Raw genomic sequence first — 55482 nt, 5'->3', positions numbered from 1 at the left:
GGGCACGCGCATTGCTGCAGCGCTTGCTGCCGGTGCGCCGCACACGCTGCTGCTCCGACCAATGCGTGACGCCCATGTACTCGCGCAACCAGGCCACCACGTCGGCCAATGGCGCCGGTGCATCGTCCACCCCGATGTAGCAGTCCTCCAGCGCACGCCCCGCCGCATCGGCCTTGAGCAGGAAGGCCAGCAGCCCTGCCGCGTCCTCGGCATGGATGCGGTTGCCGTACAGCGGCGGCTCTTCGGTCACCCGATACCCCTGGCGCACCTGGCTGAGCAGCCATTCGCGGCCCGGCCCGTAGATACCGGTCAGGCGCACGATGCTGGCCGGAATGCCGCTGGCCAGTGCCAGCTGTTCGGCCTGGAGCATGACCTGCCCCGAATAACCTGACGGCAAGGTGGCGGCGGTTTCATCGATCCACTCGCCGTCCTGCTGGGCGAACACACTGCTGCTGGACACGAACAGCAGGCGCTGCGGTCGCTGGCCACGCTCGGCCAGCCAGCCCAGTACATGCTTGAGGCCCTGTACATAAGCCGCCTGATAGCCCGCCTCGTCATGCTGGCTGGCGGCCACGCAGTACACCAGGTAGTCGGGTGCGACCAAAGGCCAATCGGTCGGGCACTGCGGGTTTTCCAGGTCTGCCGCGATGCCGGCAACCCCCACGGGCAAGGCCGCCACATTTCTGCGCAAACCGCTTACCGACCAGCCAAGACCCAGCAATTGCTGGGCCAGACGGCCACCCACATCGCCGCAACCGACGATCAGAACTGAAGGCGAAGACATCCGCACACTCCGTCAGACAAAGCCACAGCCTATCTGTGGAAATCGATAGGCGGCTAGTTAATATGCAAAAAAAGATACTGTGTATCTTCTGTTAACAAGAATTACTTGCAATAATGGCCGCCCAAATTTTGTTCTCGGCCCGACTCGAGGCCTGGAAGGACAACCACCCATTTCTTCTTCATCAGGTCCGGCCAGCATGACACGTATTCAACCTTCCGCTTCGCCAACCCTGTCGCGCGCCTGGCGCGCCATTGCCGCGCTGATGTTCAGCCTGGTACTGGCCCCCGCCGCCATGGCCGATGAGCCCGCCGCACAGAACGCCACACCGGCCGCCGCCGTTGCCCCTGCCGATGCTACCCCGGCCGCACCTGCTGCCCCGGGCGCCGAGCCTGCGGATGCCGCCGCCGCGCCGGGCGCTGCCCCTGTCGAAGGCCAGGCCGACGACGCCACCCAAGCGCTGGTCGAAGACACCAGCCTGGGCATGGCCCACGACCTGTCGCCATGGGGCATGTACCAGAACGCCGACATCGTGGTGAAGATCGTGATGATCGGCCTTGCCATCGCCTCGCTGATCACCTGGACCATCTGGATTGCCAAGGGCTTCGAACTGATGGGCGCCAAGCGCCGCCTGCGTTCTGAAATCGCCCTGCTGAAGAAGGCCACCAGCATCAAGGACGCCAGCGAAACCGCCGACAAGCCCGGCACCCTGGCACACCTGCTGGTGCACGATGCCCTCGAGGAAATGCACCTGTCGGCCAATGCCCGTGAAAAAGAAGGTATCAAGGAGCGCGTGAGCTTCCGCCTCGAGCGCCTGGTCGCGGCCAGCGGTCGCAACATGAGCAGCGGTACCGGCGTGCTTGCCACCATCGGCTCCACCGCTCCGTTCGTCGGTCTGTTCGGTACCGTGTGGGGCATCATGAACAGCTTCATCGGCATCGCCAAGACCCAGACCACCAACCTCGCGGTGGTTGCACCCGGTATCGCCGAGGCCCTGCTGGCCACCGCCCTGGGCCTGGTTGCCGCGATCCCCGCAGTGGTCATCTACAACGTCTTCGCCCGTTCCATCGCCGGTTACAAGGCACAGGTTTCCGACGCTTCGGCGCACGTGCTGCTGCTGGTCAGCCGCGACCTGGACCACCAGCCAGGCGAGCGTTCCGCTGCGCCACACATGGTGAAAGTGGGGTAAACCATGGGCCTGCATCTTAACGAGGGCGGCGACGATCTCGCCGAGAACCACGAAATCAACGTCACGCCGTTCATCGACGTGATGCTGGTACTGCTGATCATCTTCATGGTGGCGGCGCCCCTGGCCACGGTCGACATCAAGGTCGACCTGCCGGCCTCGACCGCCAAGCCCGTGCCCAGGCCGGAGAAGCCGGTGTTCCTCAGCGTCAAGGCCGACCAGAACCTGTACGTCGGCGACGATCAGGTGCAACGCGACCAGCTGGGCGCGGTACTGGACGCCAAGACCAAGGGCGACAAGGACACCACCATCTTCTTCCAGGCTGACAAGGGCGTCGATTACGGCGACCTGATGGAAGTCATGAACACCCTGCGCGCAGCCGGCTACTTGAAGGTCGGCCTGGTGGGACTTGAGACGGCAGCCAAGAAATGACCAATACGCGGCATAAACTGGCGCGCTACGGCGTCAGCCTGGCGATTGTGCTGGCCGTGCATGCCGTTGCCGTGGTGCTGATGCTCAACTGGTCGGTGCCCCAGGCAATCGAACTGCCGCCTGCGGCGATGATGATCGAGATGGCGCCGATGCCCGAGCCGGCCCCACCACCGCCGCCGAAGGTCGTGGCCCCGCCACAGCCGCCGACGCCGGTCGAGGAGCCACCACTGCCCAAGGTGGCAGAAGCGCCCAAACCGAAAATCGCGATACCCAAGCCACCGCCCAAGCCCAAGGCCAAGCCCCAGCCTCCGAAACCGGAGAAAAAACCGGAGCCGCCGCAGGACAAACCGGTCGACCAGGAAACCGTGGATTCCCCGCCAAGCAACGCTCCGGCGCAGAAATCCGCAGCACCGGCGCCAAGCATCGCCGCCAACAGCAATGCCCTGCCTACCTGGCAGAGCGACCTGTTGCGTCACCTTGGCAAGTACAAGCGCTACCCGGAAGACGCGCGTCGGCGGGGCCTGCAGGGTATCAACCGGCTGCGCTTCGTGGTCGACGCCGAAGGCAAGATCCTGTCGTACTCGCTGGCCGGTGGTTCAGGCAGCGCGGCACTGGACCGGGCAACCCTGGAAATGATCCGCAAGGCTCAACCCGTGCCCAAGCCGCCTCAGGAACTGCTCAACAACGGCAGTATCGAAGTGGTCGCGCCGTTCGTGTACTCGCTGGACAAGAAACGCTGAGTTGTTTGTTTCTGTCACACGCACGCAAGTCTGATAACGTGCGTCTATCGATTGCAGCCGCTATGCTGGGCTCGCAACTTCATGGACGCACGTTATGACCCTCACAGAATTGCGCTACATCGTCACCCTCGCTCAGGAACAGCACTTCGGCCACGCGGCCGAGCGTTGCCACGTCAGCCAGCCGACCCTGTCGGTGGGCGTGAAGAAGCTGGAGGACGAGCTGGGCGTGCTGATCTTCGAGCGCAGCAAGAGCGCGGTGCGCCTGACCCCGGTCGGCGAAGGCATCGTGGCCCAGGCGCAGAAGGTACTGGAGCAGGCCCAGGGCATCCGTGAACTGGCCCAGGCCGGCAAGAACCAGCTGACCGCGCCGCTCAAGGTCGGGGCCATCTATACCGTCGGCCCGTACCTGTTCCCGCACCTGATTCCGCAACTGCACCGGGTTGCTCCGCAGATGCCGTTGTACATCGAAGAAAACTTCACCCATATCCTGCGTGACAAGCTGCGCAACGGCGAGCTGGACGCGGTGATCATCGCCCTGCCGTTCAATGAAGCCGACGTGCTGACGCTGCCGCTGTACGACGAGCCGTTCTACGTGCTGATGCCCAGCGAGCATCCCTGGACGAAGAAAGAGACCATCGACGCCAGCCTGCTCAACGACAAGAGCCTGCTGTTGCTCGGCGAAGGCCACTGCTTCCGCGACCAGGTGCTGGAGGCCTGCCCGACCCTGACCAAGGGCAACGATGGCGCCAAGCACACCACGGTGGAGTCCAGCTCGCTGGAAACCATCCGCCACATGGTCGCCTCGGGGCTGGGCGTGTCGATCCTGCCGCTGTCGGCCGTGCACAGCCATCACTACGCGCCGGGCATCATCGAAGTCCGCCCATTGAGCCCGCCGGCACCGTTTCGCACCGTGGCGATCGCCTGGCGCGCGAGCTTCCCGCGGCCCAAGGCCATCGAGATTCTGGCCGACTCGATCCGCCTGTGTTCGGTGGCCAAGCCACCCGCCGCACCTTAGGGCCCGAGCATGACCGAGTTGTCGAAGGTGTCGGTCACGGCACTGAAGGGCGTTGGCGAAGCCTTGGCCGAGAAGCTGGCCAAGGTTGGCCTGGAGAACATCCAGGACGTGTTGTTCCACCTGCCCCTGCGCTATCAGGACCGCACCCGCGTGGTGCCGATCGGCGCCCTGCGCCCGGGCCAGGATGCAGTGATCGAAGGCGTGGTCAGTGGCACCGACGTGACCATGGGCAGGCGCCGCAGCCTGCTGGTGCGCCTGGGCGATGGCACAGGTTCGCTGAGCCTGCGCTTCTACCACTTCAGCAATGCCCAGAAAGAAGCGCTCAAGCGCGGCACCCACCTTCGCTGCTACGGTGAAGCGCGCCCCGGCGCCTCGGGCCTGGAGATCTACCACCCCGAGTACCGCGCCCTGACCGGCGACGAGCCGCCCCCGGTCGATACCACCCTGACCCCGATCTACCCGACCACCGAAGGCCTCACCCAGCAGCGCCTGCGCCAGCTGTGCCAGCAGAGCCTGGGCCTGCTCGGCCCGCGCAGCCTGCCCGACTGGCTGCCGCTGGAACTGGCACGCGACTACCAGCTGGCACCGTTGGCCGATGCTATCCGCTACCTGCACCACCCGCCGGCCGATGCCGATGTCGAAGAGCTTGCCGTGGGCCACCACTGGGCCCAGCACCGCCTGGCCTTCGAAGAGCTGCTGACCCACCAGCTGTCGCAGCAGCGCCTGCGCGAGAGCCTGCGCGCCCAGCGGGCCCCGGTGTTGCCCAGGGCGAGCAGGCTGGCGGCCCAATACCTGGCCAACCTGGGCTTCGCTCCAACCGGCGCACAGCAGCGCGTGGGCAACGAGATCGCCTACGATCTCAGCCAGCCCGAGCCGATGCTGCGCCTGGTGCAGGGCGATGTGGGTGCCGGCAAGACCGTGGTCGCCGCGCTCGCAGCCCTGCAGGCGCTGGAAGCCGGCTACCAGGTGGCGCTGATGGCCCCCACCGAGATTCTTGCCGAGCAGCACTTCGTCACCTTCAAGCGCTGGCTCGAACCGCTGGGCATCGAAGTCGCCTGGCTGGCCGGCAAGCTCAAGGGCAAGGCGCGCACCGCCGCGCTGGAGCAGATCGCCGCCGGCGCGCCAATGGTGGTGGGTACCCATGCGCTGTTCCAGGAAGAGGTGAAGTTTCACAACCTGGCCCTGGCGATCATCGACGAACAGCACCGCTTTGGCGTACAGCAGCGCCTGGCCCTGCGCCAGAAAGGCGTGGGCGGCCAGTTGTGCCCTCACCAGCTGATCATGACTGCCACGCCGATCCCGCGCACCCTGGCCATGAGCGCCTATGCCGACCTCGACACCTCGGTGCTCGACGAACTGCCGCCGGGGCGTACCCCGGTCAACACCGTACTGGTGGCCGACAGCCGCCGCATCGAAGTGGTCGAGCGCGTGCGCGCCGCCTGTGCCGAAGGGCGCCAGGCCTATTGGGTATGCACCCTGATCGAAGAGTCCGAAGAGCTGACCTGCCAAGCCGCCGAAACCACCTTCGAAGAGCTCACCAGTGCCCTGGGCGAGTTGCGCGTGGGGCTTATCCACGGGCGCATGAAGCCGGCCGAGAAGGCTGCGGTGATGGCCGAGTTCAAGCAGGGCAACCTGCAACTGCTGGTGGCCACCACCGTGATCGAGGTGGGCGTGGACGTACCCAACGCCAGCCTGATGATCATCGAGAACCCCGAACGCCTTGGTCTTGCCCAGCTGCACCAGTTGCGCGGGCGAGTCGGACGCGGCAGTGCCGCCAGCCACTGCGTACTGTTGTATCATCCGCCACTGTCGCAGATCGGGCGTGAACGCCTGGGGATCATGCGCGAAACCAATGACGGCTTTGTCATTGCGGAGAAAGACCTGCAACTGCGTGGCCCGGGCGAAATGCTCGGGACCCGCCAGACCGGCCTGTTGCAGTTCAAGGTCGCCGACCTGATGCGCGACGCCGACCTGCTGCCGGCGGTGCGCGATGCTGCACAGGCCCTGCTGGCACGCTGGCCGGACCACGTCAGCCCGTTGCTCGACCGCTGGTTACGCCACGGGCAGCAATATGGCCAGGTGTGACGTACCTCCCATGTCGACGCGGGCCGCCCCCATCGAGCCGGCTATACTGGCCGCTGAAAAAATACTGGATACAGACCATGACTGAAGTTGCCCTGGATACCGCAACCCCCCACACACCGTCTGTTATCCGGTTGCTGCTCGACAAGCTCGGCATCGCCTACCGCGAGGTCATCGACCACCCGCAGCTGGCGCCCGAGGCCAAGGTCCAGGCCGTGCTGCTCGACGACGCGGTCGGTGCGCTGATGGTGCTGTTCCCGCAGAACCAGCTGCTGGACCTCAGCCACCTGACCGAGCTGACCGGCCGCAAGCTCACCGCCGTACCGCTCGAGCGGCTCGAACTGATGCTCAAGAAGCACGGCCTGACGATCCTGCCCGCCATTCCGGCGCTGACCAGCTCACCGTGCCTGTACGAGGAGCGCCTGCTCAAGCAGCCGGCCCTGCTGATTCATTCCGGAACCCCCGGCCTGCTGCTGGAAATCCACAGCGAGCACTTCAGGAAGATGCTGGCCAAGGCCAGTGCCGGGCATTTCGGTGTAATGCTCAGCGAGATCCGCCCCAACCTCGACCGGCCGGCCGATGACAGCAAGGAGATCACCGAGGCGGTGCAGGCATTTACCGCACGACGCATCCAGCAGCGCCTGGAATCGACCATCGAGATCCCGCCGCTGGCCGAGACCGCACAGAAGATCATCAAGCTGCGGGTCGACCCCAACGCCACCATCGACGACATCACCGGTGTGGTCGAGACCGATCCGGCGCTGGCCGCGCAGGTGGTCAGCTGGGCCGCCTCGCCCTACTACGCCTCCCCCGGCAAGATCCGCTCGGTGGAAGACGCCATCGTGCGGGTGCTGGGCTTCGACCTGGTGATCAACCTGGCGCTGGGCCTGGCCCTGGGCAAGACCCTGAGCCTGCCCAAGGATCACCCGCAGCAGACCACCCCCTACTGGCAGCAATCGATCTACACCGCCGCCGTGATCGAGGGCCTGACCCGCGCCATGCCCCGCGCCGAGCGTCCTGAGTCGGGCCTGACCTACCTGGCCGGGCTGCTGCACAACTTCGGCTACCTGCTGCTGGCGCATGTGTTCCCGCCGCATTTCTCGCTGATCTGCCGCCACCTGGAGGTCAACCCGCACCTGTGCCACAGCTATGTCGAGCAGCACCTGCTGGGCATCAGCCGCGAGCAGATCGGTGCCTGGCTGATGCGCTTCTGGGACATGCCCGAAGAGCTGGCCACCGCCCTGCGCTTTCAGCACGACCCGCATTACGCGGGCGACCATGCCGCCTTCCCCAACCTGGTGTGTGTGGCGGTACGCCTGCTGCGCGCGCGCGGCATCGGCTCGGGGCCGGACGACCGCATCCCCGACGCGTTGCTGGAGCGCCTGAACATCAGCCGCGAGAAGGCCGAGGACGTGGTGCACAAGGTGCTTGAAGCCGAATCGCTGCTGCGTGAACTGGCGTCACAGTTCACCCCGCACTGACAACCTGAAGCCTGGGCGCTGCGCTCAGGCTTTCTTCTTGCGCGGCATCAGGTACTTCATCAGGCCCTGGAACCAGATCACCAGGGCCGGGTTGCCCTTGATCTGGATCGACTTGTCCTGAATCCCCTGCATGAACGCCAGCTGCTTGTTCTTGGCCTGCAGCGTGGCGAAGCCGTAGGCGGCATCCTTGAAGGCAATGGCGAACGCAGGCTCGGCATGGGTGCCACCCTTGCTGCGGATGCGCTGGTTGCTGACGATGAAGTGCCGGGCGACCTTGCCGTCGAGGGTCTGCAACTGGAACACCAGGTCCTTGTCCTTCAGTTGCTGCTGGAACGCCGGGTTGTTGCGGCTGGCCCGGGCCATCAGCAAACCCATGGCCCAGAGCAGAAAACGAAACTTCATGTGCGCCCCTAGGCGAAAAGTGACTGAGGGGCGCAGTTTAGCTTTTTTGCGACCAAAGGCTACAGCCATCTTCGCTTTGTTGAAGGCGACTGTATGTCAGGGTGTGCGGCCTACCGGTTGGGGTCGGCAGCCGGTACCGCATCCAGGCGCAGTTGCACCCGTGACGGAATCTTCTGCGCCGCGCCGGCCTCCAGCATCTGCTGGCGATAGCGCGCGTAGTAAGGGCCGGCTTCGCGCGAGTTGCCGTAGCCCCAGAGAATATCGGCAATGTTCAGCTGCAGCGCCCGACGCCCCTGGGCAAAGGGCTCGATGGCGCGATAGATGCGCAGCATCAGGTTGGGGTTCCAGTCGTCGCCGATCAGGTAGCCCATGTCGTTGTAGCCGGGCACGTTGTCCTGGGGCGCATGGCAGGCCATGTAGGAATCCAGGCCCATGTACACCTCTTCGGCCAGTACGGCGTGACGCGCGGGTATCTCGCGGTTCTCGCTGCTGTGCAGCAGGCCTGCGACCTTGGCCGGCTTGATGGTTTCCAGCTTGGTAGCCCAGGGCAGCTTGTTCTCCGGCTGCCAGGCGCCGTTCTGCCAACGGCCCACGCAGTACTGGGCCAGCCGCGTGGCCATCACACAACCGGTGTCCATCGCCACCATGTCGCAGCGCAGCGTGGGGGGCGTGAACTGCCGCCCCGACTGGCGCAGGCGGTAGAGCATCACGAAGCGCCCGTCAGGCGACACTGCCGAAGCGTCGCCATCGATCGCATCCCGCGCAAACTCGTGCGGGTACAAGGTGAAGCCCTTGCCATTGGCGCCTTGCCACTGCACCGCATGCCAGCCGTTCTCCTCGGCGCTCCATTTGGAGAACGAAAGCTTCGCCCCGCCTGCGCCCTCGATGGTTTTTTCGGCAGGTACTGCGGCATGGGCAGTGCCTGCCAGTGACAGTGACAACGCCAAGGCAACGGCGTGAGGGGTGCGCTTCATTTCGAACCCTTGAAGATGAGGTTGAGAAAGTGACGGTGCAGCTGCGCATTCGCGCCGATGGCCACCAGGGTCACACTGGCAGACAGTGTGCTGTAGAACAGCGCCCGCAGCGGATGCTCGGGCCACAGGTAGAAGCCGATGATCGCCGCCATGAACACCGTGGCCTGTACCTTGCCCCACACCCGTGGCAGCAGGGCGATCAGCAGGTTCATGCCGACGAAGAACCAGAACACCATGTACATCGCTATGCCAACGGCTACCCCGCGCGACGTCAGCCCGCCGGCGTACTGCTTGTACCAGCTCACCAGCGTGCCGTTGAGCGCCACGTAGGCCACCACCGCAAACAGGTGCACCACTATCGGCAGCACCCAGCGCAGCAACTGGCGGTGGGTGACCGGGCTGTCGCCACGCCAGTGTTCGGGCAGTGGCGCCAGCCCGGGCGACGGAGGCTGGTTGTCGATGTGCGCCAGATACTCTGCCCAGCCACGCGGTGCGTTGTGGCGCAGCAGGTAGGCCTGCTGGCGGGCCTTGCCCAGGCGCAACCAGAACGGCCACCAGCAGTAATGCCAGTAGTGTTCGAAATCGCCCTGCAGGCTGCCCAGCCCCTGCGGGTCGAGCTCGGGAAAGCTGACCCAGGGCGCGGGCGGGCTCAGCGTCGGGTCTTGCAGGCATTCGCGCCAGTTGTGGGCTACAGGCATGGCTGGTCCTTGTCGGCGCGAGCGCCGCGTTTGATCATCTCCTGGGCATTGAAGTCCGCCCAGTCTGCACCGTGCGCCACCGCCTCGGTGTAGCAGGCCAGCGAGCGTGCCGGTTGGGCAGGCACGATTTCACCGCGCGCATACACGCTGCCCAGCTCGTTGAAGGCATTGCCCGAGCCCATTGCGGCGGACTGACGCAAGGCGTCGAGGGCCTTCTGCGGGTGTTTGCAGGTGTTGTCGTCGGGGCGGTACTGGCCCTCGTCGCAATAGAAGCTCGCCAGCATCAGTGCCCCTTCAGGGACAGTGGCCGACGACAGGCGCAGCAACTGCTCCAGGCGCTGGTTGCTCAGGCGCGGCGCCATGCCCGACAGGCTGATTGCCGCAGCGCTGTAGGCAGCGTAGGCAGAGCCTTGGTCCACGGCATCGAGGTAGCTGTTGAGCGCAGCGATGAACAGCTGCTTGTCGATGGGCTTGATTTCACCCTGGCCCAGTTGCTCGTAGGCATCGCCGCGCAGCAGCGCACGCACGCCGGGGGCGGCATCATCGGGGGTTTTCACGCTCTTGAGCGCGTCGCTCGGCGACCAGTCCTCGACCCGTGCCAGCGCCCAGCAGTCGGCCTGCTCGAAGATGAATGCCTGCAACACCTCGCCGCGCTGGTCGCGCAGGTAAACCCGGTCGGGCAGCGCGATTTCACGGATCAGCCCGTTGGCCGCCACCCGCTCCGACGACAGCTGCGAAAGATCAGGACGCAGGGCCGGCTCGAGCTTGCGTACCACCGGTTGCGGCCCCTCGGGCCCGGCCTGGAGGCGCTGCTCGACCAGGGTATGGGCGGTAAAATCGGCCTGCAGCTGCGCATCCTCGGCAAACGCCTTGAAAAACATCGCGAAGTCGCGGCTGGGGCAAACCGGCGCGGCCTGCGCCAGCGCACTTGCCAGCAGGCCGGCCAGCAGCATCGAGATACTCGACTTCATGGCTGATACACCGGGGGCGGGTTGATGTAGTACTCGGTTTGCGTGCAGGGGTAGTCGCTGACCCACACCAGCCACAGCCAAAGGTCCCAGAAGTAGCGCACCAGGTGCTCGGGTTTGCGGCAGCGGGCCTGTTCTTCGGCCACGGTGTAGTCGGTATTGGCGATGAAGCTGTTGAGCCAGTGCGGCTCCCATTGCGGCATGGCGATGTCGAAATGGCGGTCGCGCTTGTTGAAATTGATCCAGTAGATGCCCACTTCGGCTTCATCCTCGAAGTCGCGCATGTCCAGCGACTGCAGGTCGTACAGCGGCGTGCGCCAGACCTCGCCCGGGCGCTCGCGATCGGTCACGCGCATGTAGCCCATGCCGCCGAAGGGTATCAGCCAACTGCGTGCCGGCACGTTCTGGAAACGGTAGCGCCCCGACTCGCTGACGAACGAGGTCTGGCCGGGTGCCTCGATCAGCGCGTGAATCTGATAGCCCACCCACGCCAGCACGCCCAGCACCACCAGCCAGCGCCACAGTTGCTGCTTTACGGTCGGGCTGCTCATTTACGCCTCAGCCAATGCGAGATCAGCACCGCCGACAGGCTGAGGCCGCCCGCCAGGCAACTGAAGAAGTACGCCCGCACCGGGTGCTCGGGCAACAGCCACCAGAGGATCAACACGATTTGCGCGGCCACCAGCCAGTACTTGAGCTTCCAGTTGGTCAACAGGGGCAGCACCACATTGAGCGGCACGAACACCCACATCACCAGGAACACAATGCTGCCGGAGGACACGCCACGGGCGGTAAAGCCGCCGTAGTGGCCCTTGTACCAGTCCACGGCAATATCGTTGAGCACCCCGTAGAGCACGATGGCCAGTGCATGCAGGGCGACATTGATCAGCAGTTGTCGCTTCATTTGGGCGGCGTTCCTTGCAGCGCATTGCACCAGCTGCGCACATCGTCACGGTCGAACGCCGGGCAGTGATTGTCCTTGGCGATATAGCGATAGGGGTGAGCGGGCTCATGGGTGAAGTGGTAGTAGTAACGGTCGTCCTCGCCGTACAGCCAATAGTTCGATGAGCCCTGGGACACCTGATACGGCTCGAAACTCAGCAGCGACGATTCGGCGGGGATGAAGTTGTCGCGGTCCATCAGCAGCATCAGCAGGTTGCCGAACAGCGGCGTGCCCACCCCCAGCGCCAGCACGGCCACCAATACCACCCCGATTACTGCCTTCATCACGGTACCTGGGTATTCATGCAGTAGGTGCCCACACCGTGCAGCAGCACCACCGACAACAGGCAGCCAAACGTCAGCAGCCTAACCCAGCGCGTGTTGCGCTGGCGCTCGCCGAGGTTAAGCAGCAAGGCGAACAGGCACAGGATGGCCAGGCTGCCGAACAGGTTGCTGTCGGCGAGACCTGCCAGGTAATTCTTCAGCTCAAGGTCCATTGCACAGGCGCCTTTGCGCCGCCAGCAGCAGCGCGGTCAGGGTGACGAAAAAATAGCCGGCGCCCAGCAGGTAGGGCACAAAGGCCACCCACATCAGCATCAGGCCCAACCCGGCGATACGGCCGGTGAGCAGGTAGACCAGGCCATACAGCACCCAGGGCAGTGCGTAGAAAGGGACGCACCACAACGGCGCCCACCACAGGTGCCGAGGCGCCAGGTGCAGGCGGCGGCTGGCCCACAGCGCGAACAGGGGGTAGCCAAGCAGGCCGAAGCCCAGCAGGTAGATTTGCAGGAACGGCTCGAAACCGGTCACGCGCAGGCCGTACTGGTAGACATCCAGACACAGCAGCGAAACCAGGCATACCCAGGGTAACCAGACGTAGAAGCGATAGGGGGGCGCACAGCTCACAGGCATGAGCCGAACGATTCGATGAATGATGAGTTGCCCATGCCGCTCCCTCCCTGGAACACCGCCGCGCGGGTGTGGGCGGCGGCGTATGCTAGTCACAAGCACGGGGCACGGCAATAGCGCACTGCACGGTGGGTTCCTCGCCGGCAACGCCGGCTCCTGCAGACGGCGGTTATCTGCTGCAGGCGCCGGCATTGCCGGCGAAGAGCCGCAACACAAACAAGAACGGGCACCTTGTAGGGGTGCCCGCTCTTCAATGCAATCAGTAGCCCACGGCCTTACGGATTGACGCTGTCCTTGAGGAACTTGCCTGGCTTGAACGCCACGGTGTTGCTGGCCTTGATCTTCACCGGCTCGCCCGTCTGAGGGTTCTTGCCGGTGCGCGCGCCACGGTGGCGCTGCAGGAACGTGCCGAAGCCTACCAGGGTGACGCTGTCTTTCTTGTGCAGCGCGTTGGTGATTTCTTCCAGTACGGCATTGAGCACGCGGTTGGCCTGCTCCTTGGTAAGGTCGGCTTTCTCGGCAATGGCTGCGGCGAGTTCTGGTTTACGCATGGTGAAGCCCCTCTGACGGATTTTTTGTTGTTATGCCGTGCTGCCTTGCAGGCAGCGCCTAAGGCACCGCAGGCTCTAAACTGCGGCAGACGGGTGTGAGAATGGCACGCCGCCAGGGGCCGCGCCAGTCTCTGGGCGGCCATTGTTCAGGCAATGGCAGGGTATATCCGACAGAACGACAGCTATTTATGCCAGCAACGGCGGAAGTTGACGGTTCAGCGCCAGCTTTTCCATCACTGCCGTACCGGTCAATACATAGCCCAGCAGTTGGCCATCGGCATCCCGGCAGAGCACCTTGATGTCGCTGCCCTGCCCTTCGACCTGCCACTGGCCTTCGCGGGCGCGTGGCGGCGGTGAAACGACCAGCGGGCATACCGGGGTCTTCACCGTGATGGGCATAGGCCCGTAGCTGACCACCGTCGGATTGCCCGCCAGGGTCTGCGCCAGCGCGCGCGCGCAGGCCATCAGCGGCATCACGTACAGCAGGTTGATGCCGTCGACCTCGGCACAGTCGCCCAGGGCATGGATATTGGCGTGCGAGGTGCGCAGGTGGCGGTCGACCACCACCCCGCGATTGACCTGCAGGCCAGCGGCGGCAGCCAGGTCGATGCGGGGGCGCAGGCCGATGGCCGATACCACCAGGTCGCAGACGATCACACTGCCATCGGACAGATGCGCTTGCAGGGCATCGGCCGAACGTTCCAGGCGGGTCAGCACCGGGCCCAGGTGAAAGCGCACACCAAGCCCTTGCAGCCCAGCCTGCACCGCAGCCGCGGCGGCCGGGTGCAGCAGGGTCGGCATGACCTGCTCGCAGGGGGCGACGATGTCGATCTCGAAGCCACCCAGGTGCATGTCGTTGGCGAACTCGCAGCCGATCAGCCCGGCCCCCAGAATCAGTACCCGGCGCTTGCCGGCCGCCGCGGCGCGAAAGCGCGCGTAGTCTTCGAGGTCGTTGATCGGGAAGATCGCATCGGCTGCGTCGCCCTGCACCGGCACCTGGATGGTCTGCGCGCCCAGCGCCAGCACCAGGTCGCGGTACGGTACCTGCTCCTCGCCGATCCACAGGCGCTTGTGGCCCGGGTCGATGCCGCTGATGCGCGTATGGGTACGCACCTGGGCCTTGAGCTGCTCGGCCATGGCCCCCGGCTCGGCCATGCTCAGGCCGTCGGCGTCCTTGTCCTTGGCAAAGCCGGTGGACAGCATCGGCTTGGAATACGAGCGACCATCATCGGCGCTGATCAGCAGCAACGGCGTCTCGCCGTCGAGCTTGCGAAATTCGCGGGCGAGGTTGTAGCCCGCCAGCCCCGTACCGACAATCACCACCGGATCGCTCATGCCTTCATCCCTTCCCTGTATAAAAAATGATCAGTTGATTTCGATCATCTCGAAATCCATCTTGCCCACGCCGCAGTCCGGGCACAGCCAGTCTTCCGGCACGTCCTGCCACAAGGTGCCCGGCGCAATGCCGTCATCCGGCCAGCCATCGGCCTCGTTGTAGATAAGCCCGCATACCACGCATTGCCACTTCTTCATGATCGCTCTCCCTCCAGTAATCCAGACGCACATCGGTTGTGATCATTACAGTCTTGGCGCTGCATGGATCGTCAGGGGGCTTTGTACTGAGGCTGGTGGCGCGATGCAAGCGCAACCGGCAAACATGCTAAGCTCGGCGCCTCACTGGCTTGTAACCGCATACCTACCGTGCCGTACGAAACCTCGCAAGTGCCCGCGCCACACTGGCTGCAGCAGCAAACGCCGCTGGCCGCAAGCGCCGACCCCCTTACCGCCGACTGGCTGTTCGACCAGGGCTCGTTGACCCGCCGCCTGACCCGATTATCCGCCGATCACTTCAGCGTGACCCCCCTGTACGAGGGCTGGCAGCCGCTGCGCGCCGACGAGTGCACCAGCCTCGGCCTGGCCACGGGCAGCGAAGGCTGGGTGCGCGAGGTGTACCTGCGCGGGCATGGCCAGCCGTGGGTGTACGCACGCAGTGTGGCCGCGCGCAGCGCCCTGCAGCAGGGCGGCCTGGACATGGAAGCGCTGGGCAGCCGTTCGCTGGGCGAGTTGCTGTTCTGCAGCCCCGGGTTTGCCCGCCAGGCCATCGAGGTGTGCCACTACCCTGCCGCCTGGTTGCCCCGCGAGCAGCGCCATGACGGCCTGTGGGCACGCCGTTCGCGGTTCGACCAGGGTGAACTGAGCATCCTGGTGGCCGAGATCTTCCTGCCCGCCCTGTGGCAGGCCACCGACACCCGCCTGGAGGACCGCTGATGTACCTGAGCCTGCTCAAGTCGCTCAATCGCCTGCACCCCCGGGCGTGGGACTTCATCCAGCTCAGCCGCATGGACAAGCCGATCGGCATCTACCTGCTGCTGTGGCCCACCCTCACGGCGGTATGGATCGCGGCCAAGGGCACGCCCACCGTGGCCAACGTGCTGATCTTCCTGTTCGGCGTGGTGCTGATGCGCGCCGCGGGCTGCGCGATCAACGATTTTGCCGACCGCAAGGTCGACGGTCACGTCAAGCGCACCGCCGAACGCCCGCTGGCGGCCGGGCGCATCAGCGGGCGCGAGGCGCTGGTCCTGTTCGCGACCCTCGTGGGGCTGAGTTTCGTGCTGGTGCTGTGCACCAATGCGCAGACGGTATGGCTGTCGTTCGGCGCCGTGGCGCTGGCAGCCTGCTACCCGTTCATGAAGCGCTACACCTATTACCCGCAGGTGGTGCTGGGCGCAGCCTATTCCTGGGGCATCCCCATGGCCTTCACCGCCGCCACCGGCGAGCTGCCGGCCATCGCCTGGCTGCTGTACATCGCCAACCTGCTGTGGACCGTGGGCTACGACACCTACTACGCGATGGTCGACCGCGACGACGACCTGAAGATCGGGGTCAAGTCCACCGCGATCCTGTTCGGCGAAGCCGATCGTGCCATCATCCTGACCTTGCAGCTGCTGTCGCTGGGCTGCCTGCTGATGGCCGGCAACCGCTTCGAGCTGGGTGGCTGGTTCCACCTGGGGCTGGTAGGCGCGGCGCTGTGCTTCGCCTGGGAATACTGGTCGACCCGCAGCCTGGATCGCGACGCCTGCTTCAAGGCCTTCCTGCACAACCACTGGGCCGGGCTGCTGGTGTTCATCGGCGTGGTACTGGACTACGCCCTGCGCTAGCCGCCCCCGGGGGCGGCCGCGCAAGGCCGGCCTCATGGCTTGGCGGCGTGCCAGACGTCCTTCATGCCGTCGCCGGTCATGTCACCGCCCTTCTTGTCCTTGACGAAGGTGTACAGCGGCTTGCCATCGTAGGCCCACTGCATCGAGCCGTCTTCGCGCTTGATCTGCGTCCACTTGCCGTCGGCGGCGTCGCCCGCCATGGCCTTGAGGGGCGGCCAGTTCTTGGCGCAGTCGTCATTGCACATGGATTTGCCGCCGGCATCCTTGTCGAAGGTGTACAGCGTCATGCCGGCAGAATCGACCAGCACGCCGTTCTTCTCCATCCCCGGCGCGGCCGCTGCCACCCCCGGCAGGGCCAGTGCTGCAACAGCAAAGAGAGCCATCCAGTTCAGCGTATGTCGTGTCATTGGATTCACCGTTTTTGGTGATGGGTGGGAGCTAAAGCCTAGCTCAGCCAAGGAATGTTGCCGCCAGGCCACACGACCTGTCACACGACTGCAATAATTCCGTTATCTAATGCGGGCCAAGACACCTTAATGGGAAGAGGTTTGAGCATGGTTGGCAGGAACATTCTGATCGTTGACGACGAGGCGCCGATTCGCGAGATGATCGCCGTTGCATTGGAAATGGCCGGCTACGACTGCCTGGAGGCGGAAAACTCGCAGCAGGCCCATGCCATCATCGTCGACCGCAAGCCCGACCTGATCCTGCTCGACTGGATGCTGCCGGGCACTTCGGGCATCGAACTGGCGCGGCGCCTCAAGCGCGACGAGCTGACCGGCGACATCCCGATCATCATGCTCACCGCCAAGGGTGAGGAAGACAACAAGATCCAGGGCCTGGAAGTCGGCGCCGACGACTACATCACCAAGCCGTTCTCCCCGCGCGAACTGGTGGCCCGCCTCAAGGCCGTGCTGCGCCGTGCCGGCCCCAGTGATGGCGAGGCCCCGATCGAGGTCGGCGGCCTGCTGCTCGACCCGATCAGCCACCGCGTGACCATCGACGGCAAGCCTGCCGAGATGGGCCCTACCGAATACCGCCTGCTGCAGTTCTTCATGACCCATCAGGAGCGCGCCTACACCCGTGGCCAGCTGCTCGACCAGGTATGGGGCGGCAATGTGTACGTGGAGGAGCGCACCGTCGACGTGCATATCCGCCGTCTGCGCAAGGCGCTGGGTGAAGCCTACGAAAATCTGGTACAAACCGTGCGCGGCACGGGATACCGGTTCTCAACCAAGAGTTGAGAACACGGCAAGCTACAAGCCTCAAGTAAGAGCAAAAGCAAACGCAGATCCGCTTCAATCTTGCAGCTTGCCGCTTGCAGCTTGCAGCGGGTCCTAAGGACCCACCGTGAACCAAAACTGGCATGGCACCCTGATTCGCCACATGCTGCTGCTGACCACCGTCTGCCTGCTGGCAGGGCTGATCAGCGGCCATTACGGCTGGAGCCTGGCCCTGGGCCTTGGCGTGTATCTGGGCTGGACCCTCAAGCAGCTGCTGCGCCTGCACGACTGGCTGCGCCAGCACAAACCCGACGAGGCCCCGCCCGACGGCTATGGCCTGTGGGGCGAGGTGTTCGACAGCATCTACCACCTGCAACGCCGCGACCAACGCGTGCGCGGGCGCCTGCAGGCAGTGATCGACCGCGTGCAGGAGTCCACCGCCGCCCTCAAGGATGCGGTGATCATGCTCGACAGCGACGGCAACCTGGAGTGGTGGAACCGCGCCGCCGAGACCCTGCTGGGGCTCAAGACCCCACAGGACAGCGGCCAGCCGGTCACCAACCTGGTCCGCCACCCGCGCTTCAAGGAGTACTTCGAACAGGAGAACTACCTCGAACCGCTGGAAATCCCCTCGCCCATCAGCGACCGCCTGCGCATCCAGCTGCACATCACCCGCTACGGCAACAACGAACACCTGATGTTGGTGCGCGACGTGACCCGCATCCACCAGCTCGAACAGATGCGCAAGGACTTCGTCGCCAACGTCTCCCACGAGCTGCGCACGCCACTGACGGTGATTGCCGGGTACCTGGAGACCCTGCTCGACAACGTCGAGGAGGTGAACCCTCGCTGGGTGCGGGCCCTGACCCAGATGCAGCAGCAGGGCGTGCGCATGCAGACACTGCTCAACGACCTGTTGCTGCTGGCCAAGCTGGAGGCCACCGACTACCCCTCCGACAACCAGCCGGTGGCCATCGACAGCCTGCTGCAGTCGATCAAGGGCGATGCCCAGGCCCTGTCCGGCCAGCGCAACCAGCGCATCACCCTGGACGCCGAGCCGGGCGTGCGCCTCAAGGGCAGCGAGGCGGAACTGCGCAGCGCGTTCTCCAACCTGGTGTTCAACGCCGTCAAGTACACCCAGGATGAAGGCCAGATCCGCATCCGCTGGTGGGCCGACGCCCAGGGCGCGCACCTGAGCGTGCAGGACTCGGGCATCGGCATCGACCCCAAGCACCTGCCACGCCTGACCGAGCGCTTCTACCGCGTAGACTCCAGCCGCAACTCCACCACCGGCGGCACCGGCCTTGGCCTGGCGATCGTCAAGCACGTACTGCTGCGCCACCGCGGCCGGCTGGAGATCAGCAGCGTACCGGGCCACGGCAGTACCTTTACCTGCCATTTCGCCCCCGTTCAGGTGGCAACCCGCACCGTTTCCTGAGCGACCGCCCTTTAAATTTGCGCAGTCAGCCGCTACATTGGCTGACTCGCGCCAGTACCTGCTGGCATTGCCACACTCCCTTATTTCAGAAGACGGACCCCGTAAAACTCCATCATGGACCCTTCCCCTGGTATCACCCTCGCTTCACTGTTCGCCGATTTCGGCATGATTCTTTTTGCTCTGCTGCTGGTTCTGCTCAACGGATTCTTCGTTGCGGCCGAGTTCGCCATGGTCAAGCTGCGCTCGACCCGGGTCGAGGCGATTGCCGGCAAGAACGGCTGGCGCGGGCATATCCTGCGTACCGTACACAGCCAGCTGGACGCCTACCTGTCGGCCTGCCAGCTGGGCATCACACTGGCCTCGCTGGGCCTGGGCTGGGTCGGCGAGCCGGCCTTCGCGCACCTGCTCGAGCCGCTGCTGGCGGCGGTGGGCGTGCAATCGCCCGAAGTCATCAAGGGCGTATCGTTCTTCAGCGCCTTCTTCGTGATCTCCTACCTGCACATCGTGGTCGGCGAGCTGGCGCCCAAGTCCTGGGCCATTCGCAAGCCCGAACTGCTGTCGCTGTGGACGGCGGTACCGCTGTACCTGTTCTACTGGATGATGTACCCGGCCATCTACCTGCTCAACGCCAGTGCCAACGCCATCCTGCGCATCGCCGGCCAGGGCGAGCCCGGCCCGCACCACGAGCACCATTACAGCCGCGAGGAACTCAAGCTGATCCTGCACTCCAGCCGGGGTCAGGACCCCAGCGACCAGGGCATGCGCGTACTGGCCTCGGCGGTGGAGATGGGCGAACTGGAAGTGGTCGACTGGGCCAATTCCCGTGAAGACATGGTCAGCCTCGACGCCCATGCGCCGCTCAAGGAGATCCTCGCGATGTTCCGCCGGCACAAGTTCAGCCGCTACCCGGTGCTCGACGCCGAAAGCGGCGAATTCGTCGGCCTGCTGCACATCAAGGACCTGCTGCTGGAACTGGCCGCGCTGGACCACCTGCCCGAGTCGTTCAACCTGGCCGAGCTGACCCGCCCGCTGGAACGCGTATCGCGGCACATGCCGCTGTCGCAGCTGCTGGAGCAGTTCCGCAAGGGCGGCGCGCACTTTGCCCTGGTCGAAGAGGCCGATGGCAAGGTGATCGGCTACCTGACCATGGAAGACGTGCTCGAAGTGCTGGTGGGCGACATCCAGGACGAACACCGCAAGACCGAGCGCGGCATCCTCGCCTACCAGCCCGGCAAGCTGCTGGTGCGCGGCGACACCCCGCTGTTCAAGGTCGAGCGCCTGCTGGGCGTGGACCTGGACCATATCGAGGCCGAAACCCTTGCTGGCCTGGTCTACGAGACGCTCAAGCGCGTACCGGAAGAAGAAGAGGTGCTGGAGGTCGACGGCCTACGCATCATCATCAAGAAGATGAAAGGGCCCAAGATAGTGCTGGCCAAGGTGCTCAAGCTCGATTGACGCGCCTTACGGGTTGCCGGCGGTAAAGCTCGGCAGCCCGCCGATGGGCTGGTTGAACTGGTACGGGATCGACTCCAGCGCCAGCCCCACGTTGCGCTGCACCACGAAATGCAGGTGCGGCCCGCTGCTGTTGCCGGTGTTGCCGGACCTTGCCAGCGGCGTGCCATAGGCCACCCGCTGGCCTTCGCTGACCACCACCGACCCGCGCATCAGGTGCAGGTACACGCCCATGGTGCCGTCGGCATGCAGAATCCGCACGAAATTGCCTGCCGGGTTGGTACCGCGCCCGCTCTGGGTGTTTTCCGTCTTTATCACCACCCCTGCCCGCGCCGCGATGATCGGCGTGCCTTCGGGCATGGCGATGTCCATGGCATAGCGGCCCTTGGGGCCGAAGTGGCTGTAGGTGCCATTGGGGCCCTGGGAGAGGCGGAACGGGCCGCCGCGCCAGGGGAACGGGTAGCGATAGGCCTGGGTGCGCTGGGCGGGGTTGCCCAACGTGTAGTTGAACTGCTCGCGGTAGCTGACCGGGGTACCGGGCTTGCGCGCACCGAGGGCAGTGAGCAGCAGCGTGGAACGGGCCGGTACCACCCGCCGGACGATGCGCGGCGCCAGGTTCTGCACGTTGCCCAGGCGCTCCAGGCGCAGTTCCACTTCGACCGGGGCGTGCAGCTCGTTGCGGGCACTGAAACGCACGCCGTCGGCGTACTTGCTGACCTGCAACTGCACCTGCTGGCCCAGCTGCTCGACCATGCGATCACGGAACACCAGTGCGCGAGCGCCGGGGCTGGGGCGATCGGAATAGGACACCACGCCGTCGGCGTCGGTGTTCTTGTAGATGGTCATGGCCCAGCTCGGGCCGGCAGCCAGCAACAGGGCGCAGAACAGCAGCAGGTGTGGCGGCATCGGTAGTGGCCATCTGACAGGTTAGCTGTGAGCAAGCCTAGCAGGGGAATATGGAGGGCGTGTTGCGGGGAGTGATGCGGGGTATGGCAGGCGATCAGTGGTGTGTCCTTCGCCGGCAAGGCCGGCTCCTACGGCTGTAGGAGCCGGCCTTGCCGGCGAAGAGGCTGCGAGCAGCAAAGGGCCTGTCAGGCCCCCGGCACGAAGTGCTTGAGCGCCGTACCGCGGGCAATCAGCCGCGACAGGTAGTCGAGCTTCTGCGCATCCTGATCGACAAAGCGGAAGGTCAGCTGCAGCCAGTCGCTGTCCGGCTTGGATTCCACCGCCACCACCGCATGCAGGTACCCGTTGAGCCGCGCGATCTCGGCATTGTCGCCCTGCTCCAGGTCCAGCACCGCGCCTTCCAGGATCTGCGGAAGCACTTCGCCACGGCGTACCACCAGCAAGGCTTCCTTCAGGCTCAGGGCCTTGATCACGCAGGCCTGGTTGCCGCTGGACAGGCGCAGCTGGCCCTGTCCGCGGCCCGCCGGCGCCGCCGCCTTGGCCGCGCCCGGTTGCGGCGCATTGATCAGTGGCTTGGCCGCCGCCACCGGGGCCGCAGCTGGGGCGGCCGGGCGCACGGTCTCGGCCTTGCCGCCGGTCAGGGCCGACAGCGAGTCATTGGCAAACGCGGAGGTGGCGCGGGTGGGCGCACTGGCCATCAGGGTATCGAGCTTGCCCAGCTTGGTCAGCGCCTTCTTCACCTTGGTCAGCAACTGCTCGTTGGTGAACGGCTTGCCGACAAAGTCCGACACACCGGCCTGGATCGCCTGCACCACGTTTTCCTTGTCGCCACGGCTGGTCACCATGATGAACGGCATGGCCTTGAGCGCTTCGTGCTGGCGGCACCAGGTCAGCAGCTCCAGGCCCGACATCTCGGGCATCTCCCAGTCGCACAGCACCAGGTCGAAACGCTCGCGCTCCAGCAGCACCTGGGCCTTGCGACCGTTGACCGCGTCCTCGATGACCATGCCGGGGAAGTAATTGCGCAGACACTTTTTCACCAGGTCACGGATAAACGGCGCGTCATCCACGACCAGAACACTGACTTTACTCATCGCCACTCCTTCAAGACCCGGCTAGCATAACGTTGACTGATGGCCATTTGCCAAGACTTCGCTCATGCCGGGGCTCCGTCAAATCATTCGCGGGTGCGTGCTGTTGCGCTGCCGCAAACGAAAACGCCCGGCCAAGGCCGGGCGTTCATTCTCGGGGCAGTCCTATTTATCGTCAGGTTTGCCCGGAACATTAGCTTTTTCGCCGTTGCCGTTGCCCTCGACTTCTTCCTTCATTCGCTTCAGGCCCAGGTGACGCACGTCGGTACCGCGCACCAGGTAGATCACCAGCTCGGCGATGTTGCGCGCGTGGTCGCCGATGCGCTCCAGCGAACGCAGCGCCCAGATCACGCTCAGTACCCGCGAGATCGAGCGCGGGTCTTCCATCATGTAGGTCACCAGCTCGCGCAGGGCGGTCTTGTACTCGCGGTCGATGGTCTTGTCGTACTGCGCCACCGACAGCGCCAGCTCGGCATCGAAGCGGGCAAAGGCGTCGAGCGCGTCGCGCACCATGTTGCGTACCTGGTCGCCGATGTGACGCACCTCCACGTAGCCGCGCGGCGACTCGCCTTCTTCGCACAACTGGATGGCGCGGCGGGCGATCTTGGTCGATTCGTCGCCGATACGCTCCAGGTCGATCACCGACTTGGAGATGCTGATGATCAGGCGCAGGTCCGACGCCGCCGGCTGGCGCCGGGCCAGGATGCGCACGCACTCCTCGTCGATGTTGCGTTCCATCTGGTTGATCTGCTCATCGACTTCGCGCACCTGCTGGGCCAGGCCCGAATCGGCCTCGATCAGCGCGGTGACGGCGTCGTTGACCTGTTTCTCGACCAGGCCGCCCATTGCCAGAAGATGGCTGCGAACCTCTTCAAGTTCGGCGTTGAACTGCTGGGAGATGTGATGGGTAAGGCTGTCTTTGTCGATCATGAGAAATCCTTGGCGCGTCCGGTAAGTGCTGTCAGGCGGCGTTCAATCGTTGAATCCTAGCCATACCGACCGGTGATGTAGTCTTCGGTCTGCTTCTTCGCCGGGTTGGTGAACAGGGTGTCGGTGTCACCGTATTCCACCAGCTTGCCCATGTACATGAACGCGGTGTAGTCCGAAACCCGCGCGGCCTGCTGCATGTTGTGGGTCACGATGACGATGGTGTACTTGGACTTGAGTTCGTAGATCAGCTCTTCGACCTTGAGCGTGGAAATCGGGTCCAGCGCCGAGCACGGTTCGTCGAGCAACAGCACCTCTGGCTCCACCGCGATGGTACGGGCGATCACCAGGCGCTGCTGCTGGCCGCCGGACAGGCCCAGGGCCGAGTCGTGCAGGCGGTCCTTGACCTCCTCCCACAGTGCGGCACCCTTGAGTGCCCACTCCACGGCTTCATCCAGTACACGCTTCTTGTTGATGCCCTGGATGCGCAGGCCGTACACCACGTTCTCGTAGATGGTCTTGGGGAACGGGTTGGGCTTCTGGAACACCATGCCCACGCGGCGGCGCAGCTCGGCCACGTCCTCGCCCTTGCGGTAGATGTTGTTGCCGTCGAGGTTGATCGCGCCTTCCACCCGGCAGCCGTCGACCAGGTCGTTCATGCGGTTGAAGGTGCGCAGCAGGGTCGACTTGCCGCAGCCGGAGGGGCCGATGAAGGCAGTCACGCGCTGCTTGGGAATGTTCAGGCTGACATCGAACAGCGCCTGCTTCTCGCCGTAGAACAGGCTCAGGCCCGGTACTTCGATGGCCACGGTCTCGTCGGCCAGCTGCAGGCTCTGCTTGGTACGACCCAGGGCGGACATGTCGATGCCGTGGGTGTGGGATTCATGCTGCATGGTAAGACTCCATACGCTATCAATTTCGTTTCATCGTACCGCCCGGCACAACACACGGGCGGCGCTTGCAATAAGGGGTATCAGCTATCCAGCGCCTTGTACTTCTCGCGCAGGTGGTTGCGTATCCATACCGCCGAGAGGTTGAGCGTGGCGATCACCATCACCAGCAGCAGCGCCGTGGCGTAAACCAGCGGCCGTGCGGCCTCGACGTTGGGGCTCTGGAAGCCGACGTCGTAGATGTGGAAGCCCAGGTGCATGATCTTCTGGTCCAGGTGCAGGTACGGGTAGTTGCCGTCCACCGGCAGCGACGGCGCCAGTTTCACCACACCCACCAGCATCAGCGGCGCCACCTCGCCCGCGGCACGGGCCACGGCCAGGATCATGCCGGTCATCATCGCCGGGCTGGCCATCGGCAGCACGATCTTCCACAGCGTCTCGGCCTTGGTCGCACCCAGGGCCAGCGAGCCCTCGCGCACGGTCCGCGGGATCCGCGCCAGGCCTTCTTCGGTGGCCACGATCACTACCGGCACCGCCAGCAGCGCCAAGGTCAGCGAGGCCCACAGCAGGCCCGGGGTACCCAGGGTCGGCGCCGGCAGTGCTTCGGGGAAGAACAGATGGTCGAGCGAGCCGCCCAGCACGTACACGAAGAAGCCCAGGCCGAACACGCCGTAGACGATCGCCGGCACGCCGGCCAGGTTGTTCACCGCGATGCGGATCAGCCGGGTCACCGGACCCTGGCGGGCATATTCACGCAGGTACACCGCCGCCAGCACGCCGAACGGGGTGACGATCACGGCCATGATCAGGGTCATCATCACGGTGCCGAAGATCGCCGGGAAGATCCCGCCCTCAGTGTTGGCTTCACGCGGGTCGTCGCTGAGGAACTCCCACACCTTGGCGAAGTAGGTGCCCAGCTTGGTGAAGTTGTTCATGGCGTTGGGCTGGTAGGCGTGCACCACCTTGTCGAGGTTGATCTCGACTTCGCGGCCATTGCCGTCACGGGCCACCAGGCTGTCGCGGCTGAAGTCCTGGTGCAGCTTGCCCAGGCGGTCCTCGATGGCCTTGTAGCGGTTGTTCAGCTCGGCGCGCTCGGCATCCATGTCGGCCTGCGCTACAGGGGTCAGCTTGCCTTGCAGTTCCAGCTTGCGGGCTTGCAGACGCAGGCGCTCAAGGCCATGGTTGATCGCACCGATGTCCTTCTTCTCGAGCTTCTGCAGCTCGCCGGCCAGGCCGGCGGCACGCTTGAGGCGTGCCTGCAGCTCGTTCCAGGCGGCCTGCCCTTCGGCAACCACCTTGCCGTTTTCCTTGACGCTGACCAGGTAGCCGTAGAAGTTGCCCCACTCGCGGCGCTCCAGGGCGATCAGGTCGACCGGCTTCTGCTGGTCCACCAGCCAGTCGCCGACCACCCAGGTGAAGTCACTGCCGTTGAGGTCGCGGTTGCCGACCTTGATCAGCTCGCGGGTCATGAACTCCGGGCCGTTGTCGGGTACCGGCAGGCCGGCCCCCTTGAGGCGTGCCAGCGGCACCTCTTCCTTCTGCACCACTTCGCCGATGACGATGTGGTTGGCCTGGCCCGGCACGTTGTAGCTGGCCTGAATCAGGTCGGCCGGCCAGAAGTGCGCCAGGCCGCGCACGGCGATCACGGAGAGCAGACCGATGGTCATGATCACCGCGATGGACACCGCGCCACCGCTTATCCAGACGCCAGGGGCGCCGCTCTTGAACCAGCTCTTGAGGGAATCCTTTTTCACGGATCTCTACCTTTCTATCAAAGCGACGAGTATTTCTTGCGCAGACGCTGGCGAATCAGCTCGGCCAAGGTGTTCATCACGAAGGTGAACATCAGCAGCACCAGCGCGGCGAGGAACAGCACGCGGTAGTGGCTGCCACCGACTTCCGATTCGGGCATCTCCACCGCGACGTTGGCCGCCAGGGTGCGCATACCTTCGAACAGGTTCATTTCCATGACCGGGGTGTTGCCCGTGGCCATCAGCACGATCATGGTTTCACCCACCGCGCGGCCCATGCCGATCATCAGCGCCGAGAAGATGCCCGGGCTGGCGGTCAGGATGACCACGCGGGTCAGGGTCTGCCACGGCGTGGCGCCGAGTGCCAGCGAGCCCAGGGTCAGGCTGCGCGGCACGCTGAACACGGCGTCCTCGGCAATCGAGTAGATGTTCGGGATGACCGCAAAGCCCATGGCGATACCGACCACCAGGGCGTTGCGCTGGTCGTAGGTGATGCCCAGGTCATTGGTGATCCACAGGCGCATGTCGCCGCCGAAGAACCAGGTTTCGAGGAACGGGCTCAGGGTCAGCGCACCCCAGCCGGTGAACAGGATCACCGGGATCAGGATCGCCGCTTCCCAGCCATCCGGCACACGCAGGCGGATCGACTCCGGCAGGCGGCTCCAGATGAAGCCGGCCAGCAGGATGCCGAACGGCATCACCACGAACAGGCTGAACACACCGGGCAGATGCCCTTCCAGGTACGGCGCCAGGAACAGCCCGGCGAAGAAGCCGAGGATCACCGTGGGCATCGCCTCCATCAGCTCGATCACCGGCTTGACCTTGCGGCGCATGCCCGGGGCCATGAAGTAGGCGGTGTAGATCGCTGCGGCAATCGCCAGCGGTGCGGCCAGGATCATCGCGTAGAACGCGGCCTTGAGCGTACCGAAGGTCAGTGGCGACAGGCTCAGCTTGGGCTCGAAGTCGGTGTTCGACGCGGTGGACTGCCAGACGTACTTGGGCTCGTCGTAGTTCTCGTACCAGACCTTGCTCCACAGCGCACTCCAGGACACTTCCGGGTGCGGGTTGCGCAGGCTGGCCGGGATCAGCTTGCCGCCCTCTTCGACGAACAGGCGGTTGGCCCGTGGCGACAGTGCCAGCACGCCGGCGCCTTCGGCCATCGGCTCCACCAGCAGGGTGCGGTGTGCGGTGCTGTGGAACACGCCGAGCTTGCCGCTGGCATCCAGTGCCACGAAGCCCTTGCGGCGCTCTTCGGCATCGATCTGCACGATCGGCGCCTTGCCCATCTGGAAGGTACGGATCTGCTTGAAGCGCTGCTCGCCGTCCGGGTCGCGGGCCATGAACCACTGGGCCAGGCCGCCCTTGGAGTCACCGATGATCAGCGAGATGCCGCCCACCAGCTGGGCGCTGGCGGTGACTTCGGCATCGGCGTCGTCGAGCAGCTTGTAACGACCGTTGAGGCTCTTGTCGCGCAGGCTGAACACATCGGCCTGGGCCCGCCCGTTGATCACGTACAACCACTGCTGGCGCGGGTCGATGAAGATCGCCTTGACCGCCTCGGTCATCTGCGGCAGTTCGATGTGGTTCTGCTCGCTGGTGACTTCGCCGGTCATCATGTTTTCTTCGCGGCTCAGTTGCAGTACCTGCAACTGCGCACCGCTGGAGCCGGCCACCACCAGGGTGTCGCCATTGACGTTCAGGCTCACGTGCTCCAGCGCACGGCCCGAATCGCCGAGGGCGAACGGTTGCTGGCCATAGGGGTAGTCGATGGCCGGGGTGATGGTCTTGTGGTTGTCCGGGTAGGTGATCTTGTAGCTGTGGCTGAACACCAGTGCCTGGCCGTTGGACAGGCCCAGCACCACCAGCGGGTTGCCCGGCTGGTCGGCGCCGATCGAGGTCACCTGGGTGCCGGCCGGTACCGGCAGGTCGACACGCTTGAGCTCGGCACCGGTCTTGGTGTCGAAGAACAGCGCCTGCCCCTTGTCCGAGACGCGCATGCCGACCAGGTTCTGCTCTTCGAGCGCGATCATCAGCGGCTTGCCGGCGTCCTGGGTCAGCCAGGCCGGGGTCATGGCCTTCTTGGTGGTCAGTTCGGCGCCTTGAAACAGCGGCACCACCACGTAGGCCAGGTAGAAGAAGATCAAGGTGATCGCCGCCAGCACGGCGAGCCCGCCCACCAGTACATACCAGCGGGTCAGGCGGTCCTTGAATGCACGCAGGCGACGCTTGCGTTGCAGCTCGGGCGTATTGAAATCAATCCGCACGGGGGGAGAATTTTGGGTCATGGTGGAGTTGGCCAGATCATTCATGCGCTCACCCTAGCGGTCCCGTATGACAAAAACATGACAATGCAGTGACGCAAAAAAGCCCGCCGCTCAGGCATGCCTGGCAGCGGACTCGCAATTTGCAGCGCGGCCCGCACAGATGCAGGGCGCGCCCGTTCACACTCAGTTTGCAGCGACGCCTTTGGCGGCGTGGTTCAGGCCCAGGTCGGCCAGCGCTTTCTCGGCCACTTTGGCGGGCAGCGGGATGTAACCGTCTTTCACCACGACCTGTTGACCGGCCTGCGACAGCACCAGCTTGACGAACTCGGCTTCCAGCGGGGCCAGAGGCTTGTTCGGGGCCTTGTTGACGTAGACGTAGAGGAAACGCGACAGCGGGTAGGTACCGTTCAGGGCGTTGGCTTCGTTGTCTTCGACGAACGCGCCGCCTTCCTTCTTGGCCAGGGCCACGGTTTTCACGCTGGCGGTCTTGTAGCCGATGCCCGAGTAACCGATACCGTTCAGCGAGCTGCTGATCGACTGCACGACGGACGCCGAGCCAGGTTGTTCGTTGACGTTAGGCTTGAAGTCGCCTTTGCACAGGGCTTCTTCCTTGAAGTAGCCATAGGTGCCGGATACCGAGTTGCGACCGAACAGCTGGACCGGCTTGTTGGCCAGGTCGCCGGTCACGCCCAGGTCGCCCCAGGTTTTCACGTCGGCCTTGGCACCGCACAGGCGGGTGGAGGAGAAGATGGCGTCGACCTGAGCCATGGTCAGGCCCTTGATCGGGTTGTCCTTGTGCACGAACACGGCCAGGGCGTCGACGGCGACCGGGATGGCGGTCGGCTTGTAGCCGTACTTCTGTTCGAACGCCTGCAGCTCGACGTCTTTCATCTTGCGGCTCATCGGGCCCAGGTTGGCGGTGCCTTCGGTCAGCGCGGGTGGCGCGGTGGAGGAGCCGGCGGCCTGGATCTGGATGTTTACGTTCGGGTATTCCTTCTTGTAGGCCTCGGCCCACAGGGTCATCAGGTTGGCCAGGGTATCGGAACCGACGCTGGAGAGGTTGCCCGATACGCCGGTGGTTTTGACGTAGGTCGGAATAGCAGGATCAACAGCGGCAACTGCGTTGGCAGTCGCAACGCCAGCGGCGGCAAAGGTCAGGGCCGCCATCAAACGCTTCAGTTTCATGCCTTACTCCTAGCAGGAATTGGGGGTAGATGGATCGGGCCCAAGTATCTGCAGGCCGTATGACTACTCTATGAACTGAATGTGACAATTAGATGAAAGGCCATCACCTCGTTCGAGGGATGGCCTTTATAGCGGACGCGGGGCGGGGTTTCAGCGCTTGGTGAGCAGCAGGTAGATGCCTACCAGCAGGCCCAGGGTGCAGATGCCGGCGACATAGTAGGCCGGGCCGAGCGGGCTGAACTTCATCAGCGAGGTGACCATGATCGGGGTCAGGCCACCGAAGATCGCGTAGGCCAGGTTGTAGGAAAACGACAGGCCGCTGAAACGCACCACCGGCGGGAAGGCGCGCACCATCACGTAAGGCACCGCACCGACGATGCCCACGCACAGCCCGGTAACGGCGTACATCGGGTACAGCCACTCAGGGTGCGCCGCCAGGTTGTGGTAGAAGCTCCAGGAGCTGGCCAGCAGCGCCAGGCTGCCGACGATGAACACGCGCCCGGCGCCGAAGCGGTCGGCCAGGCGCCCGGCCACGATGCAGCCGATGCTCAGCAGCACGATGGCCAGGCTGTTGGCCTTGAGGGCCTCGGTGGCGCTGATGCCGTAGAGGGTCTGCAGCACGGTCGGGGTCATCAGGATGACCACGATGATGCCGGCCGACAGCAGCCAGGTCAGCAGCATCGACAGTACGATGGCGCCACGGTGGTCACGCAGCACCGCGCGCAGCGGCACTTCCTCGGCCAATGCCTTGCGCTGCTGCATCTCGGCGAACACCGGGGTTTCGTGCAGCCAGCGGCGCAGGTACACCGAAAACAGGCCGAACACGCCGCCGAGCAGGAACGGGATCCGCCAGGCGTAGTCGCTCAGTTGCTCGGGGGTGTATACGGTGTTGATCAGGGTCGCGACCAGCGAGCCGAGCAGGATGCCCGAGGTGAGGCCCGCCGTCAGGGTGCCGCAGGCGTAGCCGATGTTGCGCGCCGGCACGTGTTCGGACACGAACACCCAGGCACCCGGCACTTCACCGCCAATGGCGGCGCCCTGGATCACGCGCATCAGCAGCAACAGGATCGGTGCCCACATGCCGATCTGCGCGTAGGTGGGCAGCAGGCCCATGATCAGGGTCGGCACGGCCATCATGAAGATGCTCAGGGTGAACATCTTCTTGCGCCCCAGCAGGTCGCCGAAGTGGGCCATCACGATGCCGCCCAGCGGGCGCGCCAGGTAGCCGGCAGCGAAGATGCCGAAGGTCTGCATCAGGCGCAGCCACTCGGGCATGTCGACCGGGAAGAACAGCTTGCCCACCACCGCGGCGAAGAACACGAAGATGATGAAGTCGTAGAACTCCAGCGCCCCGCCCAGGGCGGAGAGCGACAGGGTCTTGTAGTCACTGCGGGTGAGCGGCCGCGAGGGCTGCTCTATGGAGGGGGGCACGGAGGTCATCGAAGCGTCTCTTATTGGCAAATCAGGCCGCGGCAGCGCTGGCCCCGGCCTGTCAGGAGGTCGAACGATAGCAAATTGTTCGAAAAAGCACATGGATCGACATAATCGGGGCAGATAATCATGACCGCATGGTCGTCGCCCCACGCGCGGCTCTATATACTGGCCGCTCGTATCAAACGGTTACGCCTTGTGTGGGATGTTGTGCGAAAACGCCGCTAGGTATGCTTAGTCGGTTTCGCAGAGTTTCCCTTCGCCGCACGGCAGAGCGAAGCAGCGTAGTATGTTCGTGCTGAATCGTTTTTCGCGGCGTCCGCACCAGCGCAAACCAACGAAGCGTTACGGGTCAGAGGCACCCCCGGCATGATTGAACTCGAACAAGAAGATCCTATTCCGCAAGGCGACCTGGCCTTGCAGATCACCGCATTGCCCCGTGAAACCAACGGTTTCGGCGATATCTTCGGCGGCTGGCTGGTCGCCCAGATGGACCTGGCCGGCACGGCCATGGCCAGCCGAGTCGCAGGCGGGCGCGTCGCCACCGTGGCGATCGACCGCATGGCCTTTCTGGTGCCGGTGGCGGTGGGCGCGCAACTGTCCTTCTATACCCAGACCCTGGAAATCGGCCGCAGCTCGATCCAGATGATGGTCGAGGTGTGGAGCGACGACCCGCTGAGCAGTGAATGGCGCAAGGTCACCGAGGCAGTGTTCGTGTTCGTCGCCATCGACGGCAGCGGCCGCACCCGCTCGGTGCCGCCTCGTCGCTGAGCCTGGGGCGCGCTAAACTCGAGGGTCTGCGCGAGGTCCAAGACCTCTTAGGCCACCCTTCGAGAGCAACGCATGTCCACATCCAAGGTAGAAGTCGAACAGCATGGCGAGCTTGCCTGCTGGCGTATCACCACGCCTCGCGCCGAGCTGCTGATTGCCCAGCAGGGCGCACAGGTGCTCAGTTACCAGCGCGTGGGCGAGCCGCCGCTGCTGTGGCTCAGCGATCAGGCGATCTTCAGGCAGGGCAAATCGGTGCGCGCCGGTGCCCCGGTGTGCTGGCCCTGGTTCGGCAACCTGCAACGCAACCCAGCGGCCGTACAGGCCATGTTCCACGGCGCCGAGGCCCCGGCCCACGGGCTGGTGCGCGGGCGTGACTGGCAGTTGCTGGGTATCGACAGCAGTGCGGATTCGGTACGCGTGGACTTCACGCTGCCCCAGGCGTTGGGAGAGCTGCCCGGCTGGCCGCACACGGTGGAACTGAAACTGAGCATCGTGCTCGGCGAGGAACTGGCGCTGACCCTCGACAGCCACAACCTGGGCAATGGCAGCGTCACCCTCAGCCAGGCGCTGCACAGCTACTTTGCAGTCAGCGACGTGCGTGGCGCGCGGGTAGAAGGCGTGGACGGGCTGGCCTACATCGAGACGCTGGCAGACTGGGAGCAACGCACCCAGCAGGGCGACCTGGGGTTTGCCGGGGAAACCGACCGCATCTACCTGCAGGCACCTGAGCGTCTGAGCATCGTCGACCCAGGCTGGAACCGGCGTATCACCCTGCGTACCCAGGGTTCGCGTTCGGCGGTGATCTGGAACCCATGGGTGGACCGCGCCGCGCAGCTCACGGACATGGCCGATGACGGCTGGCAGCGGATGCTGTGCATCGAGACGGCGAACGTGTGGGATGACGTGGTGGAACTTTCGCCCGGGGCGACCCATTCGCTGAGTGTCAGTATCGGCAGCGAACCGCTCTAGACCGCATTCGCCGGCAAGGCCGGCTCCTACATTGCAGGAGCCGACGCGGTTACAGGTCGGAGTCCTCCACAACCCTCACCTTCCCCGCATCCAGCGCATACGCCGCATCGGCCAGGTCATTGCTGACCTTCTCCACCTTCAGCGTGCCGCTGACCCACAGCGGCGTGTAGATATCGTCCAGCTTCAGGCCATGGGGATAACGCACCAGCACCAGCTGGTTGGGCGGTGGTGGCGGTACATGGATGCAGGCGCCCGGATAGGGCACGAGGAAGAACAGCGTGCTGTTGCCCTTGGCGTCGGTTTCCAACGGCACCGGGTACCCGCCCAGACGGATCTGCCTGCCGTTCATGGCAGCCACCGTCTTGCTCGAATACATCACCGCCGGCAGGCCCTTGCTCTGCTTCAGGCCACCCTTCTCGGTAAAGGTACCCATCGCCTCGGGGGAGTTGTGGTCGATCTCGGGCATCTGCTCCAGCGCCTTCTGGTCCGACTTGGGCATCAGCTCCAGCCAGTCGGTCTCGGGCAGCTCGGCGCGGGCCAGGCCACTACACAGCAACAGGGTAAGCAGTACGACTCGGCGCATGAAAAAAAGCTCGGCAACTGACGGAAAGTTGCCGAGCATTCTAGCGCCCTGTCAGCGCTTTTTGATCATGCCGTAGATCACCAGCAGGATGATTGCACCCACCAGTGCACCGAGGAAGCCAGCACCCTCGCCCGCATGGTAGATCCCCAGCGCCTGGCCACCGTAGGTCGCCGCCAGAGAGCCGGCGATACCCAGCAGAATGGTCATGATCCAGCCCATGCTGTCGTCGCCCGGCTTCAGAAAACGTGCCAGCAAGCCGACGATCAGGCCGATGAAGATGGTTCCGATGATACCCATGGCATTCCCTCTGAATTGAGTGCACGAGCCAAAGCCTAGTCAGCGCTTTGGCATCCTGCCATCAGAGGGATGCGCGGCGGGAATGGTTCCGCTCAGCCTGCGATGAGCGCTTCGACCTGCTGGATCTTCTGCTCCAGCGTGGCCATGTCGGCGCAGCGCAGGGTGGCGTGACCGACCTTGCGCCCGGCCTTGAAGGCCTTGCCGTAGTGATGCAGGTGACAGTCGTCGATAGCCACGACCGCAGCCACCGCCGGCACTTCGCCGATGAAGTTGAGCATGGCGCTTTCGCCGACCTTGGCGGTCGAGCCCAGCGGCAGGCCGGCCACGGCGCGCAGGTGGTTCTCGAACTGGCTGCACTCGGCGCCTTCGATGGTCCAGTGCCCGGAGTTGTGCACACGCGGCGCGATCTCGTTGGCCTTCAGGCCACCGTCGACCTCGAAGAACTCGAACGCCAGCACGCCGACATAGTCGAGCTGCTCGAGCACGCGGCTCGCGTAGTCTTCGGCCAGGCTCTGCAGCAGGTGGTCTTCGCTGGCCACCGACAGGCGCAGGATGCCGCTGTCGTGGGTGTTGTGCACCAGCGGGTAGAAGCGCGTCTCGCCATCGCGGCCGCGAACGGCAATCAGCGACACCTCGCCGGTGAACGGCACGAAGCCCTCCAGCAGGCAGGGCACGCTACCAAGTTCGGCGAACGTGTCGACAACATCGGCTTCGGTGCGGAGCACCTTCTGGCCCTTGCCGTCATAACCCAGGGTGCGGGTCTTGAGCACGGCCGGCAGGCCGATGCTGGCGACGGCGGCCTCCAGGTCGGCTTGCGACTGGATGTCGGCGAAGGCCGGGGTCGGGATGCCCAGGTCACGGAACATGCTCTTCTCGAACAGCCGGTCGCGGGCGATGCGCAGCGCTTCGGCGCTCGGATACACCGGCACGAACTGCGACAGGAAGGCCACCGTCTCGGCTGGCACGCTTTCGAATTCGAAGGTCACCAGGTCGACTTCGTCGGCCAGCTGGCGCAGGTGATCCTGGTCGCCGTAGTCGGCACGCAGGTGCTCGCCCAGAGCGGCCGCACAGGCGTCAGGGGCCGGGTCGAGGAAAGCGAAGTTCATGCCCAGCGGGGTACCCGCCAGGGCCAGCATGCGGCCCAGTTGGCCGCCACCGATTACACCGATTTTCATGCGTGTGACCTCAGGCCTGGCGCGGGTCTGGATTGTCCAGAACGTTGTCTGTCTGCTCAGCGCGGAACTGTTTCAGAACGGTATGGAACTGCGGGTGCTTGGCGCCCAGGATGCTCGCCGAGAGCAGCGCGGCGTTGATCGCGCCGGCCTTTCCGATGGCCAGGGTGGCAACCGGGATGCCAGCCGGCATCTGCACGATCGACAGCAGCGAATCGACGCCCGAGAGCATGGCCGACTGCACCGGCACACCCAGCACCGGCAGGTGGGTCTTGGCGGCGCACATGCCTGGCAGGTGGGCAGCGCCACCGGCACCGGCGATGATCACCTCGATGCCACGGCCTTCGGCCTCTTCGGCGTACTGGAACAGCAGGTCCGGCGTGCGGTGGGCGGAAACCACCTTCACTTCGTAGGGAATGCCGAGTTTTTCCAGCATATCGGCGGTGTGGCTAAGGGTGGACCAATCGGACTTGGAGCCCATGATCACGCCAACCAGTGCACTCATCGTCGAGCCTCTTCTCTTGGGCGCCTTCAGGCGCGTCAAAAAACAACAAGCCACGCAGGGACGACCGGCGTGGCTTGTTATGCGAATTAGGGCCGGGTGTACCGACCGAAGGCCGCGCAGTATATCGTAAAGCCGTGTGTTTGATGCACCCCGGCGACCAACTGTAGGCCTTATTTTTCGGGCTTTTTCAGGGCTTCGGGCTGACTCTGGAGTCAAGCCGTCGCCGGCCCGCCTTCGAGCTTGCGCCACAGCAGGCGCACGTTGGCCTTGCGCACCAGCGCGCAGCGGTACAGGCGGATCTCCAGCGGCACGTGCCATTGCGCACCGCCACAGATCACCAGCTCGCCACGTTCAAGCTCGGCGCGGGCCGACAGGCGCGGCACCCAGGCAATACCCAGGCCTTCCAGGGCCATGCTCTTGAGGCTGTCGGCCATGGCGGTTTCGTAGATGGTGGTAAAGCGCAGGTTGCGCTGGCGCAGCAGCAGATTCACCGAACGCCCCAGAAACGCTCCGGCGCTGTAGGCCAGCAAGGGCACGCTGGCGTCGTTTTCCAGGTCGAACAGCGGCTTGCCGTCGGCATCCGCTGCACACACCGGCAGCATCTCGGTGTGCCCCAGGTGCAGCGAGGGGAAGATCTCGGCGTCCATCTGCAGGGCCGCATCCGGGTCGTAGAACGCCAGCATCAGGTCGCAGCCACCTTCGCGCAGGGCGTGCACCGCATCGCCGACGTTGGTCGCCACCAGCCGCGTGGCGATGTTCAGACCGTCGTTGCGCAACTGCGCGATCCAGCGCGGAAAGAAGCCCAGCGCCAGCGAGTGCGCCGCCGCCACCTGGATCACCTCGCCCTGCCCGCCTTCCAGGTGATGCAAGTGGCGCAGCACCTCGCCCAGCTGGTCGACCACCGTGCGCGCCGTCACCAGGAACAGTTGGCCGGCAGCGGTCAACTCGATCGGCGTGCGCGAGCGGTTGACCAGGGTCAGCCCCAACGCAGCCTCCAGGCTGCGAATGCGCCGGCTGAACGCCGGCTGGGTCACGAAGCGACGCTCCGCCGCCTGGGAAAAGCTGCGGGTGGCGGCCAGGGCGCTGAAATCTTCCAGCCATTTGCTTTCGAGGTTCATCGGGCTCTCCAGGCATGCACCAAAATGGTACACGCTCGAATGTCAATTGGCGTCACATGGAACGTTATGCCGTTTGTGCATAGGTTAGCGTGCAACAGCATTGGCCGCAAAATCCGTGCAGGCCTAGGATTGGCGCCATTCCGGCATGTGCCGGGCCTAACTCGAGATGATCTCTATCATGTCCGCTGCTGCATCGTTCCGTGTCGAAAAAGACCTGCTTGGCACCCTCGAAGTCCCTGCTGATGCCTACTACGGTATCCAGACCCTGCGTGCTGCCAACAACTTCCACCTCTCTGGCGTGCCGCTGTCGCACTACCCGAAAATGGTTGTCGGCCTGGCCATGGTCAAACAGGCAGCTGCCGACGCCAACCGCGAGCTGGGTCACCTGAGCGATGCCAAGCACGCCGCCATCAGCGAGGCCTGTGCCCGCCTGATCCGCGGTGACTTCCACGAGCAGTTCGTGGTCGACATGATTCAAGGCGGTGCCGGTACCTCCACCAACATGAACGCCAACGAAGTGATCGCCAACATCGCGCTGGAAGCGATGGGTCACCAGAAGGGCGAGTACCAGTACCTGCACCCGAACAACGACGTGAACATGGCGCAGTCGACCAACGACGCCTACCCGACCGCCATCCGTCTGGGCCTGCTGCTGGGTCACGATGCGCTGCTGGCCAGCCTCGACAGCCTGATCCAGGCCTTCGCTGCCAAGGGTGAAGAGTTCAGCCACGTACTGAAGATGGGCCGTACCCAGCTGCAGGACGCCGTGCCGATGACCCTGGGCCAGGAATTCCGTGCCTTCGCCACCACCCTGACCGAAGACCTCAACCGCCTGCGCACCCTGGCGCCGGAAGTGCTGACCGAAGTCAACCTGGGCGGTACCGCGATCGGTACCGGCATCAACGCCGACCCGGGCTACCAGGCCCTGGCCGTACAGCGTCTGGCGCTGATCAGCGGCCAGCCGCTGGTACCGGCTGCCGACCTGATCGAAGCCACCTCCGACATGGGCGCCTTCGTGCTGTTCTCCGGCATGCTCAAGCGCACTGCAGTCAAGCTGTCGAAGATCTGCAACGACCTGCGCCTGCTGTCCAGCGGCCCGCGCACCGGCATCAACGAGATCAACCTGCCGGCGCGTCAGCCAGGCAGCTCGATCATGCCCGGCAAGGTCAACCCGGTTATCCCGGAAGCGGTCAACCAGGTGGCCTTCGCCATCATCGGCAACGACATCGCGCTGACCATCGCGGCCGAAGGCGGCCAGCTGCAGCTGAACGTGATGGAGCCGCTGATCGCCTACAAGATCTTCGACTCGATCCGTCTGCTGCAACGCGCCATGGACATGCTGCGCGAGCACTGCATCGTCGGCATCACCGCCAACGAACAGCGCTGCCGTGAACTGGTCGAACACTCGATCGGCCTGGTCACCGCCCTGAACCCGTACATCGGCTACGAAAACGCCACCCGTATTGCCCGTATCGCGCTGGAAAGCGGCCGCGGCGTACTGGAACTGGTGCGTGAGGAAGGCCTGCTGGACGAAGCGATGCTCAACGACATCCTGCGTCCGGAAAACATGATTGCACCGCGTCTGGTACCGCTCAAAGCGTAACCGACGCCGTACTACCGCTCACCAGGTTGAGGGACTAGACACCTCTCACCTTTTGAGGGCCCAGGGACTTTGTCTCCGGGCCCTTTTTTTGCCTGCGGTGCGACCTTCGCCAGCAATGCCGGCGCCTAAAGGGAACGGGTAGTGTCGGCTGCTTCTGCCGACGAGTGCAGCAGCAGCACATTCAGGAAGGTCGAATCGCTGACGATCTCCTTCATGAACCACCACACGAACGCCAGGCAGAGCGCCACCATGAAGGCGGTCAGATCGCCCGTGTAATGGCGCACCGTGAGCACCCCGATAAAGCACAGCACCACGCCCAGCCCGCTGATCAGGTCTGCCCAGTTGGAACGGCTGAGGTGGCGCTTCATGGCCCGGTGATCCGCCTCGGGCAACACCAGTGCCTGGGCACACTTTGCACAGGTGAGCGGCTGCCCGCCCATGAGCGTTTCCAGCTCGCCCTCGCTCGGCAACCAGACGTGGCCGCATGCCGGGCAATTGAGGTCCACCGCGGCGCACAGGCGCTCTTGCGCGGATTTGTACTTGTTCGTCGACACGTCCTTGGCACCTTCGTCCTGAAGCAGGCGCGATGGTAACCGCTGGCCGTCACGCTGCCCATCGCGAACTCGGGCGGCCCGGCCGCTGACAGCGCGCCGGGGGATGGCGTAAGGTGGTCGGCTTTCCTTCAGTCGAGCACGGAGACAGGCCATGACCCCGGCCCCTGCCCACAACATCATGGTGCTGTACACCGGTGGCACCATCGGCATGCAGGCCAGCGCCGGCGGCCTGGCCCCGGCGTCGGGCTTCGAGCAGCGCATGCGTGAGCAACTGGCCGGGCAACCGGGCCTGGCAGCCTGGCAGTTCCGCGAACTGCTGCCGCTGATCGACAGCGCCAACATGACGCCCTGCTACTGGCAGCGCCTGCGCGCCGCGATCATCGAAGCGGTGGATGGCCAGGGCTGCGATGGCGTGCTGGTGCTGCATGGCACCGACACCCTGGCCTACAGCGCCGCCGCCTTGAGCTTCCAGTTGCTCGGGCTGACGGTGCCGGTGCTGTTCACCGGCTCGATGCTGCCGGCCGGTACGCCGGACAGCGATGCGTGGGAGAACCTCACGGGGGCGCTGCAGGTGCTGAGCCAGGGTACGTCGCCGGGTGTTCAGCTGTATTTCCATGGTCAGTTGCTGGCGCCCAACCGCACCGCCAAGGTGCGCAGCTTCGGCCGGAACCCGTTCGCGACCTTGCAGCGCTCGGGCGGTGCGGCGCAGGCGCCTGTACCGGCAGCACTGGCTTGTCGCGCGCCGCTGCAGGTGGCCAAGGTTGCAGTGTTGCCGCTGGTGCCGGGCCTCGACGCCGCGCTGTTGCAGGCCACACTCGACAGCGGGGTCCAGGGGCTGGTGCTGGAATGCTATGGCAGCGGCACCGGGCCGTGTGATGACGATGCGTTCGTGGCCGTGCTGGAACAGGCCCGCGCGCGTGACATCGTGGTGGTGGCGATCACCCAGTGCCATGAAGGCGGGGTCGAACTGGAGGTGTACGCAGCCGGCAGCCGCCTGCGCGAGGCCGGTGTGCTGTCGGGTGGCGGAATGACCCGGGAGGCGGCGTTCGGCAAATTGCAGGCATTGCTCGGTAGCCAGTTGCCGGTTGACGAGGTGCGACGGCTGGTTGGGCTGGACCTGGCTGGCGAATTACGTTGAGCCCTTCGCTGGCTTGCCAGCGAACAGGCCCTGAAGGGCATACAAATTGCTCACTCAACCCCAAGCCCCCTCAGCCGGATGCCGAGCATGCTCCACTCCCACCTCACCACCCTGAACGCGGTTTGCCTGATGCTGCAGGCCTTCAAGGACGAAGACCATGCCGCCCAGCGGCTGCTCGAAGGCACCGGCATTACCCCGGCCGACCTGGGCCGCGCCGACTGGCGCATCACCACGCACCAGGAACTGCGCGTGTGCGCCAACGCCGTGGCCATGCGCCGGGAAGTCGGGCTGGAACTGGGCCAGCGCATGCACGTTTCATCCTACGGCATGCTCGGTTACGCCCTGCTTTCCGGTGCCACCCTGGGTGACGCCCTGCACCTGGCCCTGCAGTACCCCGCGCTGCTGGGAACACTTTTCCAACTGCGCCTGATCGAGGACGGCGAGCGGGTCTGGTTCAGCGCCAGCGACTACGGCCAGGCCCCGGAGCTTGCGGCGTTCAATGCCGAGTTCTGCCTGACGTCGCTCAAGGTCATCTGCAACGACCTGCTCGGCCAGCCGCTGCCCTTGCTGGGCGCGCGTTTCGCTCACCCTGCCCCGGATTACCAGGCGCTCTACAGCGCGCCTTTCGACTGCCCGCTGCAGTTCGGCGCCAGCGACAATGCCTTCGCCTTCGAACGCCACTGGCTGGCCCGGGCCCTGCCCCTGGCCGACCCGATCACCCACCGTGCGATGAGCGAACGCTGCCGCCGGCAGAACCTGGAATTCACCGGGCGCCAGGCCTGGCTCGGGCGCATTCGCCAGCTGCTGCAGCAGCAGTTGGAGGCACCACCAGGCCTCGAGGGCCTGGCGCGGCAGATGAGCTGTTCGTCACGCACCCTGCGTCGCCACCTGCACGAGCTGGGCAGCAGTTATCAACAACTACTCGATGAGCTGCGCTTCGAACGGGCCAAGCAGTTGCTGGCCGAGGACGAGCTGCCGATCTACCGCATCGCCGAGGTGCTGGGCTTCAGCGAGCCGGCCAGCTTCCGACACGCCTTCCTGCGTTGGAGCGGCGTGGCACCGAGCCATTTTCGCGCCTGAAACACGCGCATGCACCGCGAGGGGGCGAAATGCGGACAACCGTGTTGGCCATATCGATCCCCTTTTGGCCGTTTGCGCCGTTCTGCCCGTGGGCGTACCTCTCGACAATGGGGCCACGCCAGTAAACCCGGAGAACAAAAAATGCTGACGATCTATTCCGATGACCATCGCCTGCACCACGGCCGCTGCGAGCTGATCGACGGGCAGTTGATGCCCTGCTTCGAAATGCCCTCGCGTGCCGACCATGTGCTCGAGCGGGTCAAGGCCCAGGGCCTGGGGCCCGTCGAAGGCCCTACCGATTTTGGCCGCGCACCGCTGCTGCGCGTGCACAGCGCCGACTACCTGGATTTCTTCCAGGGCGCCTGGCAGCGCTGGAGCGCACTGGGCCATGACGGCGACCTGCTGCCGTTCACCTGGCCGGCGCGCAGCCTGCGCCAGGTCAAACCCAGCGGCCTGCATGGCGAGCTGGGCTATTACAGCTTCGACGCCGGTGCACCGATCACCGCCGGCACCTGGCAGGCCGCCTACAGCTCGGCGCAGGTTGCCCTGACCGCACAGGCGGCGGTGCAGGCCGGTGCCCACAGCGCCTTCGCCCTGTGCCGGCCACCGGGGCATCATGCCGCCAGCGACGTGATGGGGGGCTACTGCTATCTGAACAACGCCGCGATCGCCGCCCAGGCCTTCATCGACCACGGTCGCCAGCGCGTGGCGATCCTGGATGTGGACTACCACCACGGCAACGGTACCCAGCAGATCTTCTACACGCGCAACGACGTGCTGTTCGCCTCGATCCATGGCGACCCGCAGGCCGAATTCCCGTTCTTCCTCGGCTATGCCGACGAGCACGGCGAAGGCGACGGGCTGGGCTGCAACTTCAACTACCCGCTGCCGGCAGGCAGCGACTGGGCCACCTGGCGCGGCGCGCTGGACGAAGCCTGCGAACGCATCGGCGCGTATGACCCCGAAGTGCTGGTGATCTCGCTGGGCGTGGACACCTTCAAGGACGACCCGATCTCGCAATTCAAGCTCGACAGCCCCGACTACCTGGCCATGGGCGAGCGCATCGCGCAGTTGGGCAAGCCGACCCTGTTCATCATGGAGGGTGGCTATGCCGTGGCCGAAATCGGCGTCAACGCGGTCAACGTGCTCGAGGGCTTCGAGCGCGCCCGTCAAGGCTAGGCTCAGTCGGCCCAGGCACGTGCAAGGCGTGCCAGGGCCTGGGCAATCGCGGCCTCGTTCACGGCCGCGAACCCCAGCACCAGTCCGGCACGCTTATCCACAGGCAGCGGCGTGTCGGGCAACCAGTAATCACTCAGCGCATTGAGTTCGACACCCACCGCTGCGGCACGGGCGATCAGTTCCCGTTCGCGCGCCTGGCTGTGCACGTCGATCTTCAGGTGCAGGCCCGCCGCCACCTCCGGCAAGGCTCCCAACCCCGCCACAGCCTTTGGCCAGCCGGCCAGTAGCGCATTGCGCCGGCTCAACGCCGCGCGGCGCATGCGCCGGATATGACGCTGGAAGTGCCCTTTGGCCATGAACTGCGCCATCACCGCCTGTATGCCGACCTCGGAATGGCGCACCGCCAACGCCCGAAAGCGCGAGAATGCCTCCACCAGCCGGGCCGGCAGCACAAGGTAGCCCAGACGCAGCGCCGGGAAGGCCACCTTGCCGAAGGTGCCGACATACAGCACCCGTCCGCTGCGGTCCAGGGCTGCCAGCGGGGCCAGCGGCGCGCCGCTGTAGCGGTACTCGCCGTCGTAGTCGTCCTCGATGATCCAGCTGTCGTTGCGCTCGGCCCAGGCCAGCAGTTCCAGGCGCCGCGCCAGGCTCAGGGTGACGCCGGTGGGGTACTGATGCGCGGGGGTAACGTAGCTCAGGCGACAGTTGGGCAACTCGGCCAGGGCAGCGCACTGCAACCCGTCGTGATCCACCCCCACGCCATGCACCTTCGCGCCCGCCATGGCGAAGGCTTTGCCCGCCGCACGATAGCCGGGGTTTTCCACAGCCACACCGTCACCGGGCGCCAGCAGCAGCTGTGCACAAAGGCTGATTGCCTGCTGCGCACCACTGGTGATCACAATTTGTTCAGCCACGCAGGACAACCCACGGGAGCGACGCAGGTAGGTGGCAATCAGCTCGCGCAGCAGCGGTTCTCCGGCCGGGTCGCCGTAACCGAGTGACGCCGGGTCGGGTTTTCGCCAGAAACCCGCCTGCAGCTTGGCCCACACCTCGAAGGGGAACAGGTCGAAGGCCGGTATGCCAACCTGAAAAGCCCGCGGCGCACGAGGCTCATGCACGGATAAATGATTGTTTTCCAGGCGCTCCAGCACGTCCGTGTGGATAACTTTACTGGATAAATCCTCAGTGCAATCACCCGTTTTTGTGGATAACCCTGTGGAAAAACCCAGGGATAACCCTGTGGACAGTTTTGTGGATAGTTTTGGCAGCTGACTGACGTAGGTACCATCGCCCACCCGGCTTTCGATATAGCCTTCGGCATACAGCTGGTCGTAGGCACGAACTACGCTGTTACGTGAGACGGCCAGCGCTGCGGCCATGTCGCGGGTGGCGGGAAGACGCGTGCCGCTACCCAGTCGCCCGTCCAGCACGCGCTGGCGCAGCGCCTGGTACAACTGGCGACTGAGCCCCTGACGACGGTCCAGCACGATGCCGGTGGGGTCGAAGGGCAAGGCAACGCTACGTTCGCTCATGAAATTGGACCTGCCAAATAAGCCGGAAATGGCTCTTACCATAAGCCAATAGCCTGCCTAGGATGGGGCCATTCGCCAACCCCTGTATTGCACACAAGGATCCTTCGATGTCTACCGTGACCCTGCGCCCCGTGACCGCCGATGACCACGCCGCCTGGCTGCCGCTGTGGCAGGCCTACCAGCGTTTCTATGAGACCCGCATCGATGAGGCGGTCAGTGCCGTGACCTGGCAGCGCATGCTCGACACCAGCGAGCCGACCAACGCTGCGCTGGCCTGGGTCGATGGCAAGGCGGTGGGCATGGTGCACTGGATCTACCACCGCTCCAACTGGACGGTGGAAAACGCCTGCTACCTGCAGGATCTGTATGTCGACGCCAACCAGCGCGGCAAGGGCGTGGGCCGCCAGCTGATCGAGCTGGTGTACGACACGGCGCGCCAGGCCGGCTGCACCAAGGTGCACTGGCTGACCCATGAAACCAACGCCACCGGTATTTCGCTGTATGAACAGGTGGCCGAACGGCCGGGTTTCATCCAGTTCCGCAAAGCCCTGTAATCGGAGAAGCCACCATGAGCACACCGTTGAACTGGCGGCCGGCCAAGGCCCCGCAGCCTGTCCCGCTGGTCGGGCGCTTCATCCGCCTGGAAAAACTCGACCCGCGCCGCGACCGCGAGCACCTGTGGGCGGTGTTCCAGGGCCCCGAGGCCGACCAGACACTGTGGAAGTATCTGGCCTACGGACCATTCACCGAGCGCGAAGACTTCGACCACTGGCTAGACAGCAACGCCGCCAGCAGCGACCCGCTGTTCTACAGCGTGATCGACCTGGCCAGCGGGCAGACCCAGGGTATCCTCAGCCTGATGTCGATCGTGCCCGAGCAGGGCCGTATCGAGATCGGCCACATTGCCTTCGGCGCGGCCATGCAGCGCACGCCCAAGGGCACCGAGGCCATCTACCTGCTGGGCAAGCAGGCCTTCGCCCTGGGCAACCGGCGTCTGGAATGGAAGTGCAACAACGACAATGCCCGCTCCAAGCGCGCGGCCGAGCGTTTCGGGTTCACCTTCGAAGGGGTGTTTCGCAAGCACATGGTGACCAAGGACCACAACCGCGACACGGCCTGGTACTCCATCACCGATGACGAATGGCCGGCCATTGCCGCTGGTTTCGAACGCTGGCTGAGCGAGGACAACCAGCGCCCAGAGGGTCAGCTCAAGACGCTGGAAGCGTGCCGTACGGGTGCGTGAGGCGGGTACCCGGAGCGGGCGTATCCAACAGAAGATAAAAAAAGGGGAGCAATTCGCTCCCCAGAGGTTAACCGCTTGCAGATGAAGGCCTGAGTCAGCCTTCGATCTCGATCAGGATCTCGCCCGGGTTGACCCGGTCGCCCTTGGCCACGTGTATGGCTGCAACCTTGCCGGCGATGGCCGATTGCACCTCGGTTTCCATCTTCATCGCTTCGGTGATAAGCACCGCCTGGCCGGCCTTGACCGTGTCGCCCTGCTTGACCAGCACATCGACGATGTTGCCCGGCATGGTGGTGCTCACATGGCCCGGCTCGCTGGCCTGCTTGCGCTTGCTGCTGCCACCGCCGACGAACTCGTTGAGCGGCTCGAACACCACCTCTTCCGGCATGCCGTCGATGGACAGGTAGAAGTGGCGCTTGCCCTCGGCCTTGACGCCCACACCGGTGATATCCACGCGGTAGGTCTCGCCGTGCACGTCGATCACGAACTCGGTTGGTACGCCTTCGCCACCGGCCGAGGCCACCGCGCCGGCTTCCGGAATCGGCAGCAGCACTTCAGGGGTCAGGCTGCCGGCTTCACGCTCTTCAAGGAACTTGCGCCCGATGTCCGGGAACATGGCGAAGGTCAGCACGTCTTCTTCGGACTTGGCCAGGCTGCCGATGTCGGCACGCAGCTTGGTCATCTCGGGCTTGAGCAGGTCGGCGGGGCGCACGTCGATGACGTCTTCGCTGCCGATGGCCTGGCGACGCAGCTTCTCGTCGACCACCCCCGGTGCCTTGCCGTAGCCGCCCTGCAGGTACAGCTTCACCTCGTTGGTGATGGTCTTGTAGCGCTCGCCGGCCAGCACGTTGAAGAACGCCTGGGTACCGACGATCTGCGAGGTGGGCGTGACCAGCGGCGGGAAGCCGAGGTCTTCACGCACCCGCGGGATCTCGGCCAGCACTTCGTTCATGCGGTTGAGCGCACCCTGCTCCTTGAGCTGGTTGGCCAGGTTGGAAATCATCCCGCCCGGTACCTGGTTGACCTGCACGCGGGTATCCACGGCGGTGAACTCGCTTTCGAACTGGTGGTACTTCTTGCGCACGGCATAGAAGTACAGGCCGATCTCCTGCAGCAGTTGCAGGTCCAGGCCGGTATCGAACTCGCTGCCCTTGAGCGCTGCAACCATCGATTCGGTGCCCGGATGGCTGGTGCCCCAGGCGAAGCTGGAGATGGCGGTGTCGATATGGTCGGCACCGTTCTCGATGGCCTTGAGCTGGCACATCGCGGCCAGGCCGGCCGTGTCGTGGCTGTGGATGAACACCGGCAGCGACTGCTCGGCCTTGAGTGCCTTGACCAGCTCGCCGGTGGCGTAGGGGGTCAGCAGGCCGGCCATGTCCTTGATCGCGATGGAGTCGCAGCCCATGGCTTCCATCTGCTTGGCCTGGGCCACGAACGCCTCGATGGTGTGCACCGGGCTGGTGGTGTAGGCGATGGTGCCCTGGGCATGCTTGCCGGCCGCCTTCACGGCCTCGATGGCCACGCGCAGGTTCCGCACGTCGTTCATGGCGTCGAAGATGCGGAACACATCGATGCCGTTGACTGCTGCCTTGGCCACGAAGGCCTTGACCACGTCATCGCTGTAGTGCCGGTAGCCAAGCAGGTTCTGGCCGCGCAGCAGCATCTGCAGACGGGTGTTGGGCAGTGCTGCGCGCAGCTTGCGCAGGCGCTCCCACGGGTCTTCCTTGAGGAAGCGCACGCAGGCGTCGAAGGTCGCGCCGCCCCACACTTCCAGCGACCAGTAGCCCACCTTGTCGAGCTTGTCGCAGATCGGCAGCATGTCGTCGGTGCGCATGCGGGTGGCCAGCAGCGATTGGTGGGCGTCGCGCAGGATCGTGTCGGTTACGAAAATTTTCTTGGACATTGTAGGGTTCCTCACAGGCCTGCGTGGGCGGCGATGGCGGCGGCGATGGCCAGGGCCAGCTCTTCGGGTTTGCGCTTGATCGAGTAGTTGGTCAGTTCGGGGTGGCTTTCAACGAAGCTGGTGTTGAACTGGCCGCTACGGAATTCCGGGTTGCGCAGGATTTCCTGGTAGTACGCGGCGGTGGTCTTGACCCCCTGCAGGCGCATGTCGTCCAGGGCCCGCAGGCCGCGGTCCATGGCTTCTTCCCAGGTTAGCGCCCAGACCACCAGCTTCAGGCACATCGAGTCGTAGAACGGCGGGATGGTGTAGCCGGTGTAGATCGCCGTGTCGGTACGCACGCCCGGGCCGCCGGGGGCGTAGTAGCGGGTGATCTTGCCGAAGCTGGGCAGAAAGTTGTTTTTCGGGTCTTCTGCATTGATCCGGAACTGCAGCGCGAAGCCGCGGTGCTGGATGTCTTCCTGCTTGACCGACAGCGGCAGGCCCGAGGCGATGCGGATCTGTTCGCGAACGATGTCGATACCGGTGATTTCCTCGGTGATGGTGTGCTCCACCTGCACCCGGGTGTTCATTTCCATGAAGTACACCTCGCCATCGGCGAGCAGGAACTCCACGGTACCGGCATTCTCGTAGCCCACGGCCTTGGCCGCGCGCACCGACAGGTCGCCGATGTAGGCGCGCTGTTCGGGGGTCAGCTGCGGGCTGGGGGCGATCTCGATGAGCTTCTGGTTGCGGCGCTGGATCGAGCAGTCGCGCTCGAACAGGTGCACCACGTTGCCGAAGCTGTCACCCAGGATCTGCGCCTCGATGTGCTTGGGGTTGACGATGCATTTTTCCAGGAACACCTCGGCCGAACCGAATGCCTTGGTAGCTTCGGAAATCACCCGCGGAAAGGCCTGCTCGAGTTCTTCGCGGCTGTTGCAGCGACGAATGCCGCGCCCGCCGCCGCCGGAAGTGGCCTTGAGCATAACCGGGTAACCGATGCGGTCGCCCTCTTCCAGGGCTTCGTGGATGTCGGCCACGTTGCCTTCGGTGCCCGGGGTGACCGGTACGCCGGCCTTGATCATGCTGCGCCGCGCCTCGGTCTTGTCGCCCATGCGGCGAATGACTTCGGCGGCCGGGCCGATGAACTTGATCCCGCGTTCGGCGCAGATGTCCGCCAGCTCCGCGTTCTCCGACAGAAAACCATAGCCCGGGTGCAACGCATCGCAGCCGGTTTCCACTGCCAGGTTCACCAGCTTGCGCGGGTTGAGGTAACCGGCCAGGGGTTCGGCACCGATGCTATGGGCCTCGTCCGCACGCTTTACGTGCAGGGCGTGACGGTCGGCGTCGGAATAGATCGCCACCGAGCGAATGCCCATCTCGGCGCAGGCACGCACGATGCGTACTGCGATTTCACCCCGGTTGGCGATCAGGATTTTTTTTATCACTGGAGTCTTCCCAAAGCCGTTGGTAACAAACGAACCGGCAGTACCGGTCGGCGCCTGACCAGACGTCGCTGGCCAGTCGTATAATCACCCTAGCGCCGAACGTGAATAAACAAAAATCAATATTTGTTAGGGGCAGCATTAGCAATTGCTTATAGTGCCGTAACAGGGTTTTGCCGAGGCGACGGGGAATATGCGTAAGTCATTGATGCGTATGACATTGCGTCAATTGCAGATCTTCAATGAAGTGTGTGATTTGCGTTCCTACAGCCGGGCTGCCGAGGAGATGTCGCTGACGCAACCCGCCGTTAGTCTACAGATCCGCCAGCTCGAAGAACTGGTGGGCCAGCCGCTGTTCGAGTACGTCGGCAAGAAGCTCTACCTCACCGAGGCCGCCGAGGCGCTGCAGCGCGCCAGCCGGGACATCTTCGGACGCCTGGAGAGCCTCGACATGCAGCTGTCGGACATGCAGGGCTCGCTGCAGGGCCAGCTCAAGCTGGCGGTGGAATCGAGCGCCAAGTACTTCGTGCCGCACCTGTTCGCCGCCTTCAAGCGCCTGCACCCGGAGGTCAACCTGACCCTCACCGTGGTCAACCGCGCCCAGGCCATCCGGCGCCTGTCGGACAACCGCGACGACCTGATCATCATGTCGATGGTGCCGCAGGACATGGGCCTGGAGTTTTTGCCCTTCCTGAACAACCCGATCGTGGCCGTGGCCCCGCCCGATCACCCGCTGTGCACGCTCGACAGCCTGCGCCTGCAGGACCTGGAGCCGCATACGCTGCTGGTGCGCGAACAGGGTTCGGGCACGCGCAAGGCGTGCGAGGAGTACTTCAAGGAAAAGCGCGTGCACTTCACCCAGACCCTGGAAGTGGCATCGGCCGACGCCCAACGCGAATGCGTGATCGCAGGCCTTGGCATCGCCCTTTTGACCCGGCACGCACTGAACATGGAACTGGCCACCGGGGTGCTACGCGAGCTGCCGGTAGAGGAGCTGCCGTTGTACCGCAGCTGGTGCGTGGTGCAGGCCAAGGCCAAGCGGCAGTCGCCGGTGGCCCTGGCTTTTGTTGCGTTCATCCGCAGCGAACGTGCGCAGATCAGCGCGCTTGTTGAGCGTTTCTCGGGGATGTTGCCGCTGACACCTGCCATACGCTGACAGCGTGCAGTTCGGGGTAGTCGGCGATGTCCTGCAGCAATTGGCGCTGCTCGGAATAGCTTTCGATCGCGCGGCGAAACTCCATGCGGCGCTGATCCTTTTCCTGCTGCTTGCGGGACTTGGCGGTAGGTTGGTGCGAGCCATCGAATTCACGAGCCATTGCGTGTCTCCCTGGTCGATTGCGGGGAGTTTCAGCGTGCCCGGGCGGGGTTACGGTTTGGCGGCGGGAGGGTTACAAAAGCATGAACAATCAGGCGTGGCATGCGGTGCTGCCCTTCGCCGGCAAGCCAGCGAAGGCGTCAGTTCGAGCGGTGCAAGACGATCAGTCGTCCATCGCCTTGATCGACTTGGGCGACAGGCGCAGGCTGCGCAAGCTGCGCTTGACGCTCTTGAGGTGGTTGACCAGGCTCGGCCCGCGCGCCATGGCAACGCCCATGGCCAGCACGTCGATCACCACCAGGTGGGCGATACGCGAGGTCAGCGGGGTGTAGATTTCGGTGTCTTCATGCACGTCGATGGCCAGGTTGACCGTGGACAGTTCGGCCAGCGGGGTCTGGCTCGGGCACAGGGTGATCAGCGTCGCGCCGCTTTCACGCACCAGGTTGGCAGTGATCAGCAGGTCCTTGGAACGCCCTGACTGGGAAATGCAGATCGCTACATCACCCGGCTTGAGGGTGACCGCCGACATCGCCTGCATGTGCGGGTCGGAATACGCCGCTGCCGTCAGCAACAGGCGGAAGAACTTGTGCTGGGCATCGGCAGCCACCGCACCCGATGCACCAAACCCGTAGAATTCCACGCGCTGCGCCTGGGCCATGGCCGTCACGGCGCGCTGCAATGCCTGGGCATCGAGGTGCTCGCGCACTTCCATCAGGGTGTGCAGGGTGGTGTCGAAGATCTTCAGGCTGTAGTCGGCTACCGAATCGTCTTCATGAATCGCGAACTGACCGAAGCTCGCACCCGCCGCCAGGCTTTGCGCCAGCTTGAGCTTGAGGTCCTGGAAACCGGTGCAACCGATCGCCCGGCAGAAACGCACAATGGTCGGCTCGCTGATCCCGACGCTGTGCGCCAGATCAGCCATGGAGCTATGCATGACAGCCGCTGGATCGAGCAATACGTGATCGGCAACCTTCAGTTCCGATTTGCGTAGCAGATGGCGCGACTGGGCGATGTGTTGCAACAGATTCAAGGGCAGGACTCGGTTATGATCGGCTGACCGGGTTGTAGCTTTCTTGTAGTTATACTACATGACCGGCGACCCGCCCAGCTAAACGATCTTGGAGAGTGGTGGCATTGACTATCCCGTGCGACATTCTGGTGTTCGGCGGCACCGGCGACCTGGCCCTGAACAAACTGCTTCCAGCGCTCTACCACCTGTTTCGCGAAGGCCGTCTGCACAACGCCGTGCGGATCATCGCCCTGGCCCGCCGGCCCTTGCCACGGATTGAATTTCTCAAGCTGGTCGAACGCCGCTGCCGCGCCCAGATCGCGCCCCAGGACTTCAGCGACGAGGTGTGGCACCGCTTTTCCACGCGCCTGGACTACTTCTCCATGGACGCCATGCAGAGCGCCGATTTCGGCCGCCTCGCCCGCTTTCTGGGCGAGCCCGGCGGGCTGACGCGGGTCTACTACCTGGCCACCGCACCCAACCTGTTCGTGCCCATCGCCACCCACCTGCAGGTGGCCGGGCTGGTCGACAGCGAAGCGCGTATCGTGCTGGAAAAACCCATAGGCCACTCGCTGGAGTCCGCCACCACGATCAACAGCGCCATCGGCGCGGTATTCGCCGAATCCCAGGTGTTTCGCATCGACCACTACCTGGGCAAGGAGACGGTGCAGAACCTCATGGCATTGCGCTTTGCCAACGCGCTGCTGGAACCGGTGTGGCGCACCAACCAGGTGGACCACGTGCAGATCAGCGTGTGCGAAACCCTCGGCGTGGAAAACCGCGGCGGCTACTACGACCGTGCCGGCGCCACCCGCGACATGCTGCAGAACCACCTGCTGCAACTGCTCTGCCTGGTAGCCATGGAGCCACCTGCGCAGTTCGAGGCCGAGGCGGTGCGCGATGAAAAGGTCAAGATCCTCAAGGCCCTCAAACCCATCACCGGGCAGGACGTGCAGGACAAGACCGTGCGCGGCCAGTACAGCGCCGGCAAGATCGGCGGGCAGGAGGTTCCGGCCTACTACTTCGAGAAGGACGTGGACAACGACAGCGATACCGAAACCTTCGTCGCCGTCGAAGCCCACATCAACAACTGGCGCTGGGCCGGCGTGCCCTTCTACCTGCGTACCGGCAAGCGCATGGCCAAACGCTCCTCGCAGATCGTCATCCAGTTCAAGCCGGTGCCCCATCGCCTGTTCGACGGCGACCAGGCCAACCAGTTGCTGATCCAGCTGCAGCCCGACGAGCGCATCAGCCTGCAGATGATGACCAAGGCACCGGGCAAGGGCATGCGCCTGGAGCCGGTGGAACTGAACCTGAACCTGGCCCAGGTGTTCGGCCAGGCACGTCGCTGGGACGCCTACGAACGCCTGCTGCTGGATGTTCTGGACGGCGACTCGACCCTGTTCATGCGCCGCGACGAAGTGGAGGCCGCATGGGCCTGGATCGACCCGATCCTGACTGGCTGGCAGGAGCACTTCCAGGCCCCGCGCCCTTACCCGGCCGGCTCCAATGGCCCGGACCAGGCCCACAGCCTGCTGGCTCACCAGGGACGCGCCTGGCACGGTTGAAAGCTTTCCGGCTGCCGGGTGCAGCCGCGCTGTTCGATAGTGGGCACGCAACATCCCACCCACCATCGAATGGAGTACAAAGGAATGTCCCTGAAAGCAAAAGGCTGGATCGCGCAGAACGACAAGATGCCGGGCAACGCCAGGTTTCGAGTGTATGGCACCGTGGAAGTCGCCACCTCGGCCATCGTGCCGGTGCTGGTGAAACGCGCCATCCAGGACAAATCGCACGCCCTGGCGCTGGAACTGAAGCTGGAGAACGTGGACGCCCTGGCTGCCCAGGTGATCACCGAACGTGCGGTCTGTTTCGAAATGGACGGCGACCACAGCAACATCCCGAAAGTGGATATTTTCCACGACGGCAAACTGCTGGTGAGCCTGGAGGAGATCCTGGTCACTCACTGACCGGCAGGCTTCGACTTGTTACAACGCCAGGGCCCCGTTGATCGGGGCCCTGGCCGTGGGGCTACCAGCGCCGATCTTCACGCAGCAAGGCGGCCAGGCTGTCGGCCTCCACCGGCCGGCTGATCAGGTAGCCCTGCACCTCATCGCAGCCCTGCTCGCGCAGAAACGCCAGCTGCTCCTGGGTTTCCACCCCTTCGGCCACCACCTGCAGGCCCAGGCTGTGGGCCATGACAATGATCGCACGGGTGATTGCGGCGTCCTCGCTGCCTTCGTGCAGGCCACGGATGAAGGTCTGGTCGATCTTCACGTAATTCACCGGAAAACGCTTGAGGTAGCTGAGCGACGAATAGCCGGTGCCGAAATCGTCGATGGCCAGCTTGACCCCCAGTTCATGCAACTGATGAAAGGTCGCGATGATGTGCTCCACACTGTCGAGCAACTGGCTTTCGGTCAGCTCCAGCTCCAGCAGGTGCGGTGCCAGGCCGCTGTCTTCCAGCACCTGACGCACCAGGCTGACCAGCTTGCCCTGGCGCAACTGATACACCGACAGGTTCACCGACACGCGAATCGGCGCCAGCCCCTGCCGTTGCCATTCACAGGCCTGCCAGCACGCCTGGCGCAACACGAACTCGCCCATCGGCGCGATCAGCCCGGTCTCTTCGGCCAGGCCGATGAAGTCGCCCGGTGGCACCATGCCCACCTGCGGGTGATGCCAGCGCACCAGGGCCTCGGCAGCCTGCAGGCGGCCGCTGGTCAGGCACAGTTTGGGCTGGTAATAGACCTCCAGCTGGCGTTCTTCGATGGCCTTGCGCAGCTGGTTCTCCAGTTGCAGGCGCTCCAGGGTGCTGGCCTGCAGGCTCTCGGTGTAGAACTGGAACCCGTCGCCGCCGAGGTGCTTGGCGTGCTGCATGGCCATGTTGGCCTGGCTCACCAGGGTGCTGACATCCAGGCTGGCATCGGGCAGCAGACTGACCCCCACTGAAGCGCTGATCACCAGCTCGTGCCCGTCGACACGCAGCGGCACGCGCAGCTTGTCCAGCAGGCGCGTCGCCACCCGCACCAGGCTGGACAGGTGTGAATAGCCGTCGAACAGCACCACGAACTCGTCACCGGACAGACGCGCCACGGTATCGGCCTCGGGCACTGCGTTGCCGATGCGCTGGGCCATGGTCTTGAGCAGCCGGTCGGCCAGCTCGTGGCCCAGGCTGTCGTTGAGCAGTTTGAAGCGGTCCAGGTCGATGTGCAGCAGCGCCAGGCTGCGACCGCTGCCACGCAGGCGCTGGCCGGCTTCATGCAGACGCAGGCGGAACAGCGCGCGGTTGGCCAGGCCGGTCAGTTCGTCGTAGTGCGCCAGGTACCGCAGGCGCTCTTCGGACTCGCGGCGTGCCGACAGGTCGGTGAAGAAACCCACGATGGTGCCGACCTGGCCACGCGCATCCGTCACGCCGGTCAGTTGCAGCCACTGCGGGTAGAGTTCCCCGCTCTTGCGCGCCTCAACCAGCTCGCCTTCCCAGCGCCCCTGCTGCGCCAGGGCCTGGTCGATGGCACCGTAGTGCCGGCGAGCGTCGCGGCTGCATGGCAGCTCCAGCGCATTGCGCCCCAGCAGTTCTTCGCGCACGTAGCCGGTCATGTGGCAGAACGCCTGGTTGGCGGCCAGTACGGCATAGTCCGGCCCCATGATCGCGATGCCTTCGCTGGCCGCCTCGAATACGGTTGCGGCCAGGCGTTGCTGTTCCTGCTGGGCCTTGCGCGCGCTCACGTCGCGCCGGGTGCCGAGCATGCGCACCACCCGCCCGGCGGCATCGCGCTCCACCGCGCGGCCGCGGTCCTCGATCCAGCACCAGTGGCCCTGGGCGTGGCGGAAGCGGTACTCGATACGGTAATCGTCGGTGCGCCCCTTGAGGTGGTCGACCAGGGCGCGCTTGAGCGCCGGCACGTCATCCGGGTGCAGGCGCGGCTTGAGGTGCGCCTGCACCGCCCGCACCTGCTCCGGGTTCAGGCCGAACAGTTCGTGCAATTGGGTGTGATGCACCTCGTCGGTTTCCAGATTCCAGTCCCACAGCCCCAGCTCACTGGCTTCCAGCGCCAGGGCCAGGCGCTGCTCGCTCTTGCTCAGGGCCTGGTTGGCGCGGTCCAGCTCCTGGCTGCGCTGCGCCACCCTCGATTCCAGCCCGGCCTGGGCCTGACGCAGTTGCTCCTCGATCAGCCGACGCTGCTCGACCTCGGTCGCCAGGGCCTTGTTGAGCCGCTCGCTGCGCGCCTGCGCGGCCTGCAGGTGCTCGATCAGCGCCTGGTTCTGAAAGCGGCGCAACAGGCCCCCCTCGATCAGCCGATTGACCTGCCAGGCCACCACCATCAACGCGCCGAACAGGATCAGCCCCAGCCAACCCCAGCCCTGCTGCTGCTCGTCACCGCGCCAGAACAGGAACGCGATCGGCGGCAGCAGGCACGGCAAGGTGAAACTCAGGAACGCCGGCAGGCTGACCGCGTAGGCCACACTCGCCGACAGGGTCGCGGCCCCCAGCAAGCCGAAGACCCAGGCCTGTTGCACGAAGTTATCCACAGGCACCAGGGCAATCGCCGCGCTGGCCAGGGTCAGGCCGCTGAAGGCCGAACCGAGCAGGAACATGCGCCACCAGGTCGGTTGCACCTGTCGATCGGGCATCGCCGCGTCGAAGGCCGCCACCTGAATGACCCGCAGCGCTACCAGCGCCATCAACCAGACGATCCACACACTGACCAGCAGGTAGCGCTGCGGGCTCCACAGCAGCCAGGCACACACCAGGCCGTTGAGCAGCATGAACAGGGTGGGCAGCAACGAGCCCTGGTACAACAGACGGGTACGCTCGACGGCCAGTTGCGTGGCGAACTGTTTGCGAATACCGCGGCGCGCTTCCAGCGGCACGCTGACGGAGGCAGATGCGAAGGTCATAGGCAATGTTCTTGTAATGGTGAGCCTCGAACGAGCACGGAGCATACACAAGCAGGCGCCTGGGCCAAACTGCTCTGGGTCATAAATTGTGCGTGGCAATTATGGAACCTGGTTTCAGTGCCGAGCCCTCAAGCACGCGGGCCAAGGGGCGCGACCGATGAGCGGGCGGCGCCTTGGGCGATCTTTTTCCACCATGGGTTTGCCCCCGGCTCGCTTGCGCCCCTAAAATGGCCGGATGCGCGATGACCTCTCCCTCCTGTTGAACTCCCTCAACGACGCCCAACGCCAGGCCGTAGCGGCCCCGCTTG

At 64.7% G+C, this 55482-nt stretch carries 57 protein-coding genes (2 of these 57 running past the window's edge); 23 read left to right on the top strand and 34 right to left on the bottom strand.

The genetic code is table 11. The features are described 5' to 3' along the window. On the bottom strand, nucleotides 1–784 hold the 5' portion of the coding sequence (locus V9K84_RS22365; protein ID WP_088513977.1) for an SDR family oxidoreductase. Its footprint begins 74 nt before the window's first position; 784 of the gene's 858 nt are visible here — the first part of the coding sequence; the start codon lies at nucleotides 782–784; the stop codon falls past the left edge of the window. 196 nt (nucleotides 785–980) lie between these two features. On the opposite strand from V9K84_RS22365, the gene exbB reads away from it, so the two are divergent. The 6 genes from exbB (at nucleotide 981) to V9K84_RS22335 (ending at nucleotide 7717) form a co-directional block, all read left to right on the top strand. Next, nucleotides 981–1970 (top strand): tonB-system energizer ExbB, encoded by a 990-nt coding sequence (gene exbB, locus V9K84_RS22360; protein WP_043861564.1) that lies wholly within the window; start codon nucleotides 981–983, stop codon nucleotides 1968–1970. Nucleotides 1971–1973: 3 nt separating this feature from the next. Then, nucleotides 1974–2399, top strand: coding sequence for a TonB system transport protein ExbD (gene exbD / locus V9K84_RS22355; protein ID WP_043861563.1), 426 nt, complete (start codon nucleotides 1974–1976; stop codon nucleotides 2397–2399). After that, entirely contained in the window at nucleotides 2396–3139 is a 744-nt protein-coding gene (locus V9K84_RS22350) for an energy transducer TonB (RefSeq protein ID WP_043861562.1), read from the top strand. The genes exbD and V9K84_RS22350 overlap by 4 nt, the downstream gene beginning before the upstream one ends. A 94-nt stretch (nucleotides 3140–3233) precedes the next feature. Further along, nucleotides 3234–4154, top strand: a complete 921-nt coding sequence (locus V9K84_RS22345) for a hydrogen peroxide-inducible genes activator (RefSeq protein WP_043861561.1) — start codon at nucleotides 3234–3236, stop codon at nucleotides 4152–4154. A gap of 9 nt (nucleotides 4155–4163) precedes the next feature. Further along, complete coding sequence (recG, locus tag V9K84_RS22340; RefSeq protein WP_043861560.1) at nucleotides 4164–6239, top strand: ATP-dependent DNA helicase RecG; 2076 nt, start codon at nucleotides 4164–4166, stop codon at nucleotides 6237–6239. Nucleotides 6240–6316: 77 nt separating this feature from the next. Beyond that, entirely contained in the window at nucleotides 6317–7717 is a 1401-nt protein-coding gene (locus V9K84_RS22335; RefSeq protein WP_043861559.1) for an aminoacyl-tRNA deacylase and HDOD domain-containing protein, read from the top strand. A 24-nt stretch (nucleotides 7718–7741) separates the two neighbouring features. Here the strand turns inward: V9K84_RS22335 and V9K84_RS22330 are convergent, their stop codons facing one another. From V9K84_RS22330 to V9K84_RS22275, 12 genes are all read right to left on the bottom strand, one after another. Beyond that, nucleotides 7742–8119 carry a helicase gene (locus V9K84_RS22330; RefSeq protein WP_043861558.1) on the bottom strand — a complete coding sequence of 126 codons (378 nt, stop codon included), beginning with the start codon at nucleotides 8117–8119 and terminating at the stop codon, nucleotides 7742–7744. Between the two features lie 110 nt (nucleotides 8120–8229). Further along, a complete protein-coding gene (locus V9K84_RS22325; protein WP_088513976.1) occupies nucleotides 8230–9093 on the bottom strand; it encodes a hypothetical protein in 864 nt (287 codons plus the stop codon). Beyond that, complete coding sequence (locus tag V9K84_RS22320) at nucleotides 9090–9791, bottom strand: hypothetical protein (protein ID WP_256582762.1); 702 nt, start codon at nucleotides 9789–9791, stop codon at nucleotides 9090–9092. Before V9K84_RS22320 ends, V9K84_RS22325 begins: the two co-directional genes overlap by 4 nt. Further along, nucleotides 9782–10762: a sel1 repeat family protein gene (locus V9K84_RS22315; RefSeq protein ID WP_143516612.1), complete on the bottom strand. Its 981-nt coding sequence runs from the start codon at nucleotides 10760–10762 to the stop codon at nucleotides 9782–9784. The genes V9K84_RS22320 and V9K84_RS22315 overlap by 10 nt, the downstream gene beginning before the upstream one ends. Further along, nucleotides 10759–11310, bottom strand: coding sequence for a hypothetical protein (locus V9K84_RS22310; protein WP_052504257.1), 552 nt, complete (start codon nucleotides 11308–11310; stop codon nucleotides 10759–10761). Before V9K84_RS22310 ends, V9K84_RS22315 begins: the two co-directional genes overlap by 4 nt. Continuing rightward, nucleotides 11307–11663: a hypothetical protein gene (locus tag V9K84_RS22305; RefSeq protein ID WP_043861556.1), complete on the bottom strand. Its 357-nt coding sequence runs from the start codon at nucleotides 11661–11663 to the stop codon at nucleotides 11307–11309. Before V9K84_RS22305 ends, V9K84_RS22310 begins: the two co-directional genes overlap by 4 nt. Continuing rightward, on the bottom strand, nucleotides 11660–11986 hold the full coding sequence (locus tag V9K84_RS22300) for a hypothetical protein (protein ID WP_088513975.1): 327 nt from the start codon (nucleotides 11984–11986) through the stop codon (nucleotides 11660–11662). Before V9K84_RS22300 ends, V9K84_RS22305 begins: the two co-directional genes overlap by 4 nt. Beyond that, nucleotides 11986–12198 (bottom strand): hypothetical protein, encoded by a 213-nt coding sequence (locus tag V9K84_RS22295; RefSeq protein ID WP_078481444.1) that lies wholly within the window; start codon nucleotides 12196–12198, stop codon nucleotides 11986–11988. The genes V9K84_RS22300 and V9K84_RS22295 overlap by 1 nt, the downstream gene beginning before the upstream one ends. Continuing rightward, entirely contained in the window at nucleotides 12188–12613 is a 426-nt protein-coding gene (locus V9K84_RS22290; RefSeq protein WP_078481443.1) for a hypothetical protein, read from the bottom strand. Before V9K84_RS22290 ends, V9K84_RS22295 begins: the two co-directional genes overlap by 11 nt. Before the next feature lie 272 nt (nucleotides 12614–12885). Beyond that, a complete protein-coding gene (locus V9K84_RS22285) occupies nucleotides 12886–13161 on the bottom strand; it encodes an HU family DNA-binding protein (protein WP_008366879.1) in 276 nt (91 codons plus the stop codon). A 186-nt stretch (nucleotides 13162–13347) separates the two neighbouring features. Then, nucleotides 13348–14496 (bottom strand): FAD-dependent oxidoreductase, encoded by a 1149-nt coding sequence (locus V9K84_RS22280; protein ID WP_054916465.1) that lies wholly within the window; start codon nucleotides 14494–14496, stop codon nucleotides 13348–13350. 30 nt (nucleotides 14497–14526) lie between these two features. Then, on the bottom strand, nucleotides 14527–14694 hold the full coding sequence (locus tag V9K84_RS22275; protein WP_007954349.1) for a rubredoxin: 168 nt from the start codon (nucleotides 14692–14694) through the stop codon (nucleotides 14527–14529). A gap of 207 nt (nucleotides 14695–14901) precedes the next feature. Between V9K84_RS22275 and V9K84_RS22270 the strand changes: the two genes are divergently transcribed. Continuing rightward, nucleotides 14902–15429, top strand: coding sequence for a chorismate lyase (locus V9K84_RS22270; protein WP_256582763.1), 528 nt, complete (start codon nucleotides 14902–14904; stop codon nucleotides 15427–15429). Beyond that, on the top strand, nucleotides 15429–16319 hold the full coding sequence (gene ubiA / locus V9K84_RS22265; RefSeq protein ID WP_054916464.1) for a 4-hydroxybenzoate octaprenyltransferase: 891 nt from the start codon (nucleotides 15429–15431) through the stop codon (nucleotides 16317–16319). The genes V9K84_RS22270 and ubiA overlap by 1 nt, the downstream gene beginning before the upstream one ends. A 32-nt stretch (nucleotides 16320–16351) precedes the next feature. On the opposite strand, the gene V9K84_RS22260 is transcribed toward ubiA, so the two are convergent. Continuing rightward, the gene (locus tag V9K84_RS22260) at nucleotides 16352–16726 is read right to left on the bottom strand and encodes a hypothetical protein (RefSeq protein ID WP_088513973.1); all 375 of its coding nucleotides are present in this window, start codon (nucleotides 16724–16726) and stop codon (nucleotides 16352–16354) included. 147 nt (nucleotides 16727–16873) lie between these two features. Here V9K84_RS22260 and phoB point away from each other — a divergent pair, with 147 nt between their 5' ends. The 3 genes from phoB to V9K84_RS22245 all read left to right on the top strand — a co-directional run bounded on the left by phoB (nucleotide 16874) and on the right by V9K84_RS22245 (nucleotide 20435). Continuing rightward, nucleotides 16874–17563, top strand: a complete 690-nt coding sequence (phoB, locus tag V9K84_RS22255) for a phosphate regulon transcriptional regulator PhoB (protein ID WP_028942483.1) — start codon at nucleotides 16874–16876, stop codon at nucleotides 17561–17563. A gap of 142 nt (nucleotides 17564–17705) precedes the next feature. Beyond that, complete coding sequence (gene phoR / locus V9K84_RS22250; protein WP_213085772.1) at nucleotides 17706–18980, top strand: phosphate regulon sensor histidine kinase PhoR; 1275 nt, start codon at nucleotides 17706–17708, stop codon at nucleotides 18978–18980. 114 nt (nucleotides 18981–19094) lie between these two features. Continuing rightward, on the top strand, nucleotides 19095–20435 hold the full coding sequence (locus tag V9K84_RS22245; RefSeq protein ID WP_043861548.1) for a hemolysin family protein: 1341 nt from the start codon (nucleotides 19095–19097) through the stop codon (nucleotides 20433–20435). 6 nt (nucleotides 20436–20441) lie between these two features. Here V9K84_RS22245 and V9K84_RS22240 read toward each other — a convergent pair whose 3' ends face one another. The 8 genes from V9K84_RS22240 to V9K84_RS22205 form a co-directional block, all read right to left on the bottom strand. After that, complete coding sequence (locus V9K84_RS22240; RefSeq protein WP_054916463.1) at nucleotides 20442–21338, bottom strand: M23 family metallopeptidase; 897 nt, start codon at nucleotides 21336–21338, stop codon at nucleotides 20442–20444. Between the two features lie 185 nt (nucleotides 21339–21523). Further along, nucleotides 21524–22432, bottom strand: coding sequence for a response regulator (locus V9K84_RS22235; RefSeq protein WP_088513972.1), 909 nt, complete (start codon nucleotides 22430–22432; stop codon nucleotides 21524–21526). Nucleotides 22433–22594: 162 nt separating this feature from the next. Next, a complete protein-coding gene (phoU, locus tag V9K84_RS22230; protein WP_043861545.1) occupies nucleotides 22595–23359 on the bottom strand; it encodes a phosphate signaling complex protein PhoU in 765 nt (254 codons plus the stop codon). 56 nt (nucleotides 23360–23415) lie between these two features. Then, nucleotides 23416–24249 (bottom strand): phosphate ABC transporter ATP-binding protein PstB, encoded by an 834-nt coding sequence (pstB, locus tag V9K84_RS22225; protein WP_043861544.1) that lies wholly within the window; start codon nucleotides 24247–24249, stop codon nucleotides 23416–23418. 80 nt (nucleotides 24250–24329) lie between these two features. Continuing rightward, entirely contained in the window at nucleotides 24330–26000 is a 1671-nt protein-coding gene (gene pstA / locus V9K84_RS22220) for a phosphate ABC transporter permease PstA (protein WP_043861543.1), read from the bottom strand. 17 nt (nucleotides 26001–26017) lie between these two features. Then, a complete protein-coding gene (locus V9K84_RS22215) occupies nucleotides 26018–28306 on the bottom strand; it encodes an ABC transporter permease subunit (protein WP_043861542.1) in 2289 nt (762 codons plus the stop codon). A 138-nt stretch (nucleotides 28307–28444) separates the two neighbouring features. After that, entirely contained in the window at nucleotides 28445–29446 is a 1002-nt protein-coding gene (locus V9K84_RS22210) for a phosphate ABC transporter substrate-binding protein PstS (RefSeq protein WP_043861541.1), read from the bottom strand. Nucleotides 29447–29596: 150 nt separating this feature from the next. Next, nucleotides 29597–30886, bottom strand: a complete 1290-nt coding sequence (locus V9K84_RS22205; protein ID WP_043861540.1) for an MFS transporter — start codon at nucleotides 30884–30886, stop codon at nucleotides 29597–29599. 360 nt (nucleotides 30887–31246) lie between these two features. Between V9K84_RS22205 and V9K84_RS22200 the strand changes: the two genes are divergently transcribed. Together V9K84_RS22200 and V9K84_RS22195 are read left to right on the top strand one after the other, a co-directional pair. After that, complete coding sequence (locus tag V9K84_RS22200) at nucleotides 31247–31648, top strand: acyl-CoA thioesterase (RefSeq protein ID WP_009402429.1); 402 nt, start codon at nucleotides 31247–31249, stop codon at nucleotides 31646–31648. Nucleotides 31649–31720: 72 nt separating this feature from the next. Next, nucleotides 31721–32617, top strand: coding sequence for a D-hexose-6-phosphate mutarotase (locus V9K84_RS22195; RefSeq protein ID WP_088513971.1), 897 nt, complete (start codon nucleotides 31721–31723; stop codon nucleotides 32615–32617). 49 nt (nucleotides 32618–32666) lie between these two features. Here the strand turns inward: V9K84_RS22195 and V9K84_RS22190 are convergent, their stop codons facing one another. From V9K84_RS22190 to V9K84_RS22170, 5 genes are all read right to left on the bottom strand, one after another. Next, on the bottom strand, nucleotides 32667–33200 hold the full coding sequence (locus tag V9K84_RS22190; protein ID WP_043861581.1) for a DUF3299 domain-containing protein: 534 nt from the start codon (nucleotides 33198–33200) through the stop codon (nucleotides 32667–32669). A gap of 51 nt (nucleotides 33201–33251) precedes the next feature. Beyond that, nucleotides 33252–33497 (bottom strand): GlsB/YeaQ/YmgE family stress response membrane protein, encoded by a 246-nt coding sequence (locus V9K84_RS22185; protein WP_043861538.1) that lies wholly within the window; start codon nucleotides 33495–33497, stop codon nucleotides 33252–33254. A gap of 92 nt (nucleotides 33498–33589) precedes the next feature. Continuing rightward, nucleotides 33590–34672 (bottom strand): 5-(carboxyamino)imidazole ribonucleotide synthase, encoded by a 1083-nt coding sequence (locus V9K84_RS22180; RefSeq protein WP_043861537.1) that lies wholly within the window; start codon nucleotides 34670–34672, stop codon nucleotides 33590–33592. A gap of 10 nt (nucleotides 34673–34682) precedes the next feature. Beyond that, nucleotides 34683–35174, bottom strand: coding sequence for a 5-(carboxyamino)imidazole ribonucleotide mutase (gene purE, locus V9K84_RS22175; RefSeq protein WP_054916459.1), 492 nt, complete (start codon nucleotides 35172–35174; stop codon nucleotides 34683–34685). A gap of 212 nt (nucleotides 35175–35386) precedes the next feature. Beyond that, a complete protein-coding gene (locus V9K84_RS22170; RefSeq protein ID WP_043861535.1) occupies nucleotides 35387–36292 on the bottom strand; it encodes a LysR substrate-binding domain-containing protein in 906 nt (301 codons plus the stop codon). Between the two features lie 178 nt (nucleotides 36293–36470). Between V9K84_RS22170 and aspA the strand changes: the two genes are divergently transcribed. Further along, complete coding sequence (aspA, locus tag V9K84_RS22165; RefSeq protein ID WP_043861534.1) at nucleotides 36471–37895, top strand: aspartate ammonia-lyase; 1425 nt, start codon at nucleotides 36471–36473, stop codon at nucleotides 37893–37895. Nucleotides 37896–38020: 125 nt separating this feature from the next. Here aspA and V9K84_RS22160 read toward each other — a convergent pair whose 3' ends face one another. Then, complete coding sequence (locus tag V9K84_RS22160; RefSeq protein WP_088513970.1) at nucleotides 38021–38449, bottom strand: hypothetical protein; 429 nt, start codon at nucleotides 38447–38449, stop codon at nucleotides 38021–38023. A 151-nt stretch (nucleotides 38450–38600) separates the two neighbouring features. On the opposite strand from V9K84_RS22160, the gene V9K84_RS22155 reads away from it, so the two are divergent. The 3 genes from V9K84_RS22155 (at nucleotide 38601) to V9K84_RS22145 (ending at nucleotide 41846) form a co-directional block, all read left to right on the top strand. Continuing rightward, complete coding sequence (locus tag V9K84_RS22155; RefSeq protein WP_088513969.1) at nucleotides 38601–39587, top strand: asparaginase; 987 nt, start codon at nucleotides 38601–38603, stop codon at nucleotides 39585–39587. Between the two features lie 87 nt (nucleotides 39588–39674). Further along, complete coding sequence (locus tag V9K84_RS22150) at nucleotides 39675–40667, top strand: AraC family transcriptional regulator (protein ID WP_088513968.1); 993 nt, start codon at nucleotides 39675–39677, stop codon at nucleotides 40665–40667. 141 nt (nucleotides 40668–40808) lie between these two features. Continuing rightward, nucleotides 40809–41846: a histone deacetylase family protein gene (locus V9K84_RS22145; protein WP_054916456.1), complete on the top strand. Its 1038-nt coding sequence runs from the start codon at nucleotides 40809–40811 to the stop codon at nucleotides 41844–41846. A gap of 2 nt (nucleotides 41847–41848) precedes the next feature. Here the strand turns inward: V9K84_RS22145 and V9K84_RS22140 are convergent, their stop codons facing one another. Then, the gene (locus tag V9K84_RS22140) at nucleotides 41849–43378 is read right to left on the bottom strand and encodes a PLP-dependent aminotransferase family protein (RefSeq protein ID WP_088513967.1); all 1530 of its coding nucleotides are present in this window, start codon (nucleotides 43376–43378) and stop codon (nucleotides 41849–41851) included. 107 nt (nucleotides 43379–43485) lie between these two features. Between V9K84_RS22140 and V9K84_RS22135 the strand changes: the two genes are divergently transcribed. Then, entirely contained in the window at nucleotides 43486–43932 is a 447-nt protein-coding gene (locus V9K84_RS22135; protein ID WP_043861529.1) for a GNAT family N-acetyltransferase, read from the top strand. A 14-nt stretch (nucleotides 43933–43946) separates the two neighbouring features. Beyond that, on the top strand, nucleotides 43947–44621 hold the full coding sequence (locus V9K84_RS22130; protein WP_054916454.1) for a GNAT family protein: 675 nt from the start codon (nucleotides 43947–43949) through the stop codon (nucleotides 44619–44621). Between the two features lie 94 nt (nucleotides 44622–44715). Here the strand turns inward: V9K84_RS22130 and oadA are convergent, their stop codons facing one another. Both oadA and V9K84_RS22120 read right to left on the bottom strand, forming a co-directional pair. After that, the gene (oadA, locus tag V9K84_RS22125) at nucleotides 44716–46524 is read right to left on the bottom strand and encodes a sodium-extruding oxaloacetate decarboxylase subunit alpha (RefSeq protein ID WP_043861527.1); all 1809 of its coding nucleotides are present in this window, start codon (nucleotides 46522–46524) and stop codon (nucleotides 44716–44718) included. An 11-nt stretch (nucleotides 46525–46535) separates the two neighbouring features. Further along, nucleotides 46536–47951: an acetyl-CoA carboxylase biotin carboxylase subunit gene (locus tag V9K84_RS22120; RefSeq protein WP_043861526.1), complete on the bottom strand. Its 1416-nt coding sequence runs from the start codon at nucleotides 47949–47951 to the stop codon at nucleotides 46536–46538. Between the two features lie 205 nt (nucleotides 47952–48156). Between V9K84_RS22120 and V9K84_RS22115 the strand changes: the two genes are divergently transcribed. Continuing rightward, the gene (locus V9K84_RS22115) at nucleotides 48157–49104 is read left to right on the top strand and encodes a LysR family transcriptional regulator (protein WP_168186820.1); all 948 of its coding nucleotides are present in this window, start codon (nucleotides 48157–48159) and stop codon (nucleotides 49102–49104) included. On the opposite strand, the gene V9K84_RS22110 is transcribed toward V9K84_RS22115, so the two are convergent. Next, complete coding sequence (locus tag V9K84_RS22110) at nucleotides 49046–49264, bottom strand: hypothetical protein (RefSeq protein WP_078481432.1); 219 nt, start codon at nucleotides 49262–49264, stop codon at nucleotides 49046–49048. The two genes, V9K84_RS22115 and V9K84_RS22110, sit on opposite strands and share 59 nt — an antisense overlap. A gap of 162 nt (nucleotides 49265–49426) precedes the next feature. Continuing rightward, a complete protein-coding gene (hexR, locus tag V9K84_RS22105) occupies nucleotides 49427–50293 on the bottom strand; it encodes a transcriptional regulator HexR (protein WP_043861524.1) in 867 nt (288 codons plus the stop codon). Nucleotides 50294–50397: 104 nt separating this feature from the next. Between hexR and zwf the strand changes: the two genes are divergently transcribed. After that, entirely contained in the window at nucleotides 50398–51840 is a 1443-nt protein-coding gene (gene zwf, locus V9K84_RS22100) for a glucose-6-phosphate dehydrogenase (protein ID WP_043861580.1), read from the top strand. 84 nt (nucleotides 51841–51924) lie between these two features. Next, entirely contained in the window at nucleotides 51925–52242 is a 318-nt protein-coding gene (locus V9K84_RS22095; protein ID WP_054916453.1) for a hypothetical protein, read from the top strand. A gap of 61 nt (nucleotides 52243–52303) precedes the next feature. On the opposite strand, the gene V9K84_RS22090 is transcribed toward V9K84_RS22095, so the two are convergent. Further along, a complete protein-coding gene (locus tag V9K84_RS22090) occupies nucleotides 52304–55174 on the bottom strand; it encodes an EAL domain-containing protein (protein ID WP_088513965.1) in 2871 nt (956 codons plus the stop codon). A 235-nt stretch (nucleotides 55175–55409) separates the two neighbouring features. On the opposite strand from V9K84_RS22090, the gene uvrD reads away from it, so the two are divergent. Then, nucleotides 55410–55482, top strand: the 5' portion of a protein-coding gene (gene uvrD / locus V9K84_RS22085) for a DNA helicase II (RefSeq protein WP_054916451.1). 2111 nt of this gene lie beyond the right edge of the window; only the first 73 of its 2184 coding nucleotides appear in the window; its start codon is at nucleotides 55410–55412; its stop codon lies beyond the right edge, outside the window.

This window comes from Pseudomonas sp. AE27, assembly GCF_037113495.1.
Classification (GTDB): Bacteria; Pseudomonadota; Gammaproteobacteria; order Pseudomonadales; family Pseudomonadaceae; genus Aquipseudomonas; species Aquipseudomonas palmensis.
The sequence above is the reverse complement of the archived record's forward strand: the minus strand, read 5'-3'. Positions and strand labels throughout refer to the sequence as shown.

Coding starts and splice junctions, on each gene's coding strand:
- exbB (WP_043861564.1), top strand. CDS start 981: ATGACACGTATTCAACCTTCCGCTTCGCCAACCCTGTCGCGCGCCTGG.
- exbD (WP_043861563.1), top strand. CDS start 1,974: ATGGGCCTGCATCTTAACGAGGGCGGCGACGATCTCGCCGAGAACCAC.
- V9K84_RS22350 (WP_043861562.1), top strand. CDS start 2,396: ATGACCAATACGCGGCATAAACTGGCGCGCTACGGCGTCAGCCTGGCG.
- V9K84_RS22345 (WP_043861561.1), top strand. CDS start 3,234: ATGACCCTCACAGAATTGCGCTACATCGTCACCCTCGCTCAGGAACAG.
- recG (WP_043861560.1), top strand. CDS start 4,164: ATGACCGAGTTGTCGAAGGTGTCGGTCACGGCACTGAAGGGCGTTGGC.
- V9K84_RS22335 (WP_043861559.1), top strand. CDS start 6,317: ATGACTGAAGTTGCCCTGGATACCGCAACCCCCCACACACCGTCTGTT.
- V9K84_RS22330 (WP_043861558.1), bottom strand. CDS start 8,119: ATGAAGTTTCGTTTTCTGCTCTGGGCCATGGGTTTGCTGATGGCCCGG.
- V9K84_RS22325 (WP_088513976.1), bottom strand. CDS start 9,093: ATGAAGCGCACCCCTCACGCCGTTGCCTTGGCGTTGTCACTGTCACTG.
- V9K84_RS22320 (WP_256582762.1), bottom strand. CDS start 9,791: ATGCCTGTAGCCCACAACTGGCGCGAATGCCTGCAAGACCCGACGCTG.
- V9K84_RS22315 (WP_143516612.1), bottom strand. CDS start 10,762: ATGAAGTCGAGTATCTCGATGCTGCTGGCCGGCCTGCTGGCAAGTGCG.
- V9K84_RS22310 (WP_052504257.1), bottom strand. CDS start 11,310: ATGAGCAGCCCGACCGTAAAGCAGCAACTGTGGCGCTGGCTGGTGGTG.
- V9K84_RS22305 (WP_043861556.1), bottom strand. CDS start 11,663: ATGAAGCGACAACTGCTGATCAATGTCGCCCTGCATGCACTGGCCATC.
- V9K84_RS22300 (WP_088513975.1), bottom strand. CDS start 11,986: ATGAAGGCAGTAATCGGGGTGGTATTGGTGGCCGTGCTGGCGCTGGGG.
- V9K84_RS22295 (WP_078481444.1), bottom strand. CDS start 12,198: ATGGACCTTGAGCTGAAGAATTACCTGGCAGGTCTCGCCGACAGCAAC.
- V9K84_RS22290 (WP_078481443.1), bottom strand. CDS start 12,613: ATGCCTGTGAGCTGTGCGCCCCCCTATCGCTTCTACGTCTGGTTACCC.
- V9K84_RS22285 (WP_008366879.1), bottom strand. CDS start 13,161: ATGCGTAAACCAGAACTCGCCGCAGCCATTGCCGAGAAAGCCGACCTT.
- V9K84_RS22280 (WP_054916465.1), bottom strand. CDS start 14,496: ATGAGCGATCCGGTGGTGATTGTCGGTACGGGGCTGGCGGGCTACAAC.
- V9K84_RS22275 (WP_007954349.1), bottom strand. CDS start 14,694: ATGAAGAAGTGGCAATGCGTGGTATGCGGGCTTATCTACAACGAGGCC.
- ubiA (WP_054916464.1), top strand. CDS start 15,429: ATGTACCTGAGCCTGCTCAAGTCGCTCAATCGCCTGCACCCCCGGGCG.
- V9K84_RS22260 (WP_088513973.1), bottom strand. CDS start 16,726: ATGACACGACATACGCTGAACTGGATGGCTCTCTTTGCTGTTGCAGCA.
- phoB (WP_028942483.1), top strand. CDS start 16,874: ATGGTTGGCAGGAACATTCTGATCGTTGACGACGAGGCGCCGATTCGC.
- phoR (WP_213085772.1), top strand. CDS start 17,706: ATGCTGCTGCTGACCACCGTCTGCCTGCTGGCAGGGCTGATCAGCGGC.
- V9K84_RS22245 (WP_043861548.1), top strand. CDS start 19,095: ATGGACCCTTCCCCTGGTATCACCCTCGCTTCACTGTTCGCCGATTTC.
- V9K84_RS22240 (WP_054916463.1), bottom strand. CDS start 21,338: ATGCCGCCACACCTGCTGCTGTTCTGCGCCCTGTTGCTGGCTGCCGGC.
- V9K84_RS22235 (WP_088513972.1), bottom strand. CDS start 22,432: ATGAGTAAAGTCAGTGTTCTGGTCGTGGATGACGCGCCGTTTATCCGT.
- phoU (WP_043861545.1), bottom strand. CDS start 23,359: ATGATCGACAAAGACAGCCTTACCCATCACATCTCCCAGCAGTTCAAC.
- pstB (WP_043861544.1), bottom strand. CDS start 24,249: ATGCAGCATGAATCCCACACCCACGGCATCGACATGTCCGCCCTGGGT.
- V9K84_RS22215 (WP_043861542.1), bottom strand. CDS start 28,306: ATGAATGATCTGGCCAACTCCACCATGACCCAAAATTCTCCCCCCGTG.
- V9K84_RS22210 (WP_043861541.1), bottom strand. CDS start 29,446: ATGAAACTGAAGCGTTTGATGGCGGCCCTGACCTTTGCCGCCGCTGGC.
- V9K84_RS22205 (WP_043861540.1), bottom strand. CDS start 30,886: ATGACCTCCGTGCCCCCCTCCATAGAGCAGCCCTCGCGGCCGCTCACC.
- V9K84_RS22200 (WP_009402429.1), top strand. CDS start 31,247: ATGATTGAACTCGAACAAGAAGATCCTATTCCGCAAGGCGACCTGGCC.
- V9K84_RS22195 (WP_088513971.1), top strand. CDS start 31,721: ATGTCCACATCCAAGGTAGAAGTCGAACAGCATGGCGAGCTTGCCTGC.
- V9K84_RS22190 (WP_043861581.1), bottom strand. CDS start 33,200: ATGCGCCGAGTCGTACTGCTTACCCTGTTGCTGTGTAGTGGCCTGGCC.
- V9K84_RS22185 (WP_043861538.1), bottom strand. CDS start 33,497: ATGGGTATCATCGGAACCATCTTCATCGGCCTGATCGTCGGCTTGCTG.
- V9K84_RS22180 (WP_043861537.1), bottom strand. CDS start 34,672: ATGAAAATCGGTGTAATCGGTGGCGGCCAACTGGGCCGCATGCTGGCC.
- purE (WP_054916459.1), bottom strand. CDS start 35,174: ATGAGTGCACTGGTTGGCGTGATCATGGGCTCCAAGTCCGATTGGTCC.
- V9K84_RS22170 (WP_043861535.1), bottom strand. CDS start 36,292: ATGAACCTCGAAAGCAAATGGCTGGAAGATTTCAGCGCCCTGGCCGCC.
- aspA (WP_043861534.1), top strand. CDS start 36,471: ATGTCCGCTGCTGCATCGTTCCGTGTCGAAAAAGACCTGCTTGGCACC.
- V9K84_RS22155 (WP_088513969.1), top strand. CDS start 38,601: ATGACCCCGGCCCCTGCCCACAACATCATGGTGCTGTACACCGGTGGC.
- V9K84_RS22150 (WP_088513968.1), top strand. CDS start 39,675: ATGCTCCACTCCCACCTCACCACCCTGAACGCGGTTTGCCTGATGCTG.
- V9K84_RS22145 (WP_054916456.1), top strand. CDS start 40,809: ATGCTGACGATCTATTCCGATGACCATCGCCTGCACCACGGCCGCTGC.
- V9K84_RS22140 (WP_088513967.1), bottom strand. CDS start 43,378: ATGAGCGAACGTAGCGTTGCCTTGCCCTTCGACCCCACCGGCATCGTG.
- V9K84_RS22135 (WP_043861529.1), top strand. CDS start 43,486: ATGTCTACCGTGACCCTGCGCCCCGTGACCGCCGATGACCACGCCGCC.
- V9K84_RS22130 (WP_054916454.1), top strand. CDS start 43,947: ATGAGCACACCGTTGAACTGGCGGCCGGCCAAGGCCCCGCAGCCTGTC.
- oadA (WP_043861527.1), bottom strand. CDS start 46,524: ATGTCCAAGAAAATTTTCGTAACCGACACGATCCTGCGCGACGCCCAC.
- V9K84_RS22115 (WP_168186820.1), top strand. CDS start 48,157: ATGCGTATGACATTGCGTCAATTGCAGATCTTCAATGAAGTGTGTGAT.
- V9K84_RS22110 (WP_078481432.1), bottom strand. CDS start 49,264: ATGGCTCGTGAATTCGATGGCTCGCACCAACCTACCGCCAAGTCCCGC.
- V9K84_RS22095 (WP_054916453.1), top strand. CDS start 51,925: ATGTCCCTGAAAGCAAAAGGCTGGATCGCGCAGAACGACAAGATGCCG.
- V9K84_RS22090 (WP_088513965.1), bottom strand. CDS start 55,174: ATGACCTTCGCATCTGCCTCCGTCAGCGTGCCGCTGGAAGCGCGCCGC.